General features: G+C 36.9%; 66 protein-coding genes and 4 pseudogenes (2 of these 70 running past the window's edge). 60 read left to right on the top strand and 10 right to left on the bottom strand.

From position 1 onward, the window contains the following. The 4 genes in view from HX13_RS18765 to HX13_RS18755 are tightly spaced (at most 16 nt apart) and all read right to left on the bottom strand, a layout consistent with a single transcriptional unit that may run on beyond the window. Positions 1-825, bottom strand: partial view of a hypothetical protein gene (locus HX13_RS18765; RefSeq protein ID WP_050022319.1) — the 5' portion only. Its footprint begins 360 nt before the window's first position; 825 of the gene's 1185 nt are visible here — the first part of the coding sequence; it begins with the start codon at positions 823-825; its stop codon lies beyond the left edge, outside the window. Then, positions 788-1147, bottom strand: coding sequence for a MauE/DoxX family redox-associated membrane protein (locus HX13_RS18760; RefSeq protein ID WP_050022318.1), 360 nt, complete (start codon positions 1145-1147; stop codon positions 788-790). The genes HX13_RS18765 and HX13_RS18760 overlap by 38 nt, the downstream gene beginning before the upstream one ends. 9 nt (positions 1148-1156) lie before the next feature. Next, a complete protein-coding gene (locus HX13_RS22650) occupies positions 1157-1324 on the bottom strand; it encodes a hypothetical protein (protein WP_157837469.1) in 168 nt (55 codons plus the stop codon). Positions 1325-1340: 16 nt separating this feature from the next. Then, entirely contained in the window at positions 1341-1568 is a 228-nt protein-coding gene (locus HX13_RS18755; RefSeq protein WP_050022317.1) for a hypothetical protein, read from the bottom strand. A 325-nt stretch (positions 1569-1893) separates the two neighbouring features. Here HX13_RS18755 and HX13_RS22645 point away from each other — a divergent pair, with 325 nt between their 5' ends. The 13 genes from HX13_RS22645 to HX13_RS18690 all read left to right on the top strand — a co-directional run bounded on the left by HX13_RS22645 (position 1894) and on the right by HX13_RS18690 (position 10492). Further along, positions 1894-2037, top strand: a complete 144-nt coding sequence (locus tag HX13_RS22645; protein WP_157837468.1) for a hypothetical protein — start codon at positions 1894-1896, stop codon at positions 2035-2037. A 23-nt stretch (positions 2038-2060) separates the two neighbouring features. Further along, positions 2061-3185: a hypothetical protein gene (locus HX13_RS18745; RefSeq protein ID WP_050022315.1), complete on the top strand. Its 1125-nt coding sequence runs from the start codon at positions 2061-2063 to the stop codon at positions 3183-3185. After that, entirely contained in the window at positions 3163-3522 is a 360-nt protein-coding gene (locus HX13_RS18740; RefSeq protein WP_050022314.1) for a helix-turn-helix domain-containing protein, read from the top strand. Before HX13_RS18745 ends, HX13_RS18740 begins: the two co-directional genes overlap by 23 nt. An 80-nt stretch (positions 3523-3602) precedes the next feature. After that, on the top strand, positions 3603-4397 hold the full coding sequence (locus HX13_RS18735; RefSeq protein WP_238555503.1) for an RteC domain-containing protein: 795 nt from the start codon (positions 3603-3605) through the stop codon (positions 4395-4397). A 222-nt stretch (positions 4398-4619) separates the two neighbouring features. After that, positions 4620-4880, top strand: a complete 261-nt coding sequence (locus tag HX13_RS18730; RefSeq protein WP_050022313.1) for a helix-turn-helix domain-containing protein — start codon at positions 4620-4622, stop codon at positions 4878-4880. A gap of 19 nt (positions 4881-4899) precedes the next feature. Further along, positions 4900-5451: a hypothetical protein gene (locus tag HX13_RS18725; RefSeq protein ID WP_128572503.1), complete on the top strand. Its 552-nt coding sequence runs from the start codon at positions 4900-4902 to the stop codon at positions 5449-5451. 6 nt (positions 5452-5457) lie between these two features. Then, positions 5458-5709, top strand: coding sequence for a DUF3853 family protein (locus tag HX13_RS18720; protein WP_050022311.1), 252 nt, complete (start codon positions 5458-5460; stop codon positions 5707-5709). Between the two features lie 93 nt (positions 5710-5802). Beyond that, a complete protein-coding gene (locus tag HX13_RS18715) occupies positions 5803-6423 on the top strand; it encodes a hypothetical protein (RefSeq protein WP_128572502.1) in 621 nt (206 codons plus the stop codon). Between the two features lie 329 nt (positions 6424-6752). Continuing rightward, entirely contained in the window at positions 6753-7400 is a 648-nt protein-coding gene (locus HX13_RS24880) for a hypothetical protein (protein ID WP_050022309.1), read from the top strand. A gap of 127 nt (positions 7401-7527) precedes the next feature. Next, on the top strand, positions 7528-7851 hold the full coding sequence (locus tag HX13_RS24875) for a hypothetical protein (protein WP_050022308.1): 324 nt from the start codon (positions 7528-7530) through the stop codon (positions 7849-7851). Positions 7852-8271: 420 nt separating this feature from the next. Continuing rightward, positions 8272-8667: a hypothetical protein gene (locus HX13_RS24870; RefSeq protein WP_238555502.1), complete on the top strand. Its 396-nt coding sequence runs from the start codon at positions 8272-8274 to the stop codon at positions 8665-8667. A 9-nt stretch (positions 8668-8676) separates the two neighbouring features. Further along, positions 8677-9108, top strand: coding sequence for a toprim domain-containing protein (locus HX13_RS24865; RefSeq protein WP_316931363.1), 432 nt, complete (start codon positions 8677-8679; stop codon positions 9106-9108). Positions 9109-9289: 181 nt separating this feature from the next. Further along, positions 9290-10492 (top strand): IS256 family transposase, encoded by a 1203-nt coding sequence (locus tag HX13_RS18690; RefSeq protein WP_050022306.1) that lies wholly within the window; start codon positions 9290-9292, stop codon positions 10490-10492. Between the two features lie 67 nt (positions 10493-10559). On the opposite strand, the gene HX13_RS18685 is transcribed toward HX13_RS18690, so the two are convergent. The 3 genes from HX13_RS18685 to HX13_RS18675 form a co-directional block, all read right to left on the bottom strand. After that, the gene (locus tag HX13_RS18685; RefSeq protein ID WP_050022305.1) at positions 10560-10736 is read right to left on the bottom strand and encodes a histone H1; all 177 of its coding nucleotides are present in this window, start codon (positions 10734-10736) and stop codon (positions 10560-10562) included. Positions 10737-10899: 163 nt separating this feature from the next. Beyond that, positions 10900-11625 carry a YoaK family protein gene (locus tag HX13_RS18680; protein WP_050022304.1) on the bottom strand — a complete coding sequence of 242 codons (726 nt, stop codon included), beginning with the start codon at positions 11623-11625 and terminating at the stop codon, positions 10900-10902. Positions 11626-11742: 117 nt separating this feature from the next. Continuing rightward, positions 11743-12423 (bottom strand): Crp/Fnr family transcriptional regulator, encoded by a 681-nt coding sequence (locus tag HX13_RS18675; protein ID WP_050022303.1) that lies wholly within the window; start codon positions 12421-12423, stop codon positions 11743-11745. A gap of 130 nt (positions 12424-12553) precedes the next feature. On the opposite strand from HX13_RS18675, the pseudogene pckA reads away from it, so the two are divergent. The 17 genes and pseudogenes from pckA (at position 12554) to HX13_RS18595 (ending at position 24609) form a co-directional block, all read left to right on the top strand. Further along, positions 12554-14144, top strand: a pseudogene (gene pckA / locus HX13_RS18670) (phosphoenolpyruvate carboxykinase (ATP)). Positions 14145-14191: 47 nt separating this feature from the next. After that, positions 14192-14575: a glycine cleavage system protein GcvH gene (gene gcvH, locus HX13_RS18665; RefSeq protein ID WP_050022302.1), complete on the top strand. Its 384-nt coding sequence runs from the start codon at positions 14192-14194 to the stop codon at positions 14573-14575. Between the two features lie 3 nt (positions 14576-14578). Then, entirely contained in the window at positions 14579-15676 is a 1098-nt protein-coding gene (gcvT, locus tag HX13_RS18660; protein ID WP_050022301.1) for a glycine cleavage system aminomethyltransferase GcvT, read from the top strand. 47 nt (positions 15677-15723) lie between these two features. Next, complete coding sequence (locus HX13_RS26495; protein WP_050022300.1) at positions 15724-15918, top strand: hypothetical protein; 195 nt, start codon at positions 15724-15726, stop codon at positions 15916-15918. Then, positions 15911-16096 carry a hypothetical protein gene (locus tag HX13_RS26490; protein WP_410493161.1) on the top strand — a complete coding sequence of 62 codons (186 nt, stop codon included), beginning with the start codon at positions 15911-15913 and terminating at the stop codon, positions 16094-16096. The genes HX13_RS26495 and HX13_RS26490 overlap by 8 nt, the downstream gene beginning before the upstream one ends. Next, a complete protein-coding gene (locus HX13_RS18650) occupies positions 16093-16689 on the top strand; it encodes a methyltransferase domain-containing protein (RefSeq protein ID WP_050022299.1) in 597 nt (198 codons plus the stop codon). The genes HX13_RS26490 and HX13_RS18650 overlap by 4 nt, the downstream gene beginning before the upstream one ends. A 109-nt stretch (positions 16690-16798) precedes the next feature. Beyond that, positions 16799-18062: pseudogene (locus HX13_RS18645) on the top strand (aminotransferase class I/II-fold pyridoxal phosphate-dependent enzyme). Between the two features lie 173 nt (positions 18063-18235). After that, a complete protein-coding gene (locus HX13_RS18640; protein ID WP_050022298.1) occupies positions 18236-18610 on the top strand; it encodes a VOC family protein in 375 nt (124 codons plus the stop codon). Between the two features lie 912 nt (positions 18611-19522). Then, complete coding sequence (locus HX13_RS18635) at positions 19523-19921, top strand: single-stranded DNA-binding protein (protein ID WP_050022297.1); 399 nt, start codon at positions 19523-19525, stop codon at positions 19919-19921. A gap of 243 nt (positions 19922-20164) precedes the next feature. Next, positions 20165-20362 carry a hypothetical protein gene (locus tag HX13_RS18625; protein WP_050022295.1) on the top strand — a complete coding sequence of 66 codons (198 nt, stop codon included), beginning with the start codon at positions 20165-20167 and terminating at the stop codon, positions 20360-20362. 28 nt (positions 20363-20390) lie between these two features. Further along, positions 20391-20855 carry a hypothetical protein gene (locus tag HX13_RS18620; RefSeq protein WP_050022294.1) on the top strand — a complete coding sequence of 155 codons (465 nt, stop codon included), beginning with the start codon at positions 20391-20393 and terminating at the stop codon, positions 20853-20855. A 44-nt stretch (positions 20856-20899) separates the two neighbouring features. Beyond that, complete coding sequence (locus HX13_RS18615; RefSeq protein WP_238555501.1) at positions 20900-21304, top strand: PRTRC system protein E; 405 nt, start codon at positions 20900-20902, stop codon at positions 21302-21304. 22 nt (positions 21305-21326) lie between these two features. After that, on the top strand, positions 21327-21410 hold the full coding sequence (locus HX13_RS26485; protein WP_410493160.1) for a hypothetical protein: 84 nt from the start codon (positions 21327-21329) through the stop codon (positions 21408-21410). Between the two features lie 214 nt (positions 21411-21624). Further along, positions 21625-21843: a PRTRC system protein C gene (locus HX13_RS18610; protein ID WP_024568776.1), complete on the top strand. Its 219-nt coding sequence runs from the start codon at positions 21625-21627 to the stop codon at positions 21841-21843. Between the two features lie 74 nt (positions 21844-21917). Further along, positions 21918-23084, top strand: a complete 1167-nt coding sequence (locus HX13_RS18605) for a hypothetical protein (protein ID WP_050022293.1) — start codon at positions 21918-21920, stop codon at positions 23082-23084. Positions 23085-23095: 11 nt separating this feature from the next. Further along, positions 23096-23806 carry a PRTRC system protein B gene (locus HX13_RS18600; protein WP_050022292.1) on the top strand — a complete coding sequence of 237 codons (711 nt, stop codon included), beginning with the start codon at positions 23096-23098 and terminating at the stop codon, positions 23804-23806. Continuing rightward, positions 23803-24609 (top strand): PRTRC system ThiF family protein, encoded by an 807-nt coding sequence (locus HX13_RS18595; RefSeq protein ID WP_050022291.1) that lies wholly within the window; start codon positions 23803-23805, stop codon positions 24607-24609. The genes HX13_RS18600 and HX13_RS18595 overlap by 4 nt, the downstream gene beginning before the upstream one ends. Before the next feature lie 189 nt (positions 24610-24798). On the opposite strand, the gene HX13_RS18590 is transcribed toward HX13_RS18595, so the two are convergent. The 3 genes from HX13_RS18590 to HX13_RS18585 form a co-directional block, all read right to left on the bottom strand. Then, positions 24799-25272, bottom strand: coding sequence for a PH domain-containing protein (locus HX13_RS18590; protein WP_050022290.1), 474 nt, complete (start codon positions 25270-25272; stop codon positions 24799-24801). A gap of 291 nt (positions 25273-25563) precedes the next feature. Further along, positions 25564-25839, bottom strand: a complete 276-nt coding sequence (locus HX13_RS25725) for a DUF1016 domain-containing protein (protein ID WP_262483581.1) — start codon at positions 25837-25839, stop codon at positions 25564-25566. Positions 25840-25870: 31 nt separating this feature from the next. Next, on the bottom strand, positions 25871-26560 hold the full coding sequence (locus HX13_RS18585) for a PDDEXK nuclease domain-containing protein (protein WP_262483574.1): 690 nt from the start codon (positions 26558-26560) through the stop codon (positions 25871-25873). Between the two features lie 1096 nt (positions 26561-27656). Between HX13_RS18585 and HX13_RS18575 the strand changes: the two genes are divergently transcribed. From HX13_RS18575 to HX13_RS18440, 30 genes and pseudogenes are all read left to right on the top strand, one after another. Continuing rightward, on the top strand, positions 27657-27971 hold the full coding sequence (locus tag HX13_RS18575; RefSeq protein ID WP_238555500.1) for a hypothetical protein: 315 nt from the start codon (positions 27657-27659) through the stop codon (positions 27969-27971). 59 nt (positions 27972-28030) lie between these two features. Then, positions 28031-29287 carry a hypothetical protein gene (locus HX13_RS18570; RefSeq protein ID WP_050022288.1) on the top strand — a complete coding sequence of 419 codons (1257 nt, stop codon included), beginning with the start codon at positions 28031-28033 and terminating at the stop codon, positions 29285-29287. 61 nt (positions 29288-29348) lie between these two features. Continuing rightward, positions 29349-30875, top strand: coding sequence for a relaxase/mobilization nuclease domain-containing protein (locus HX13_RS18565; protein ID WP_050022287.1), 1527 nt, complete (start codon positions 29349-29351; stop codon positions 30873-30875). Between the two features lie 39 nt (positions 30876-30914). Beyond that, complete coding sequence (locus tag HX13_RS18560; RefSeq protein ID WP_050022286.1) at positions 30915-31568, top strand: ParA family protein; 654 nt, start codon at positions 30915-30917, stop codon at positions 31566-31568. A 244-nt stretch (positions 31569-31812) separates the two neighbouring features. Beyond that, the gene (locus tag HX13_RS18555; RefSeq protein WP_050022285.1) at positions 31813-32139 is read left to right on the top strand and encodes a hypothetical protein; all 327 of its coding nucleotides are present in this window, start codon (positions 31813-31815) and stop codon (positions 32137-32139) included. A gap of 116 nt (positions 32140-32255) precedes the next feature. Then, on the top strand, positions 32256-32576 hold the full coding sequence (locus HX13_RS18550; protein ID WP_050022284.1) for a DUF4134 domain-containing protein: 321 nt from the start codon (positions 32256-32258) through the stop codon (positions 32574-32576). Between the two features lie 3 nt (positions 32577-32579). Further along, positions 32580-32894: a DUF4133 domain-containing protein gene (locus HX13_RS18545; protein WP_050022283.1), complete on the top strand. Its 315-nt coding sequence runs from the start codon at positions 32580-32582 to the stop codon at positions 32892-32894. Beyond that, a pseudogene (locus HX13_RS26480) lies at positions 32866-35974 on the top strand (TraG family conjugative transposon ATPase). Before HX13_RS18545 ends, HX13_RS26480 begins: the two are co-directional and overlap by 29 nt. 59 nt (positions 35975-36033) lie before the next feature. After that, a complete protein-coding gene (locus HX13_RS18535) occupies positions 36034-36600 on the top strand; it encodes a hypothetical protein (protein WP_238555495.1) in 567 nt (188 codons plus the stop codon). 10 nt (positions 36601-36610) lie between these two features. Continuing rightward, positions 36611-37333 (top strand): hypothetical protein, encoded by a 723-nt coding sequence (locus tag HX13_RS18530; RefSeq protein WP_050022281.1) that lies wholly within the window; start codon positions 36611-36613, stop codon positions 37331-37333. 6 nt (positions 37334-37339) lie between these two features. Then, complete coding sequence (locus HX13_RS18525; protein ID WP_050022280.1) at positions 37340-38005, top strand: hypothetical protein; 666 nt, start codon at positions 37340-37342, stop codon at positions 38003-38005. A 4-nt stretch (positions 38006-38009) separates the two neighbouring features. Continuing rightward, positions 38010-38840: a hypothetical protein gene (locus HX13_RS18520; RefSeq protein WP_050022279.1), complete on the top strand. Its 831-nt coding sequence runs from the start codon at positions 38010-38012 to the stop codon at positions 38838-38840. Position 38841: 1 nt separating this feature from the next. Next, positions 38842-39336: a hypothetical protein gene (locus HX13_RS24835; RefSeq protein ID WP_238555494.1), complete on the top strand. Its 495-nt coding sequence runs from the start codon at positions 38842-38844 to the stop codon at positions 39334-39336. Continuing rightward, positions 39302-40090, top strand: coding sequence for a type IV secretion system protein (locus HX13_RS24830; protein ID WP_238555493.1), 789 nt, complete (start codon positions 39302-39304; stop codon positions 40088-40090). The genes HX13_RS24835 and HX13_RS24830 overlap by 35 nt, the downstream gene beginning before the upstream one ends. Before the next feature lie 36 nt (positions 40091-40126). Next, positions 40127-40741 (top strand): conjugative transposon protein TraK, encoded by a 615-nt coding sequence (gene traK, locus HX13_RS18510; RefSeq protein ID WP_050022278.1) that lies wholly within the window; start codon positions 40127-40129, stop codon positions 40739-40741. Positions 40742-40743: 2 nt separating this feature from the next. Beyond that, positions 40744-41094, top strand: coding sequence for a hypothetical protein (locus HX13_RS18505; RefSeq protein WP_050022277.1), 351 nt, complete (start codon positions 40744-40746; stop codon positions 41092-41094). Continuing rightward, positions 41091-42302, top strand: coding sequence for a conjugative transposon protein TraM (gene traM / locus HX13_RS18500; protein WP_050022276.1), 1212 nt, complete (start codon positions 41091-41093; stop codon positions 42300-42302). The genes HX13_RS18505 and traM overlap by 4 nt, the downstream gene beginning before the upstream one ends. Positions 42303-42306: 4 nt before the next feature. Beyond that, positions 42307-43177, top strand: a pseudogene (traN, locus tag HX13_RS18495) (conjugative transposon protein TraN). Between the two features lie 12 nt (positions 43178-43189). Further along, positions 43190-43549 (top strand): hypothetical protein, encoded by a 360-nt coding sequence (locus tag HX13_RS18490; RefSeq protein WP_128572501.1) that lies wholly within the window; start codon positions 43190-43192, stop codon positions 43547-43549. Next, complete coding sequence (locus HX13_RS18485) at positions 43549-45537, top strand: type IV secretory system conjugative DNA transfer family protein (RefSeq protein WP_050022274.1); 1989 nt, start codon at positions 43549-43551, stop codon at positions 45535-45537. Before HX13_RS18490 ends, HX13_RS18485 begins: the two co-directional genes overlap by 1 nt. A 4-nt stretch (positions 45538-45541) precedes the next feature. Beyond that, positions 45542-45940: a hypothetical protein gene (locus tag HX13_RS18480; RefSeq protein ID WP_128572500.1), complete on the top strand. Its 399-nt coding sequence runs from the start codon at positions 45542-45544 to the stop codon at positions 45938-45940. 40 nt (positions 45941-45980) lie between these two features. Further along, positions 45981-46427, top strand: a complete 447-nt coding sequence (locus HX13_RS26140; protein ID WP_050022272.1) for a M23 family metallopeptidase — start codon at positions 45981-45983, stop codon at positions 46425-46427. Between the two features lie 12 nt (positions 46428-46439). Continuing rightward, positions 46440-47150 carry a hypothetical protein gene (locus HX13_RS18470; RefSeq protein WP_050022271.1) on the top strand — a complete coding sequence of 237 codons (711 nt, stop codon included), beginning with the start codon at positions 46440-46442 and terminating at the stop codon, positions 47148-47150. A gap of 62 nt (positions 47151-47212) precedes the next feature. Next, entirely contained in the window at positions 47213-49300 is a 2088-nt protein-coding gene (locus HX13_RS22855) for a hypothetical protein (protein WP_050022270.1), read from the top strand. A gap of 69 nt (positions 49301-49369) precedes the next feature. Beyond that, positions 49370-50050 carry a hypothetical protein gene (locus HX13_RS18460; protein WP_050022269.1) on the top strand — a complete coding sequence of 227 codons (681 nt, stop codon included), beginning with the start codon at positions 49370-49372 and terminating at the stop codon, positions 50048-50050. Next, on the top strand, positions 50043-50477 hold the full coding sequence (locus HX13_RS24815; protein ID WP_238555491.1) for a toprim domain-containing protein: 435 nt from the start codon (positions 50043-50045) through the stop codon (positions 50475-50477). Before HX13_RS18460 ends, HX13_RS24815 begins: the two co-directional genes overlap by 8 nt. A 175-nt stretch (positions 50478-50652) precedes the next feature. Next, positions 50653-55209 carry an Eco57I restriction-modification methylase domain-containing protein gene (locus HX13_RS18455; RefSeq protein ID WP_410493157.1) on the top strand — a complete coding sequence of 1519 codons (4557 nt, stop codon included), beginning with the start codon at positions 50653-50655 and terminating at the stop codon, positions 55207-55209. Between the two features lie 242 nt (positions 55210-55451). Beyond that, complete coding sequence (locus HX13_RS18450; protein ID WP_050022268.1) at positions 55452-55631, top strand: hypothetical protein; 180 nt, start codon at positions 55452-55454, stop codon at positions 55629-55631. Between the two features lie 178 nt (positions 55632-55809). Continuing rightward, positions 55810-56760, top strand: a complete 951-nt coding sequence (locus HX13_RS18445; protein WP_050022267.1) for a DUF262 domain-containing protein — start codon at positions 55810-55812, stop codon at positions 56758-56760. Between the two features lie 66 nt (positions 56761-56826). Next, positions 56827-57671, top strand: partial view of an AAA family ATPase gene (locus HX13_RS18440; RefSeq protein WP_050022266.1) — the 5' portion only. It continues 295 nt past the right edge of the window; 845 of the gene's 1140 nt are visible here — the first part of the coding sequence; it begins with the start codon at positions 56827-56829; the stop codon falls past the right edge of the window.

The raw sequence follows: 57671 nt of genomic DNA, 5'->3' as shown, positions 1-57671 counted from the left end.
AATGCTGACGGTATCAATAGTCCTGAATACATGTTTTGATTTAATATTTCGATCAGTAACTACAAACATGTTCTTATAATGGTAAACATAAACAACCTTACCTGTAAAAGGATCATAATTTAATTGTCCATCGGGCTCAAAAAAACCTTCTTTATGCTTTTCCAAAAGCTGTGGATTAAACTTTACAGAATCCTTGCTCCCCTTACTGATAATCCCCAGGCTCTGAATCTGCTTTTTGCGGTGGAAAGCACCTATGAGAAAGTGATTATGATCAATTCGTTTGATTTTCCTGAAATAAGTTTTTCCAATATTTTGCTCAGTGAGCTTATTGCTCCCGATTGTTCCTTCAAAAATGATCGGGATTGCTCCGTCATACAATGTGATAAGACCGTCTGTAACTTCAAGCAGGGGAGACCTGAAATTAATGTCCGTGCGGCTGAGTTGCAGATTTCTTCGTTCCATTCCCGTAAAATGGGTAATCTTTGTGAGTGAGAACGGCGCTGTGTAATTTCCAAGATATAGGGTGTCGCCTGAAAAGCCGGCAAAATAATAGGAGTTCAGTTTTAAATCATAAGTCCCATTTTTAAGGATAGGATGCTGTAAAAATCTTCTTTGAAAACTATTATCTTTCTTAAGAATATATTCTGACTTTTGATACATGATGAGAATTCCGGTAATACAGAATCCTGCTGTGATTAGAAGGCTGAAGAAGAGCTTCCCTTGTCTTTTCTGGTTTGCATAGGTGTCGATACTAAGGGCAACTACAGCAACCGCGACGCATATTATGTTAAAAAATGAGATGTGTTTGCCAATCCATTTTTTCAAGAATTCCACCGCAGGAACAGGGAATAAACTCACTATAATTGAGGATAAGATAAATATAGATACTAAAAAGAACCATCAGTATGTAGGAGCCGTACAATCCAATGAATCTCGTTTTATCAAACAGCAAAAAGAAGCAGACTAAAAGTTCAAGGAATAGTATTCCATAGGTAATTATTATAGCATAAGCACTTAACAATGGAGACTGGGCGATTTGAACCTGAAAGTTTTCAAAATCAAATATTTTGCTGATGGCTGCGTAGCAAAACAACAGGATAAAAAAATAAGCAATCCATATGGCAAGTTGTGTCAGTTTCTTTTTCATAATAAGATTTTAACAGTGGTATAACAATATCCAGCGTACTTTTACGCCACAATAGGTAGGCATAGCCATTTTTTCATTTATCGTGATGGTAGTAGTAAGAGGTCCTATGGTTTTCCATATTCCGCTAACCGGGCAGTTGTTTCCTGATTCAATGATGAGTGGCAGCTGAGTTTCCATATTAGTTCAAATTTGATTACTTATTGACTTTCCAGTTATCACGGTCTTTTGGCGGATCGGTCTCACCGATTTCCATTTCTTTTCCAAGTTTGGTACTGTCTACTTTTGAGACCATTCTTTCAGTCGTAAGAACAGGCATCTCCGGATAAGGAATCTGAGGAAGACTTTCTTCGCGACAGGATAAAATAACAATTGAAAGTAAAATTCCTGCAAAAATATGCAGAGTTACTATTTTGGTTTTCATGATTTTGGGATTAAAAAATTAACAATCCCGGCCGGTAGTTTTTTTAGAATTCTGAAAGCGAATTTAGAGCATGGATTTAGAAAAAAAGGTTGGTGGATCCGATTTATAAATTTTCTGGATCCGATTTATAAATCGGATCCACATTTAATAAACGTGTTAATTAATTGTAAATCAGGTAGTTTTGTTACATTTATTATGAATGATTCCTAAAGTGTAGAAATAATTTTTTGCTTGGTTCATTTTGCTTAATTTTGAATCATATTTGTAATATTTTTAACATTATATTGTCAATTTATTTTTATTTTGAAAATAATATTCTGTTTTTGTGTTTTCTTTTGCTTTTTTGGTTAATGGTCAGAGATATTCTGATTACAGGGTACGTTATGATAATTTTGAAGAAAACGATGAACGTGCCCTTGAGTTTGTCAATATCTATATTAAAGAAGCGAAAGCATTTAAAAAATTATAAGGAGCTGACCCAGGCGTATCGTGATGCCGTCAGCTTTTCGAGAAATAAAAAAAGTAGAATACTCGGACAGCGCTATATGGGCTGCTTCCCAAACAAATGACCCCGATCTTATAGGGAATTCCTATCTTACAAAAGGAAGTGTTTACTATTTTACCTACAGAAAATATCAGAAGGCTCTTGATCAGTATCTGAAGGCTTGGCAATATTTAGACAAAAGTAAAGATCCCTATCTGTATCATAAGAATATGTACCATATAGGAGTTGTCAAAAGTTATCTAGGATATTATGAAGAAGCTTTTACACTTTTTTCAAAGTGCCGTTCTTATTATAGAGATACAAGCGTTCCTGCAGATTTTCCCAATCTTCGGTATAATATGAAAAAGGGATATCTGAACAGCCTTCATCAGATGGGTATCTGTCTGTTTTATCAATCAAAAATAAAAGAGGTTTCCGATCTTATTAATGAAGGATTGGAGGCTTCGGCCGAGGATAAAAATTTTTATATAGAAAGAAGCTATTTTTATAAGCTGAGTGGAATCTTAGACTACCTAAGAAAAAATGACCGGGAGGCATTGTCGGACTTTAACATTGCTTTGGCAGGCATTGAAAAGAAAAGTGATTTTACCAATGCATCGCTGATCTACTTTTTAAAAGGTAAAATTCTATTAAGAAATCACAGAGAAAATGAAGGTATTAATTATTTAGAAAAAGTAGATAGTATATTTCTGGGACGAAATTTTGCACATCCTTCAGTAAGGGAAGCGTTTGAGCTGCTTATCACACATTACAAAGATAAAAACGATAACAAGAAAGAATTGTATTATACCAAACAGTTATTGCAATTTGATAGAGTAATGCATAATGATTTTAAATACCTTTCAGGAAAAATCGTTAAAGAATATGATACCAATGACTTGCTTACATCCAAAAAGAGACTGGAATCTTCAGCTTTTTACGGATATCTTATTGCAGGAATTTCTTTCGGTGCTCTGCTTTTACTTTCTGTAAGGTATTTTAAGGTAAAAAAAAGTGTTAAAAAATATCAAGTTTCTGGTGATCAGACTCCGGGAAAAGAAGGTTATAAAGATCCAGTTTCAATAAAACATTCCAAGCTGCCTGAAAAAATTGGTAAAAGAAATATTGAATAAGCTCGAAACTATGGAGCAAAACAGATTTTATTTAGAAAAAGAGATTACCCAAAGTCAGCTTGCCAAAAAGCTGAAAACGAATACTGCTTATTTATCGGCGGTTATCAATGAATATAAAGGAGCGAATTTTAATACGTACATCAATAGGTTACGGATCGACTATGCTAAAGAAATGCTAAGAACCAGTGTGCAGTGGAGGAAGTATTCCATTGATACGATAGCTGATGAATGCGGATTTTCCACAAGACCCAAATTTTCTACATGTTTTATAGAATTAACAGGTGTAATGCCTTCGGAATATATTCAAAAAATCAATGATGAGTCTGGTGATTCATAATTTTATTGGATGTCATGTTGTGTAATTTATCCTTAAGCATTTGTTATAATCCTTTAAAATTAATACTTATTATTTAAAATATGCATGCCAATTCGTTTTTTAAAAAGTGTAAGCGATTAGAGACTAGCTTAGGGAAAAAGCTTGAACAGATTAGTTTTGATCAAAAAAATAATCCCATTGATTTATACGAGCGTTCCTTGATGGAGATAGATGCTGCAATAAGAGCCATCAAGCTGGATGTAAGCTCATACCAGTTTTCAACGGTTGCCGACGAAGTTTATTTCTTTAAGGAGATCAAGCCCGTTTTCATTTCGCAGTTTATTTATTTTTCGAAACTTTTATCAATTGAAGCGGCTAAGCCTAATGCGGGAGAGTTAAGCCTCAAAGAATATTTTGAATGCGAATTGGAATTGTTGAAAAACTTTTATGAAAACCATACCGATTTTTACGAATATTACAGGCGTAAGGCTACCTATCTTGATCAAAAATATTTCGTCCGGAATCAGTTTGACCTGAAAACCAAAATAGAAGCAGGCCTTTATGATTATGATGAAAAATTTGCGACGTCACATGACCATCTTATTTCCCAAATTATGGCCAATGACCGATTGGAAAAATATCTTTTGAAATCTATTGCAGAAATTAATGTCTATGTGTATGAAAAGATAACCGATAAATCCCCGCTCCAATGGTCGGCGTCAAAATCTGCCCTGGTCGAACTTTTGTATGCGCTCCACAATACCCGTTCATTTAATGGTGGCAATATTGAGTTTAGTGAGATTATTAAATTTACCGAAAAATCACTCAACATTAACCTGGGTAACTTTTATAAGACACTACATGAGATAAAAAAGCAGGAAAACCAACCCTACTAAATTTCTTCAGCTGCTCAGTGACCATTTGAATCAATCATTCCAGGATGGTGATCAATAGGCATTTTTTTCTTGTTTTTACACTATAAATCGAATTATTAGTGCTTTTTCAATAATTCCTTTATTGATGGAGAGTATATAAAAATCTTTCGGTAGTACCGAAGACCTACCGAAAGAAATCCGGCCTGATTTCGAAAATTTGTCAAACAAACAATTTTTGAAATTATGGCAATATCCATTATCACCAAAGAAGACCTTCAGCAATTCAAAATAGAGCTGCTGGAAGATATTAAAGATCTGCTTCAGGTAAGAACGACAGAACAAAAATTATGGCTCCGTACTTCGGAGGTCAAAAAATTTCTGAATATTTCTTCGGGAACCTTACAGAATTTGAGGATTAACGGAACCCTTTCTTATACGAAGATAGGGGGAATCCTGTATTATAATTACAAAGACATTGAGAAGCTGCTTACGAATTCTAAATAGTCACAGAAAACAGAAAATCATGAATCAGACTAAAGATATCATTAGTTTTTTCGGGCATGTCATTAAAGATAGCCGGATGTATCCTTCTCATATCAGTATATATGTTGCACTTTTTCAATGCTGGAGCATGAACAGGTTTCAGAGCCCCTTTCGTATTTATCGAGGTGAGGTCATGAGATTGGGCAAGGTGAAATCTTTAGGAACCTATCACAGGTGTATCAAAGAGCTACATTTGGCTGGATTTATTATGTATTTCCCCAGTTACGATCCTTATAAAGGAAGTCTTGTTGAGATTGTTGATTTTGACGAGTGTGAAACTTCTATAAATAAAGCTTTCCCGGAGCAAAAATTATCAGTACAAAAAAAGATTCTCTTTTCTGTACCAACATTTTATGAAGTAGAATTATATTTTAATGAACGTGATTTGCCTTCTGCTGGGGCACATGAGTTTTATTCCTTTTATGATTCTCAGAATTGGAAATTAAGTGAGGGAAAATTAATGAACAGTTGGCAGGCTGCTGCAAGGAATTGGATTTCTAAGGAAAAAAAGGTAGCTAAAATCAATCAATAAAAGAAAATGAAAAAGATAGATCCACAAACACCCCTTTGGAAGCTGACGGTCGAGGAATTTTTGGAAATCATCAAAAACCTTGGTTCGGAAAACAGGCATGAATACGGACTCAAGGGATTAGCGAAAGTACTGGGATGTTCCGTTTCAAAAGCTTCGGAAATAAAATCCTCCGGAATTTTGGATGAAGCTATTATACAAAAGGGAAAAATTATCATCATAGATAAGCAAAAAGTACTGGAGCTTTTTGGACGGAAATAATGATGTATTATCAGGAGCTTATACAAAAAATTTTGGGAATCTGGTCCAAAAGCGCAACTGGGTACCACTGCTGTTGCAATCTACCTGTATCTGTTGAAATTGGCGAATGATAATAACGGATACGATGTTACTGTTTCCGACGTAGCGATTGGCAATACACTAGGACTAACAAGAAAAACGGTAAGACCTGCCAGAGAAGCGCTGCGGAATGCAGGGCTGGTTCATTATAAAAACAAAAAAGGATATTCCTATTCATATAGAATAGTTCTGGATTATCCTTTACCAATCCAAAAGCAGGAAAAGAAACAAAAGCTAAAAATCAAACGTAATCCCCCGGTAGCGATCGCTAAAGAAAATGAAAATTTGCCTGTGGTTGATTTATCCGTCATAAGTACTATCGAAATTACGGAACAGAAAGAGATGGCATCCTTTGATAATAGGGAGCCTGAGCCTTTTAAAATAATAGCCGGCATCCCTTCTTTGGAAGAATTTATAGACTATGCTAAAACGCTGAGCGGCTATGAAGAATCTATACATTCCGCTATTAAGGAGAGGTACGCTTTATGGGTAAATAGTAACTGGTGTAATAATTTGGGGAAACCCATAACCAGCTGGAAATCCTCATTGAAAAATCTTTTGCCCTATATAAAAAACAGGAATGATAACGGACAACTGTCTTTAGAGTCAATCCCGACTATTAAACCTCCAAAATGATTCTTTAAAGAACATAAGTATTGATGTTTATCTATTAAATTTTAAAACGATAAAAAATAAAAACTATCAGATATAAAGCTTGGACAAAAAGTAAGTCTCAATGGCATTCTTGCTGAGTATCAGGGAATTCAAAAAGTTAGAATACCCAATTTCGGGAAAGTGGAGAAAAGAGTTTTCAGAATAGATGAAACAGGGGAGTACCTGTATTATAATCTTAATGAGGGCTCAAAAACTCTAAAGACAGAGAAAATTAAATTGCTATAAAGGTCTTTCAATCTGAACAAAGTTCTGTTAAAGATCAAAATTAAAGCACACTAAAAATATAAATTATGGCGATTCCGGAAAAAGATGTAAGGTTTGTCAGAAAGATATTTGAGGATAAAGACGAGAGAATTCCCGAAAGAATACGTCTGGGTAATCATTTTGTGGACGATTTTATTTTTGAAGATCAAGAAGCTGCTGATATTCCGATCAATGCACTACGTGTTATTTTTAACATTATTTCGATTATCAGCAGTGAGCAGTTCCGCCCTGAGGACCGTCCAAAGCAGCTCTCTTTATTTGATGAAGAATTTGAAACTGAAAATAATATTTTTGCCTCTATTAAAATCCGCAACAGTAAAATCTCTCCGAGTGGCTCAACCAAACAGGTTGTAGAAGCCTATGAGTTTCTTGCCCGATTCAAAATGGGCTGGTATAAATCAGTAAATTCCAAAGGAAAGGAGATTAAAACCTTTGGAGGGCTGATTTCAACTCCAACGTATGATCAAAGAGGGTATACTTCCTTTCTTATCAGCAGCTATTGGCTGAAAAAGCTAATGATTATTCCCGAATATAACTACATCCTGTATAATCTGGTATATAATATCAGAAACAACAAGCACATTATTTTTGCCATCTGGCTTTCAAAACTTCCTGAAGATGGAACCATGATAAAACTTTCGTCACTGAACAAAAAAGTTTGGACTGAACTATAAAACCGCGAATGATTTTTGTTTCAAGTTCCTCAAAACTGCAAAAGTAAATTTCAACAGGTACAATACCCTTTCATTCAATTATCATTACAAAGGGGATTCTATTTTCATTCATCCTTTTTACAATAAAATGGTAAGCGATACCGATATGTCGGAGCACACAGCAGAGAAATCAAAAATTGCAAAGAGGCTCTATTATTTTCAGAAAAGGTATGGCCTGGGACAACGGGAAATGCTCCAGTTTTCATACCAATACAAAACTATTCCGCAAACCCGCGGGCTGATAGAAAAGGCTTTTGATGAATTTATAAGGATTAACAGGCTGGAAGGAATAAAATCCACGAATTATCAGGGAACGGCTTTTTTAAACAAGATACAGGAACTTATTATACAATTCTACAGGGAAACAAAAATGGGGGAAATACTGCCCAACGGTTATCCCGTGATTCTCTGATTTCGGAATTGCGCTCATCCGTATTTCGGATTTGTACTCATTCGGAATTCGGAATTGCACTCGCTGAAGTTAAGAAAATGTTAAAATTTAGATTTTTATGAAGCTGATTTCGGAATTGCACTCATTCCTGAACTATAAAACCAGTGAAAATGACAGATAAAATGAAAATAAGAAAGGAAAACCAGATTCGATTCGGAATTGCACTCATCTTGCAAATGGCATTTTTTCGGAATTTCGCTCATCTGAATTTCGGATTTGCACTCATTTGGTGTTCGGAATTGCGCTCATTTGAAAAACAATGCAAACGCTTTGCGACAGGCAGATACCACGAACTATTAAAAGTTTATTTAAAAGATAATAAAAGTCTTTTTTTTATTAAAAGGAAAATCCGGGGTAAAAAATTGCTTTAAAAAGAAAAAAATGAATTGCGAAAAAATCAAACAAAAAGTCGGAATCCGGACGGTTTTAGAATCCTTCAATCTTTTTCCCGTGAAAGAAAACGGAAAGTCCGCTTTCTATTTTGCATTGGATCGGGAAGAAAAGATTCCCAGCCTTTCGGTGGATTTTATAAAAAATAAGGCATTCGACTTCGGAACAGGAAAAAGTTACGATGTGATCTCAATTGTCCAAACCATTAATAGATGCTCGGTCTCCGATGCTTTAAAATATCTTGGAAAGCTTGACTTTTCATATGAAAGAACTGAAAAAAACAGTAAGGAAGGTTGGCAAACACGGACTTATGAAGTTTCAAAAATACATGAAATTACCCATCCCGCTTTAGTCAGGTATCTGACAGAAAGAAAAGTTCATGAGTAGAGTCATTTTATAAAGGAAATCCATTTTCGTTTAAGATGGAAAAATTATTTCGGAATAGGTTTTCTCAATGATTCCGGAGGCATAGAAATTAGAAATCAATATTTCAAAATCTGTTTAGGAGATAAAGATGTAACCCTGATTGAAAATAAGGCAGATGAGATTGCTGTTTTTGAAGGCTTCTTTGATTTCCTGACCTACATAAATATAGAAAATGAAAAGGACTCTAACTCAGATTATCTCATATTAAATTCTACAGCAATGCTTTATAAAGCTGAAAAGAAACTAAACAGATACAATAAAATTTCACTTTTTCTGGACAATGATTCCAATGGAAAAACGACCACTGAAAAAATGATAATAAAATATGAAAATGTAGAGGATTGTTCTCTAATTTACAAAGGTTTTAAGGATCTTAATGAGTGGTTTTGTCAGAAGAAATAATGAGTAATTAAGTCCTGGTTGCTTACGTAGTATGTATTCAAGAATAAAACTCCCAGTATTTTTTGGGGTAGTGTCTCACTAACTGTGTAAGTTAAAAAGTTATTCTGGAAAATTTATAGCCCTTAAAGCTTAATAAATTTTTCGGAAATAACTTTTTATTATTTTTAACCATTACATAGTTATGATCGACAAAGAAGACTTACTAAACAACAAGGAATTTTACAAATCCTTCAAGAATGGAGAAGATTTAACATCATTCTTCAAAGAACTGCACAAAAAGGCAGTAGAACATATGCTTGATGCTGAACTTGATGCTCATCTGGACAATGAAAAACATGAAAAAACCAAAGAAGGAAACTATCGTAATGGGCATGGAACCAAGAAAATAAAATCCTCTTTTGGAGAGAGTGAAATCAAAGTTCCCAGAGACAGGGCAAGTAGTTTTGAACCCGTATTAGTTCCAAAAAGGCATAACATCATCGAAGGATTGGAGAATATTATTATCTCATTCTACGCCAAAGGCATGAGTGTGAGCGATATCGAAGAGCAGATTAAAGAACTATACGATTTTGAAATATCTTCCTCTGCCATTTCCAGGATTACCAATGCCGTTGCCACCGAAGTGATTAGCTGGCAAAGCCGCCCGTTAGAAGATTTGTATTTAATTGTCTGGATGGACGGAATCGTATTCAAGGTTCGTGAAAACTCCAAGGTCATTAACAAAACCATCTATTTGGCAGTAGGATTAAATCGTGAAGGCAAAAAGGAAGTTCTTGGAATGTGGCTCGGTAAAAATGAAAGTTCGAGCTTCTGGATGGGTGTTTTAACGGATCTCAAAGCTCGTGGCGTGGAAGATATCCTCATTACGGCAACAGATAATCTGAACGGATTTACCCAAACCATTCGCTCAGTTTTCCCACAATCTCAAACCCAAATCTGTGTAGTTCACCAGATCAGAAATGCCTGTAAATATGTGGTCTGGAAGGATAGAAAAGAGTTCTCTGCAGATATGAAGCTTATTTACACCGTTCCTACAAAACAAGCAGCAGAAGCTGCTCTAAGGGATTTTGCAGAAAAATGGGAATCCAAATATTCCTACGCCATCAAATCCTGGAGGGATAATTGGGATGAATTGACCATATTTTTTGAATTTCCTTTAGAAATCCGTAAAATCATTTACACCACCAATTTAATCGAGAATCTCAACGGCAAAATCCGAAAATACACCAAAAACAAAATGTCTTTTCCTACGGATGATGCGGTCTTGAAATCTGTTTATCTTGCTTTAAAAGAAGCCACAAAAAAATGGTCAATGCCTATCCAGAATTGGGGTATTGTTCTCAACCAATTTATGCTTATTTTTGAAGAAAGGCTCAGATTATAAAATCTAAGCCATGACTTTTTAACTTACACACTTTATGGGATAGTGTCTATTTTGGGAGCTTTATTGATTATTTCTTGCTTTCTACGACTGAGACTTTTCTAAAATCCTTTAGAAGCTTGCTTAATTCTAAAGCTGCTTTTCTTGCTCTTGTTCCTGCCGCTTTGTTTCCTTTTTCAAGCTGAAGGTTAGAGTCTGTTTTAAAAGTTTCAAATTCTGCGTTAATTTTTTCTAATAGTTCTTTCATAAAAATTGATTTTAAGGTTGCAAATATAGAGTAATCTTGTTTATTTTATTGGCAAATAATCATGTCTGTATTTTTTTACAAATAAAAATAAATAAACTTCTAAAAATGGTTAAAGAGTGCTCCGGATTTTATCTTTCAAAAAATAGGAAAACAAGAAAAATAATTATCTCAATTTTCTTTTCAGATGGTAATACCGGAACAATAATCGGTCATACCATGCAGCAAATAATAATAAACCGGCAGGGATAAGAAGCGTTTTCAATTGAAAATGCTGATAGACAAGCGCTCCAAGTATTCCGCCTAAAAAGAAACAACTGATAATCATGAGCTTTAAAAAAATGCTTTTGTTTAATTGTATTCTTCTTCCTTTTTGCCCATAAAAAAGCAGCTGTGATAACTCAATTCCCAGATCAGTAAACAGTCCTGTGAGGTGAGTGGTTCGCACTACAGACTGGGAGACACGGGTAACAAGAGCATTTTGTAACCCCATAGCGAATAGTAATGCCGAAGAAATCACCAATGGTATAAATGGATCATCAGGAAATAATTCAGGTGAGAATCCTATAACAAGCATAATAGCAATTTCAATTGATAAAGGAATAATATAAGAGATATGGGATTTATGTTTTGAAGCCCATTCCATAATAGCACCTGAAATAAAGGCTCCCAGTAAGAAAAACAAAATATAGGACAAATAAATAAAAGCCATCTTATAATTCTTTAAAAACAGCTCTTCAGAGAAATAGGCAAAATGTCCTGTTACATTGGTAGTAAGGGTACTTACGGAGAGAACCCCTGTAATATTCACTAGCCCTGCAACACAGGATAAAATAGAGGCCAGTTTTAAATTATGGGAATATGTTCGTCCTTTTCCTTTATGTCTAAACATAATTCTTCCTTTATGTTAATTATACATTACACATGTTATGGAAGGAAAATAATTCTTTATGCAATTTTACTCTCTATCCATCATGAAATCTTCAAAATAAAGGTATTATTATCCTTGTTAGAGATTAGCAATACGCGTTAATCTGTCTATATCTTTCAGCTGTATTTTCCTTCCTTCCATAGCAATAAGCTGTTCTTCCCTAAAATCATGAAGGATCCGTGCTAATGTTTCTCTTGCTGTTCCCACCATATTGGCTAAGTCAACGCGGGATAAGGTAATATATACATTTTCAATAGTATTGTTTGATTTGTATTTATTATGAAGAATCAATAAGCTAAGTGCAGCACGCTCCCTGACGGTTCGTTGGGATAAAATAGTCATCAGGTTAGCCATTACACTAAACTCATGGCTCAGGCTTTTAAGAAGAAATCTGGAAAATACCATGGATTGATCAAGAATATGTAAAAAATCTTCTTTTGGGATAAAAGCAACAACTGAACTTTCAATGACCTGGGTAGTATCTCCATAAGAATAATCATTTAAGATGGCTGAATATCCAAAAAACTCCCCTGCATTATAAATATAAATAATCTGCTCCCTACCATCATTGTCGACTTTATATTTTTTCACCTTCCCTTCCTTTAAATAAAATATACCATTAGGAATAGTCCCTTCAGTAAATATGGCTTCGTTTTTACGGTAGTTTTTAACCTGCATTACTTTTTGAAGCATTTCTTTATCATATTCAGAAAGCTCCTCAAAAAGATATTGATTATTAAAAATAAATTTTGAAATCATGATTTACTAATTTACACATTTTTACCCTAACTTAAATTTGACTTAAATCACACTTATAAAAGACTTATATCCTTCCTATTTCCTCTTATAGTATCTATTTTTACAGGGATAAGCAAACCTTAATTCATCTATGGAATATTTAGAATCTCTAAGAAATATTGGAATTATACCCGGGAAAGAAGTCTATTATAATTTATCTGTTCCCCAGCTGATTTCACAAACCTTAAAACTAAATCAGGGAATTATTACAAAGTCTGGTGCTTTGGCTTGTGATACTGGAGAATTTACAGGGCGTTCCCCGAAAGACAAATACATTGTCATGGACGATACAACCAAAGATTCTATATGGTGGGGCGAAGTTAATCATCCTTTTTCTCCTGAAGATTTCGACAGATTGTACGACAGCGTTACAGCCCATCTTTCCGGTAAGGATATGTATGTAAGGGATGTCTACGCTTGTGCAAAACCTCAATACAGGCTGAACATAAAAGTTATTACTGAAACGCCATGGTCAAATTTATTTGTTAACAACCTTTTTCTCCGACCTATGGAAAAGGAACTGGAAACTTTTCAGCATGAGTGGCTAATCCTTAATGCTCCCGATTTCAAGGCTGATCCTGAAATTCACAATACCCGTCAGCATAATTTTACGATTATCAACTTCACTAGGAAAATAATCCTCATTGGAGGAAGCGGGTACACCGGAGAAATTAAAAAGGGAATTTTCACGGTATTAAACTATATTCTGCCATTTGAAAAAAAATGTGCTATCCATGCACTGCTCAGCTAATATAGGAGCTGATGGGGATACCTCTGTATTTTTTGGACTTTCGGGAACAGGAAAAACAACGCTTTCAGCAGATTCTTCAAGAAAATTAATCGGTGATGATGAACACGGATGGGATGATGAAAGTGTCTTTAATTTTGAAGGTGGGTGCTATGCCAAATGTATAGGCCTGAGTGAGGAAAAAGAACCGCAAATATTTTCAGCAATCCGCTCGGGAACTTTGCTTGAAAATGTACGTTTTTTTGAAGGAACAGATATTGTGGACTATGACAATACTTCAGTGACAGAAAACACAAGAGCTGCTTATCCAATAGGTTTTATCGATAATGCAGTGCATCCTTCCATAGGAGGTGCCCCTAAAAATATTTTCTTTTTAACATGTGATGCTTTTGGAGTTCTTCCTCCAATCTCAAAATTATCAGTGGGACAGGCTATGTATCATTTTATTTCAGGATATACCGCTAAGGTTGCAGGAACTGAAGCCGGGATTACAGAACCTCAGACCACCTTTTCAGCATGTTTTGGCAAGCCTTTTTTACCGCTTCATCCCACACAATATGCAGAATTGCTGGGGAAAAAATTGAAGAAAAATAATATCAATGTATGGCTTATCAACACCGGTTGGTCCGGAGGAGCTTACGGTACAGGAGAACGTATAAAGCTGGCTTATACCAGAGCTATGATATCGGCAGTGCTTGAAAATAGACTGCAACATGTAGATTTTGTACAAGATCCTGTATTTGGACTCCAAATACCTGTAGAGTGTGAAGGCGTTCCCTCAGAAATTCTAAATCCTAAAAATACGTGGGATGACCAATTGGCATATGATGAGAAAGCACAGCATTTGGCTTCGCAGTTTGTACAAAACTTTAAGTCTTTTGAATCTTTTGCTGATCAGGAAATTTTAAACGGAGGCCCTTGTATCCAAAAATAAGGTAAACTCATTGAATAAACATATAAATAATAACAAGAACGAACATAATGAAGATTCCTGAAAACCTCTTATATACTCAAGATCACGAATGGGTAAGACTAGAAAATGATATGGCTTATATCGGAATTACCGATTTTGCTCAACATGAATTAGGGGATATCGTATATGTTGAAATAGAAACTTTAGGAGAAAATCTAAAACAACATGAAGTATTTGGAACTGTAGAAGCGGTAAAAACAGTGTCCGATCTGTTTCTTCCTCTTGCCGGGGAAATATTGGAAATTAATCCAAAATTAGAAACCAATCCCGAACTGGTAAACTCAGATCCTTATGGGGAAGGCTGGATGATTAAAATTAAGGTTGAGAATTTGTTTGATGCAGAAGGATTATTGAGATCAGCTTCATATGCATCATTAATAGGGGTATCATAAAATATGAAAACTATAAAGCTAAAGAAAACAGCATTTAACGCCATACATCATGCATTGGGAGCAAAAATGGTAGAATATGCAGGCTATGAAATGCCTGTACAATACAAAGGAGTGACTCATGAGCATGAGACAGTGAGAAATGGAGTTGGGGTCTTTGATGTTTCGCATATGGGAGAGATCTCGGTACAGGGTAAAGGTTCTTTAGAGCTTATCCAGAAAATCACCTCCAATGATGCATCAAAACTTTATCCCGGAAAAGTACAATACAGCTGTATGCCGAATGATACAGGAGGGATCGTTGATGACCTGCTGGTTTATAAAATAAGCAAAAATGATCACCTATTGGTAGTTAATGCCTCCAACATACAGAAAGATCTGGACTGGATAACAAGTCACAATACTTTTGGAGCAGAAGTAACGAATATTTCAGATTCAGTTTCTTTATTGGCTGTTCAGGGACAGAAAACAGTAGAAGTCTTACAGAAGCTGACCGATATTAATTTAAAGGAGATGGAATCTTATACATTCACCATTGGTGAATTTGCTCACATTCCGAATGTTTTGGTTTCAGCAACGGGATATACAGGGGAACAGGGATTTGAAATCTATGTGGAAAACAAATATGCAGCTCATTTATGGGAAGCTATATTTGAGGCCGGAAAAGATGAAGGTATTGAACCCATTGGACTGGCTGCAAGAGATACATTACGTCTGGAAATGGGGTATTGTTTGTATGGAAATGACATTGATGATTCTGTTTCACCCTTGGAAGCAGGTCTGGGCTGGATCACAAAATTTACCAAAGATTTTGTTCATAGCGGATTCTTAAAAATTCAAAAAGAAAAGGGAGTTACAAAAAAACTGGTTGGTTTTGAAATGAAGGACAAAGGGATTCCCCGTCATGGCTATGAAATCTGGAATGCTGACCGTGAAGTTATAGGAACCGTTACCTCCGGTACCATGTCCCCTACACTCAAAAAAGCGATAGGAATGGGGTATGTTTCCGTTGAAAACTCTAAGCCAGGAAGTGAAGTTTTCATTAATATCAGAAATAAGCCGATTAAGGCTGTAATTGTTAGTACTCCATTTATTAAAAAATAGATTAATCATTACAAGATTAGTACATAAAAATTAGATTAAATCATTGTATGCTTGTTCCTAAAAACCTTTATTATACTGAAAATCACTTGTGGCTAAGAAAAATAGGATTGTATGATTTCTGTATCGGCATTACCGATTTTGCGCAAAAAGAGATAGGAGAAATTCATTTGATTGAATTTAGCTTACAGAAAAAAATCTTAAAAAAAAGGGACACCTTTTGGAGCCGTTTATGGAATCAATAGGACTTTTCAGCTCATAGCTCCCTGTGATTGTAAAATTATGGAAGTCAATCAAAATGTAGACATAAAGCCTTCCCATATCAACACAGATCCCTATAACTGCTGGTTTTTGATTCTTTCGACCTATATTTCAACAGATGAATTATTAACTTATGAAGATTATATACAAATAGCAAAATGATTTTTCAACAGCTTAGGCAGAATATGGATGTGAAGGATGCCGTTTTTAATGAAATATATCCTCCGGGTATACAGGCAGTAGCAGAAATGCATTGGACCCCAGTTCCAGTGGCTAAATTGGCAGCAGCATATTTAGCGGAAAAACCAGGGAAAAAAGTGCTTGACATTGGATCGGGTGCCGGAAAGTTTTGTCTGGTAGGAGCTGCTTCTACAAATGGTTTTTTTTATGGAGTAGAGCAAAGGGCTTCACTTACTAAAATGTCAAGAAAAATAGCCGACAAACACAATATCAACAATGTAGAATTTATAAATTCCAATATTAATGAAATTAGTTTTTCTGATTTCGAGGCTTTCTACTTTTTCAATTCGTTTTTTGAAAATATTGATACTTCACATCCAATTGATGACACGATACATCCTGACAGGGATCTATATGATGCCTATTCAGAGTATGTAAAAGAACAATTACATAAAACTCCTGTTGGAACCCGCTTGGTTACCTATTGGAGTAAATGGGATGAAATTCCGAGGAACTTTGAATTGGTAGACTCTGCCTGTAATGGATTTTTAAGTTTTTGGAAAAAAGTATTCTAGCCCGGTTTAAGAAAAAGAAAATCTAAACACTTCATTTTCTCAAAAAAAGCTGTCTAAAACCATGAATTTAAGATTAGTTAAGTATAATTAATAAAATTCTTTTTCAAGAATGAATATATTAGATAAAATAAATACACGCCTTGGTCCTCTGGGAGATCACGCTCATTACGCTCATGGATATTATGCCTATCCAAGGCTTGAAGGGGAGATCGGTAATACCATGCTTTTTAATGGGAAGAAGAAATTAGTTTGGAGCCTGAATAATTATTTAGGATTGGCTAATCATCCGGAAATCAGACAGGCTGATGCTGAAGGAGCCCAGCAATATGGACTTGCCTATCCGATGGGAGCAAGAATGATGAGCGGAAATACCAGATTGCATGAAGAATTTGAAGAGAAAGTTGCTGACTATCTTCAAAAAGAAGATGCTTTTTTTACTAAATTATGGCTATCAGGGAATGGTATCCATCATTGACAGCTTGGTGGATCGGAAGGATGTCATTGTGTATGATGCTGAATCTCATGCCTGTATTATTGACGGAATACGTTTGCACCTAGGAAAACATTTTGTTTTCAAGCACAATGATATAGAGGATTGTGAAAAGCAATTGAAGCGTGCAGAGAAAATAGTCTCTAAAACAAACGGAGCCATATTGGTAATTACGGAAGGAGTCTTTGGAATGCGTGGAGATCAGGGAAAGCTAAAAGAGATTGTTGCACTGAAAGAAAAGTTTAATTTTTCCTTATTGGTGGATGATGCTCATGGTATTGGCTGCTTAGGAAAAACAGGAGCTGGAACAGGTGAAGAGCAAGGAGTGCAAGGTGGTATTGATTTTTATTTTGGAACGTTTGCAAAATCATTTGCCGGTATTGGAGCTTTTATTGCCAGTACTAAAGAAGCGATCCTATTTTTGAAATATAATATGCGTTCTCAGATATTTGCTAAATCACTTCCAATGCCAATGGTATTCGGAGCTTTAAAACGACTGGAATTAATGCGGACAAAACCTGAGCTTAGAGAAAAGCTTTGGAAAGTAGCCCATAGCTTACAAAAAGGACTAACCGATGCCGGTTTTGATATTGGCGACACAAATTCTCCGGTGACCCCAGTTTATCTCAATGGGACGATAGAAGAAGCAACTGCATTGGTTCGTGATTTACGTGAAACCCATCAGCTGTTTTGTTCTATGGTAGTTTATCCTGTTGTACCAAAAGGAATGATTATTTTACGATTAATTCCAACTGCTGTACATACTTTGGAAGATGTAGAGAGAACAATTGCTGTATTTACAGAGATCCGGACTAATTTAAATTCCGGGTTTTATGGACAGCAATCCGAAAATAGTAGTACTTTAGTAGGGAAAATAAATTAAATCAATTTTAAAAATATCTGAAGCAAAATATAATTACAACAATGATACTCAAATGGTAATTTATTTAATGGCAAATGAAAGCAAAATACTAAGCTATTAAAGCTGGCTAAGGGTAAAATTATCGTTCTGAAAAAGTTATATTTGTAATTAAACCAACGACAATAGATCAAAGTATGAAAAAAGTAACAGGTATAGGCGGAATATTTTTCAAGTGTAAAGATCCAAAAGCTTTGAAAGAGTGGTACAAAACCCATCTTGGTATTGATATCAATGAATACGGTGCAACCTTCAATTGGAAAGATGTAGCTGATTCGAATCCGAAAGGTTCTTTGACATGGAGCCCTTCTCCTGAAACTACCAACTACTTCGAACCATCATCAAGGGAATTTATGATCAATTATACGGTTGCTGACTTGGAGAGTTTGGTTGAACAGCTAAGGAAAGAAGGGGTAACGATCCTTGATGAAATCGAAACATATGATTTCGGGAAATTTATTCATATTCTTGATATTGAAGAGAATAAAATAGAGCTTTGGGAGCCTAAGTAATAATGAGTTAGATTCAATTTTTAATAAACTGAAATACATAGGTCTGAATATTATGTATATTTTTTTGTTGTATTACTGCAATTTTGTAGTAATACCTTTTTTGTAAGTGATTTTGTTTAGAATCACTATATTTGAAACGAAAACTTTCCAACAATCATCATTTTTGAGTCTCCTTTATGAGGAGGCTTTTTTATTGATTGTGAAGGTTATAAAGATGTTTTTTAGTGTCAAATAATTTATATAACCTCATTTTATTGGCTACCACAAGTGCTTTATTATTCAGATTTATATACCTGATTTTTTCAGCTTCTTCAACTAACAAATATATAAAACCTTCAATAAAACATGTTAATTTTTAGAATTCCGGTCTTGAATGTTGATGACGGTCTTAAGAAAATAAGCTTCAAAATCGCATCAACACAAGGAAAAATCCAATTATTCATTATTGTTTTAGATCATTCCAGGGTTAAATATCACCTATTCAATTCATATATATAACTGTGGTTTTTCACTTTTTACTGTAGCAAATGTAGTACAGGTCATTCACTCAAAAAAATCTTTTTGGGTTTCTACAAAAATTCTCTCCACTCCGCTCCAACAATTTTTCCAGACACTCCTGAATCCTTCGGACAAAAAGATTTCGGAGCCTTCATTTCATTTTTTTCCATTCAGGTTTTAAGTGCCTGATCCTGTACTATGGTCATTTAGCAAAGAAAAAAGTCGGAACCTCAGTTATACGAATCAAACAGTCGCTCTTTAACATAAGAATAATAAAACAAAAAAAATAAATAATGCTTTTCCCATTGGAAAAGGTGAAAAGAAAGAAGCCGAGTGTCCTCGATACCGAATCAAAGCACTCGAAATTTTACAACTGTAAAAAAAAATAATGATTAACAATTAAAACAAAATATTATGAACACAATTGTCGGTAGAATTACCAAAAACGCAGAAATCAATACATTGAATAACGAAAGACAAGTCGTGAACTTTTCAGTAGCCATCAATGACAGCTACAAGACCAAGCAGGGAGAACGCAAAGAGGTGACAACCTATTACAATTGTTCGTACTGGATAAGCCCGAATGTTGCCAAAATCCTTACCAAAGGAACGGTAGTAGAATTAACAGGCAGGGCAAGCTCAAGCGCATGGATAGGGAAAGACGGTGAAATCCGTTCAGGATTGAATTTTCATACTTCATACATTCAGGTTTATGGAGGTGGAAGAAATGTTGAAAGTGAACCGAAACAAAACGTAGAGGGAGGAGCAAACAATCCTTTTGCAGGGGATAAGGATGATGATTTACCATTTTAGTAATTAACCCAAGATTACCTTAAAAAAACTTATGAAATCACAATATAATTTTCAGATGAAATCCCGAAATGACCGAACAGAATGGGAGCAGGTATCAATATACCTCAAAATCCATTGTGACAGAATAGCAGCGATACACTATGCAAGAAGCTTGTCATTGAAATTTGGCAAGGAAATCCGATTGACTGAGGGTGCAGACCCCATGAAAACAAGTGGAACATATATTTATGAAAATCCCTGACTATGAAAACACAATCAAAAACCGAAGCCAAAAAACTGGCAAAAGCTTACAGCTATAATAAAGATTACACAGATGTACCTGTATATGTTATTTATTGTAGCCGAACAGAAAAATATTATGTAGACACCAACGGCTTAATACGGCTTTGGGAAAAGCTTGAAGGCTACTACGTGAACGGGGTTTATACCTCTGAGAAATAGAATTTATAACATAAAAAAAACAAAAAAAATGAAACGATCTGATATACCAACGGAATATTTACTTGTAAAAGCAAAAACCAACAGTGAATGGGATGCTTGCGACTTTGCCATTATCAACATTACAGGGGAGTGGAAACAAACCCAAAAGAAACGCCTTGAAGTTATAAAAATCATTGAAACTGATGAAGATATAAAGTCTCTAAACTATTTCGACACCCATGTGGAGTTCTTTAGATTTTCGAAAGTATATTATCCTGTGGTTGAAGAGTGGCTCTCTGAGAGAAACAGAGTTTTCATTGAATTAGAGAAAGAGGAATTAAAAGAACTGAAACAACCTAAAAATAGTCTGTGTCATTACCAGATGCAGATATCTAAGGATGGAAATGCCATTTATAAAGCCTATGGAAAGCATACGGAAGAAGAATTTAGAACGGTGGAGTTTTCATTATGGGAACTAATAGACTTCAATACTCATTTAGTAATTAATCCATAACCCAACAAATTATGCAAACCAATTTTTTCAATCAGATAGCCAAAATGGATATTAATAGTAAGTTGATACTAACCATTGCCAAAGCCAACGAAAGCCAAATAGTGGCTTCCATATTAGTACAAAATGATGGATGTGGAGATAAAGCGAAAAATATCATTCCTCCTCTTAACCTTAAAGGAACGGCAGACGAGCTTGATGCCGGATTTTTTGAACACATTAAAGCCCCATTACAAACCGCTTCGGGACTGATGGTCGATATGGAAAGCTTTATGAAGCAATTAGAAGAAGCCAAAAAGCAATCCGCAATGGAAAAAGAAAAATCCGATAAGGAGAAAAAAGAAAAGGAAGCCAAAGAAAAAAAAATGCAAAGATGCTTTTCAAAAAGCCGAAGAACTCGAAAAAGAAGGCAACTACAAAGGGGCATGGTCAGCACTTCCAAAGGCTTCTGAATATCCCGACTATGCAGAAACTATCCGCAAAAAGCAGGATGAATATGAAAGGCACTTTGCACATAACCTTTTCAGTGAGGAAAAAAACGCCTACCACAACCATTAATCCACAGCCGTGATAATCATAGAAACCTATATAGCAACCTTACAACATGACAAAGGTAGAATAAGACTTCAAATAAATTCTATGAGCGGAAAACAGGGAGCCATACAACAGATAATGGCAATAGAAAATTGCCCAATGAGAGCCATTATCGGACTAAAGATGAAGGGCAGGAAAATAGTAAAATAAAATACGTCAAATCAGAAAATCAACAATTATGTTACTTGCAACCCAATTAGAAAGAGTTTTTATCCTGAGAGATAACGGACAGGAAATTCGATTGACAGACCCCGAACCGAAATGGAGTGTAGAAGCCGTGATGAACTTTTACGCTAATACTTACCCCATTTTAACCACTGCAAAAGTCTCTGCACCACAGATCAGGAATGACACGGTAGAATACCGTTTTGAAAGTGTAATGGGTACGAAAGGCTGATACATTATTATGGTTGGATTTTTAGTAATCTTAAATCCAACCAATATTTACGAAATATCAATCACAAAATTATCATGAATGCAACGAAAAATCATATCGGGAAAAATACAGCTTCCCAAGCACCAAAAACAAAGGCAACTGCACAAACAGTTGGGCGAGTTCACCCATTGGATGCAAAGACCAAAGGATGCCAGCGAAATACAGAAAGACAAAATGAAAGCAGTACCAATAGCCATGCTACCTATGCTTTTCTAAAATTCTCGTTTCTGCCTAAGCTGATAGACACGCCATCCATACAGGATGAGAAGAAAACAGGCAAAATGGAAAGGGATTTTTACCAGTCCCTTTCCCAATTGACCGAACATTACGGAATCACACTTGCACCGTCAAAACATTTAGGTTTTCCTTACAATATTGCTTTTGCCATAGAGGATATCAAAAAGCAGTTAAAAATTAAAATAAAAAATTGGGAGCAAATCCGTTTGGTACAGGATAACAAGAAAACGTACTTGTTAAGTGAAGAAGGATATAATACAGGAGCAACATTATATTACATTCCAATCGTTCCACTGTACCGATTATCTAAAAATCCCAATTATAAACAGGCTACACAGCTCATACAGTCCGTTTGCTCATACCTGTATCACTTTGCAGATGTCCCTTATTACAGACAGCAGGACAGCTACCTGTGCTGGATGTATGAAATGATTTCGGACTGGCTCATTAATGATGAATCCGAAGATACCCCTGAATATTTACGTGAAATAAAGCAAAGTGAATGGATTGGTGACTATATGGAACAAAAAATATACAATCCACAGAATTTAACCTTATTTAAAGAGAGGATTAACCGTTTTGAAAATAGAGATTCATTTGAAACCGATTGTCTCCTTTTAGCCTGTGATACCCTTGCCCTTTACGAAATGTTTCCTGATGCTACTATTTACAGAAATATTCAGAGGAAGGAAAGAAATACAACTCATGACGACTACGACGAGGATTATCATGAAAGAACCATAACAATGGACAAATATATTTCGTTCTGTGCCAATGATAAAGGAATATTGTTTCACACTTTATTTGATTCCGTTAATGCTGAATTTCAGGAATGTACAGAAATAGAAGAACCATCCACACAAAAAAGATTTGACGGAACAAATATCAGCAATAATAACCTTGATTTTGAAAACTGCATTTTTCCCCTGATTGAACGATTAATAGACCTATTAAACAGCATTTAAAGTATAACATTATGAAAGATATAACCGATCACTTCGGAACATTGTATCATCCGGTTTCAGCATTGGTCATTTATCAGACCAAGGACGATGATAAAGATATTTATGTAGAACATTTTGATATGGATAAAGACGGAAACCCCATTAATGCCCATCCTTTAAGCGAAAGGGAAGCTAAAATATTGGCAAAGTCTCTTAATACGGAAAAAGAAAAAAGCAAAGCATTTCTGAAACCTGAAAGTATCCTGCCAACAAATGTTCTATATATTAATCCGACCGAGAAAGGTTCAGTAATATGGTATACCAAAGCAATAAAAACAAAACTTTTCTTCACGGAATCACTTGGAATCCCCAATGGTACAGCAAATGTCCCTGCTATGCTGTGGGTGGCTTCAAAGCAAAATCTTACCGTATTTGCCCTCACTTCAGACAAAAGACCCACAGAAAAAACAATTTTATATCATGCTCCTTTTTTCAATGTGTATGAAAACGGAAGTGTCTGCATGGGAACAGTTAACGTTGATATTAAAAACTCGGCTTCGGTTGAAGAATTTATAAAAGCTTGGGAAAACTATTTTTTTAACAGCAGGTTCAGCCATTTAAACCATAATCCTACCAACGGCAACTGTGTAAACCTTTGGAAAGAACTCATAGATACAGACAAACCCTTTCCGAAAGAAATATTAAAAAAGACCAACAAAACCCTTAAAAATATACTGCCATGACAAGCGAAAAAACAAAAGTTCATTTTACAGACAATTACCTGATTAATCCGACCAACCCTGTAACCATTAACGTGATCGGTGCAGGGGGAACAGGCTCAAAAGTATTGACAGCATTAATGGAAATGAATCACAGCCTGATTCAATTGGGACATGCAGGATTGTTCGTGCGACTTTGGGATGATGATATTATTACCGAAGCTAATTTAGGGAGACAGCGTTTTGCCGAATCAGAAACAGGATTATACAAGTCTATTGCGTTAATCAACCGTGCTAATCGGTGGACGGGAACTAATTGGAAAGCAGAAACACAAAAATTTAAAATGAATGAATCCGAAAAATTTTCCGAAAATATTTCTGCAAATATTTATATATCCTGTGTTGACAGTGTAAGTGCAAGATTTGAAATTGCTGATGTATTGAAAGGACTGAATAACGGCAGGTATTATGCTAACCGCCCGTTATATTCCTTAGATTTTGGAAACAGCAAAAATACAGGTCAAACAATTTTGTCAACCATTGGACCAATCAAACAGCCGAATTCTGAGAAATATAAAACGGTGGATCATTTACCTTTTATCACCGATGAATTTGGAGATTTGTTAAAACAATCCGAAGAGTCCGATGATACGCCAAGTTGTTCGCTCGCAGAAGCTTTGGAAAAACAGGACTTGTTTATCAATTCAACACTGGCACAAATGGGAAGCTCTCTGCTTTGGAATCTGTTCCGTAACGGATTAACCGAAAACAGGGGATTTTTTCTGAATTTGAAAAATTTTCATAGCCAACCTATAAAACTTGCTTAATTTCTGTCGTCTGAGAAAAATCGGGCGGCAAAAATGCATTTCCTCCCTTTGGTCGGAAACGCATTTTTGCGGAAAGCGGTGCAACACCATTTCTAAAACATTGCCGCATTTTAGCAGGGTATGTTTTTGAAAAAAGGTTGCGGGATTGATTTTTTAGCAATTAATTCCAAGGTAAATAAATTATTCTTTTTAATCTACTGCTTTTCGGGAGTGGAGTAAGGCATTCCTTAACTCCATTGGATTTTCAATAAAATAGGAGTGAGACATTCCCCCGGTAGTAACAACCAAGGTTCCGAAGTTTAATGTTTTACCTAAAAAGCTTTGTTGTAATTGCATTCCTTCAAGCTTATTTAATGAAAGATCGGAAAGTGTTTTTCCCAATATCCCTGTAGTAAACGAAAGATGATTATCTGTAACGTAAATTTTTGTGTTTTTATTCCGGATTATTTTGATAATCCCTTTAATGAAAAGAAAAATAAGAAATAGGGAAATAATGCCCATGAATCCCAACATAAATTTGTATCCAAGCAATAGAAAATAGAGAACTCCCACAGAGCCGATTACTGTAAAGATAACAGGAATAACATAGGAGATCCAGTGAACTCTCGCTTCATAATTTATAGATTCAGAAGATGTTTTGAAATCAGTAAGTAAGTCTTTCATGGTCAAAGCTTTTCTTAAAATAAGAACTTTCTCAATTTAGTGAAAAATAATGAAAAACTATTGAAGATTACCTAAAATTTAGTTAAGGAAAAATCATGTGGCAAAAATGCAATTCCTTCTTTTGGTCGGAAACGCATTTTGTGGAAATCGGAGCAACCCCATTTAAAAACAATTCAGAGCTGTTGCCTTGTGTCTTTACCAAGAGGTTGCAGGTTTTTTGACCCTTTGAAACATTTGAGATGAATGCAGAGCTTATGGGTGGTTTTTCAAATTCAAAATAATAGTAAAATATTAATCATCAATATTATCCAGTTCAAGTTTAACTCTATCCGCTTCAATCAGCTGTTTTAACTCATTTTCATCAGGCAGGTATGTTCTGTATTTACTTGCAAAAAGCTTTTTATTTTCAGACAATACTGAATACTTTACAACCGTTTCATCTTTTTCCGTACATAAAATGATTCCGATAGTAGGGTTATCATCAGCATTCTTTTTCAGGTCATTGTACATTCTTACATACATATCCATCTGGCCAATAGCTTCATGGGTAAGTTTGTGCGTTTTCAGATCTACCAGAATAAAGCATTTGAGATAATAATTATAAAATACAAGGTCGATGAAAAAAATCAGAAGTATCAGTCACAATATGCTGCTGTCTTGCTACAAAAGCAAACCCTTTTCCAAGTTCCATAAGAAACTGCTGGAGATGGGAAATAAGAGCCGATTCTATTTGGGTTTCTGTCTGAGAGCTATCCGACGGAAGCCCTAAAAATTCAAAAATATAAGGGTCTTTAATAAAGTGTGAAGTTTCTCTACTGTCACTTTCCGGAAATTTCAAGAGTCTTCCCAAGTATTGACTATCAATGTTTCGTTGCAGCGTCCGAGTATTCCAGTTTCCTTCGATAGAATGAAGTATATATTGCAGTCTGTGTTCAGGATTTTCAATCCTGCTGATGATCCTGTAATGAGTCCAGCTCAATTCGGTACGCACTGCGTTCCAAATTGGAAATGAACTAAAGAAAGCCCTCATATTATTAAGATTCCGTTCATTAAACCCTTTTCCAAATTCCAGAGTCAGCTGTTTGGCGAGATTTTTAAGTATGGATTTTCCATATTGGGCACGGCTTTGCCCATTTTGTTCCTCTTCAATAATCAGCTTACCGATTTCCCAATACATCTTGAGTACTATTGCATTGGTATTTCTGTAAACCGCAGATTTTGCATCAATAATAATTTGTGCAATCGAATTGTATAAGGTCTTATTGTAATTTTGAGGTCTTTCTGCCATGTTCCAAAGATACAAAACTTGATTTTTCAGTTCCCGATTAATTAATGGATTCTTTTGAATTTTATAAAAATATTTTTTTGAAGTAGTTTACAATAGTGCAAGTACTGCTTGCACAAATCATATGATATCATTCCTTGCCTGAGTAAAATAGTAACAGGCTAAAGCTAATCCTGCGTAAAAATTACCCATGTTTTCTTTTCACCTGCGTAAATTTTACCCATCTTAATTGTAGCGCCTGCGCAAAATAGTATCAGGTACCATTCTGATCTTAAAAGAGTACAGGTTAAAGCTGAAGCTGCGTAAAAATTACCCATGTTTTTTCCTAACCTGAGTAATTTTTACCCACCTTATTATAAGACCTGCATAAAAAAAGTATCAGGTACATTCTGATCTTAAAAGAGTACAGGTTAAAGCTGACCCTGCGTAAAAATTACCCATGTTTTATTCTAACCTGAGTAAATTTTACCCACCCTATTACAGAACCTGTGTAAAAATGTATCAGGTCATCTACTTACCCTGAGTAAAATGTATTCAGGTCGGTGCATTCTCCCAACTTCAATATTTGCAATGTTTTTTCTTTCAACAGCAAAAAACCGCATGAATAAAGTCAATGTTCTGCTTATTAGTGTTTTACGATTTCGTGAGAACGCTTTTCAGAACTCTGAAAAAAGTGGGCGATTTTATACGCAAGATGTGTCTTTGTACGTACAAACTTTTCAAGTTGTACCTACAAAGACTCTCTTGCCTTTTTTTGCAAAAAGGAGAAAAAACTGCGGAACTTGTTTTTTTGTTTCGGAGAAAATTATGAGCAATATTCCAGATTAGCCCAGTATATTCTTTTTTAATCTCCACATATTCCAGATGATTCCAGCATGTTCTTATTTAGCCCACGCCCGATGAATACTATTGTTTTCACGATTTTTATGCCCCAATTTTTGCAAAAGAAATTTTAATCAGAAAGCAAAATGAAAACACAGATTTATTTTTCTGTTATTTATCAGAGAGGTATTAACCCTTACTTGCCAAGAAGCGCAGAGCTGTTTAAATCGGAAAGCTTCACTGAGTTATTACTTTAGGAAAAATTAAAAATAGAAAAATGGAAAAGGAGGTAAGGATTTACATACGAATCCAAAAATCCAGAAAAGAGAACTGGAAGAAAATCTGCTCAGAAAAGCAGATCTCCTTGTCCAGCCTGATTATCCATTCAGTAGAAAATAGGATCCTGGACGATGAGAGGCGGAAAGTTTTGAATTTCATTGAGGTGCAGGATAACATTTTTGTAAAGATAGAAACGAACATCAATCAGCTGGCCCGACATGTCAATACAATGAAAGCCATAACCCCTTCGGAAGTAGGCTATTTCAACAGGCAGTTGAATCACATTATTGAGTTAAAAAAAAGAACAGAATAGCATTTTTAAAAAGATCTATTCCATGATCGGAAAATAAAACAAATAACAAATTTAATAATATGCAGAAATTAATATGCCGTCTCGCAGGATTATCTTTCATTCTTTCATCAACCGGAAATATTCGGGCTCAGGTCGGTGTTAATACCACCAGTCCAGCAGCAACCCTTGATGTTATCGGCAATGCGGATAAAAGTAAAGCATTGGATGGCATTATTGCTCCGAGAGTGAAAGGAAGCGAATTGGCTTCCCAAACATATACTACTTTGCAAAAAGGGGCATTGGTCTATGTGACCGAAGCAGCACCGGTACTTTCCGGTCAGGTTGTCCATATCACAACCCCTAATATCTATTACTATTTCGATGGTTCGGCGTGGGAGCCGCTTTATGGGAGCTTATATGATGTAGTTGAAAGAGGAAACTTTGCCCCGAGATATATTTCGTTTACGGGAAGCTCCGTCACAAAACAAGGTACAGCAGATGCTGCCTTAGGAATGAATCCGCAGACCTATTCGATGTATTTTGGAAATATGAACCAGATGCACACGGGAACGTATAATCTTTCTTACGGATACGGAGCCCTGCAGAAGCTCTCCACTGCTTCGGGGAATGTCGCCTTTGGAAGCTACAGTTTGAATGGTGTAACAACCGGAGCATACAATACCTTTATCGGCCATATTTCGGGATATGATCTTTCCAATGCCGGAAAAATTATTACGGGAAATGTGAACGTAGGACTTGGTAATGCAACCCTGGCAAAACTGACTTCCGGATATAAGAATATAGCAATAGGCCAGTCGGCCCTGAACAGTTTGAATACCGGAAGCTATAATACCATTATAGGTCAGTCTTCGGGGCAGTTTATTACGACGGAAAATAAAAATGTGATGCTCGGGGCACAGGCCGGAGGCTATGTCCGGGGAGAAAACAATGTATTTATTGGAACAGGAGCCGGGCACAGCAATACGGTAAATACTGTAGAAACAGTAAACAACAGGCTGGTCATACACAGCAATGCAAGCCTGGTTCCTTCCGAAGCTATCGGAACAGAGAACGTCGTTGATCTGAGCGCTTCCTGGACCAATGGTTTGATCATCGGTGACTTTGCTGAGCGATGGCTCAAGATCAATGGGACACTGAATCTCAATCCTACCTATCATATGGTACCGCAATCAGATACTTCCCATACCCTGAAAGTCGTTGCAAGACCGGATGGCAAACTGGGATTAATTAACGATAATGTGGCAGCCTTCATATCCATTCTCGAAACAGCAACCCCGGCACAAAAAATACAGATCAAACAAATTTTAGGCATATAAAATAAGAGGAACAAACCTTAAAGTATAATCCGTAAGTAGGCGGTTAATATTACCATAAAAATTGATCGTAAAAATTATGGGACCTGCGGGTTCCGGCTTTCCCGGAGTACAGTATAATGATAAAAAGGTAGAGAAAGGGAGTGGAGAACTGATGCTGATGAAAAATTTTCCTTCCATCGTTAACGAAAACAGCAGTCAGCAGGAGGTACGGGAATATTTAAGATCCGTGTCAAATAATGAAAGGGTAAAAAAGCCTCAGTTCCACGCCGTCGTTTCCACGAAGTTCCGGGAGCACTCCAAAGAAGAGCTTACCAGCATCGCAGAAAACTTTATGGATGAGCTGGGTTATGGAAAGCAGCCTTTTATTGTGGTGTTTCATAATGATACGGAAAATCATCATGTTCATATTGTTTCTACCCGTGTCAGTAAACAGACCGGAAAGAAAATTAATGACAGTTTTGAAAAGCTTAAGGCACAGCAAGCATTAAGCCGTACCATGGAAAAGCTGTATGGATTAAGTACACAGGAGCAAATAGAAAAATTACTGGACTACCGATATGGTTCTATTAAACAACTGGAACTGCTTTTAGAAAGAAACGGATTCAGGCTTTGTCCCAATAAGAATGATAAGAATATTTTGAATATTCTAAAAAACGGAGCCTGGCAAAAAAGCGTTAATGCCACCGAACTCAATTTCAGCAGTCAAAAAAAAGATTCCAGGACATGGCAGCTAAAGGCGATTCTCTTAAAATACAAAGAACTGTATTCATGCAAGGTGTTCAAGGTTGAAGACCGCAGGGCTGGGGAAGGTATGTTGCCTGAAGAAAAGCAAAACGAGAACCGGAATCCGAAAATTGAATTTGAGAGTGAGTTTCAGAAAAAATTGAGGGATGTTTTCGGGCTGGATGTAGTCTTTCATTACAAAGAAAGCGAGCCACCTCTAAAAGAGGATAGCAATAAAAAAACCGGTAACGGCACTGCCGCCACTCAGCCTTTTGGCTATACGTTGATTGACCATAAGACGGGATCAGTATATAAAGGAAGTGAAATCATGAAAATGAACGAGCTGTTTGAGTTCACTTCTGATGTCATAAACAAAAGGCTTTTTGAAAGCTTAAAGGATTACAATATAGCAGATGAAGCTTCTAAGCAAGTTATGTTAGAGTATTTGAAACGCCAGAATCCTGACCATGTGGCAAAAAGCTTTATGCTTTTTGAAACTAAAAAAAGAAAGAATAAAGAAATATTGGGCTCAGTGAGGAGCGAGGTAAAGCAATATCTCAAAACGCAGGACTCAAAAGATGTTCACATTATAAAATCCGAAGACGGTAAATTTTATGCTATCCACTCAAAATTACATTATGTAGGAGAGCTGGAACAGCTGATCGGCGAAAAAGATTATCAAAGATTCCTGAATCCGGGTGAAAATCAGCCGCAGGTTTCAGAAATCCAAAATGAAAGGCTTGCAAAAGAACTGAATGCAAGCATCAATGATTTGATTTTTCAATTCAGCAAATCCTCAGGAGGATCAGGAAAAGATCCTGGAGAAGAGGAGCAAAAGAAAAGGCGTAAAAAGAAAAACCGATAACCTGAAATTCAGCTTCCATTAAAAAATGAAGATATAACTATGATAATAACCTTTGCCACCCAAAAGGGCGGAGCGGGAAAAACCACTCTTGCCATTGCATTTGCCAATTACCTTTGTGAGGTTTCCCAAAGGAAAATTAAGGCATATGATTTTGACTTTCAGAAATCTTTTTTCAACAAATGGAAAGAGGACGAAAATTCAGAGCTGCCCAGGCTTTATGAAGTAGAACTCATCGGAGACGATGAAGAAGAACAGCCTTTTGCAGATCTGGAAAAAATTATAATCCTAAAGGAAAGCGAAGAAATATACTTGTTTGATCTGGCAGGCACGCTGGACCAAAAATACAGTGACTTACTCATTTACAGTGATTTTATTATCATTCCCTTTGAATACTCCGATGTATCGGTAAAATCAACCCTGGTATTCAAAAACCTCTTGGGCTTACTCGAAAGTGAAGCAGAGCGGATCTTTATCCGTTCCAAATATGACAAAGGCTATAAATATCTGAACCAAAAGGAGATGGATATTGAGATCGCAAAATACGGAACCCTGATTGAAAGTCCCGTGTATAAAAGGAACTGTTTGCAGACCATTAATACGAGGAAGCTTACTTATGAGCAGCGATATGCCATAAAAAAGCCATTCAACGAAATCATTGAACAAATCAATGAAGCATTACAAATTACCCTGTAAGGCTGATTCCAAAGAAAAAACAAAATAAAAAATATGATAAAGTATTCACTCATCCTGTTGGCAGCTTATTTCCTGTATTATGCCGGAAATATCCTGTACGACCTTTTCTTAAAAAAAAGAAAAGATTACTCACGTCGATCTGACTGAAGAATTTTCACTGAGCGGTTTTGCACAAACTGATGCAGAACCTCCAAGCCGGATTGGAATTGAAGATGTTGAAAACGTCAGTACCCCCAAATCCTTTTTGAAAAAAGAACTTCACTCCTCAAACCCATCAACTATCGATCAGCAGCCTGATCTGGAAGAACTAAGAGAACGATTTGAAGCTGAGCAGGATATTGACGATATGCCAGCACCAGCGAACGATACCACAGCAGCACCATCAGAAGAGAGCCCATCCGTCAACCCAAGCCAACCTCAGGATATGCCCGACAAACTAGTAGAGCATTCCAAACAGGAAAAGGCTGAGCCTAAAAAGTCCCATTGGAAAGAGCTTTTGAATTTATCGGAAACCACCGTGCAGATGGTGGCCAATTACGATGGCCAAAAGGTTTACCACTCCGTCATTTAAGCAGTAAGAAACCCTTCAAATTGACCAAATATCATCCTATCAACTGATACGGATAGTATACCCCTTATGCCAATTTCTAAGCACAAAATTTAATTCTAAACCAATAATTAATCATTATGAACAACAATGTAAAACGCTATGCGGCAGTAAAAAAAATATTGACTGCCTGTATGATTCTCCTTGCCGTCACTCCCATATTTGCCCAGGGCGGAGCCACAGCCATCTCCAATGCAGCCAATGACATTAAGGACTATTGGGATCCCATCAAACTGATTCTGAAAGCCGTGGGCGGATTGGTCGGCTTTATCGGAGGTCTTAGAGTGTATAACAAATGGACTAACGGTGATCAGGATGTTAACAAAGAAATCCTGGGCTATGGAGGAGCCATGATCTTTCTGATCGTCGTTCCGGAATTCGTCACCTCATTCTTTGCTTAAGCTATGGGATTCTACCTCTACAAGGGGCTCAAAAAGCCTCTTGTATTCTTCGGACTCAAGGGAAAATATATTTTCTATGCGGTGGGTGTTATCGGAGCCGGAGTCATAGCTGCGCTCATCTTATCCAGGTTTGGATTACTGGGCTCTTTATTGGGGCTTGTAGCCACCGGAGGCGGGGTTTATTTCATTTTCAAAAGACAGGATAAGCACGGTTTGTACGATAAAACTAAAAACTTCGATCAGATTTTCATTTTCCCTAAAAGGTTGAACAACAAAAGATTTTTACAGCATGGCAACAACAAAAAAACAGGCATTTAATATTCCTTTCATCGGGTATGATTATGGAAAAGATCACCATTGGGATTTTGATGTTCTTTTCGGTCAGTACGGAAACCCCATCATTGGCATCAGAATCAGAAATATGGTGGAACAATATTCGGCAGACCCGGATTATTATCTCCATTTTCATACGGTTCTGAATCAGGTGGTGTCCATCATCGGGGAAGGGAGAATTGTTCAGAAGCTTGATATTTTCTCAAAAAAGAAATATTCAGCCGAGCCTTCCAAGGAGTTCCTCCAACAGAAATATTCCGAGCATTTTGACGGAAGACTTTTTAAAACCATTGAAACCGTATTACTGTTTACGGATATTATTCATGATAAAAATAAAAAAAAACGGCCGGTCAGCGACTGGTGGCAATATAACAGAAAAGAGTTATAAAGAACTCCGGGACAAATGCCAGAAGGTATTTATGCTGTTAAAGCAAAATGACTGTGAACCGGAATTTCTATTTGAGAAAGATTTTGAGTATTATATTTCCGGAGCCTTATCCATGCAGTTTTCGGGTACCCCGGTTTTTGACAATATCAGAAGTACTAATGAATATTTGCAAATAGGCAATCGCTTTGTAAAAAATATTTCCTATGTCGATGTGGAAAACATTGACCTGCCTTCTGAAATTGAACCTTATTCCATTCTGGGAGGTAACGGGGCCGCTGCCGAAACAGCAGTGGATAATTTTACCTTCATCAATGAACTGGAAGATTATGAAACGATTATCTATAACCAGGTCATTACTATTCCACATCAGGCACAACAGCAAAGGGAACTGGACAAAAAGAAGAAAAAGCACGAAGGAGCGGCAAATAACTCTCCATCCAATGCCATTATTGCTGAGGAAATCCAGAGCCTGCTTCATCATATCGCCATAGACGGCCAGCTTATTGTTAATGCCCATTTTTCTATTCTGTTTTCAACAAACACTTTGGAAAAGATGGAAAACATCCAGTCTCAGATTGAAAATAAGCTGTTTACCAAAGGGATTATTGTCTCCAGGAATGCCTATAACCAGCTGGAGCTTTTCCGGGCAGCCCTACCGGGTAACGCCACAGAACTCAGGGAGTATGATCTGTTTATGACGACGAGCGAAGCGGCGTTTATGTTTTTTTTTTTAAAGAAAGCAACCCCGTGAACGAAGAAAGTGGCTTCTACCTCAGATTTACCAACCGGCAAGGCGTTCCCCTAAAAGTAGATCCCTCGGATTTACCGATGAAAACCGGAAGAATCAATAACCGTAACAAATTTGTGCTGGGACCCAGCGGGTCAGGCAAAAGCTTTTTAATGAATAATATCGTGGAGCAATACCTCACTTACAATTATGATGTAGTCATTGTGGATACCGGAGATTCCTACTCGGGAACCTGCAAATATAAAGGCGGAAGATACATCCAGTATACGGAAGAAAAACCTATTACGATGAATCCTTTCCTGATGGATCAGAAAGAATTTAATATTGAAAAAAATAGAGTTTTTAACTAACCTAATCTTTTTGATCTGGCAGGGAGCTGATGCTACGATGTCCTCCGCACAGAAATCCATATTAGATAATGTCCTGATGTCGTATTACCACCAGTACTTTAATTCGGGAACGAGGTGGTATGAAAATAAAACCTCTGAAGAGCTCATTCTCTATTTAAGCAAATACAATATCCACGAAGAAGATGTTTATGCATCGTACGAAGAGCAGTCAAGGGAAAAACATACGTATTATGATATTCTGGGAATAGCCTTCGATGCCGGCTTTGATGAAGTGAAGGAAGCCTTTAGAAAACTCGCTATTGAATACCATCCGGATAAAAACCTGAATAATCCTGATTATGACAGCGAGAAATTCTATACGATCTATGAAGCTTATGAAACCCTGAGTGATCAGGAAAAGCGTAAAGCCTATAATGAAACCCAGCTGATTTTTACTAAGGCTAATGAAATCATACAGCAGCCCAAAGACACTGAAGAATGGAATGAATCCTTTAGGAAAGCACTGATTAAAAAAATTAAGGAGCTGGAAGAGAAGCTTGTTATAAAAGAACTTTCCTTCAACGGCTTTTATGAATATTGCGAAAAATTCCTGCCTCTTTACCTGAATAATAAAAAGCATAAAATCAGAGAGACGGAATTTAATCTTAGGACATTTCTATTTGTATTAAGGGATTTTTACAAAGGTGGACGCTACGGGACAACCCTAAATAATGAAGGAGACAATAGCCTCTTTAATGAGCCTTTCATTGTATTCGAAATTGATAACGTGAAGGAGAACCCAAAACTTTTCCCCATCGTAACACTCATCATTATGGACACTTTCATCCAGAAGATGAGACTGAGAAAAGACCGTCGCAAAGCCCTGATCATCGAAGAAGCATGGAAAGCTATCGCCAGTAAGCTGATGGGAGGATACATTTTGTATTTGTATAAAACCGTACGGAAATTCTGGGGGGAAGCAGTGGTGGTTACCCAGGAACTGGACGATATTATCGGAAATGCCGTCGTAAAAGACAGCATTATCAACAACTCCGATACGTTTATCCTTTTGGATCAGACCAAATTCAAAGACAATTTTGATCGGATAGCATCTCTATTATCTCTGAATAAAGTAGAGCAAAACAAGATTTTCACGATCAACAATCTCAACAATAAATTCGGGAGAAGCCGCTTCAAGGAATTTTATTTCAAACGTGGTTCTAAAGGAGAAGTATACGGCAACGAAGTGGCGCTTGAGCAATATCTGACCTACACCACGGAAAAACCAGAGAAGTCGGCTGTTGAATACTACGTTGAGCAGTATGGAAACTACGATAAAGCCTTAGAAATTTTTGTAGAACAAGTGAAAAGCTTCGGGGATGATATGGGAAGCATGGTTTCCTTAGTGAACCTCTATCAGAAGCCTTTGGACTCAAAAGTCCTTGCATTCTACCACGGACTAAAGAACCGGAAGGTTAACCACGGTAAAAATATCTTCAAAATCATTACCCAGGAATTGGAAGATCATAACATCAGTCTTTCAGAATTAATCAACAGACAAACTCATGCATATGAAAACGTTTTAGCTTATTTTTTTTAGGATTTGGGACTATACTATGTGCACAGAACACGTACATAGACCCTACCGTAACGGCAGCGATGATCCTGTATTCAGAAAACCTGAAAGCCAAGCAGAATGAAGTCATCGACGAAACCTCCAAGCTGAAAGATGCCCAGACATGGGTGGGAACCCAAATGGTGGCCGCCAATGATATCCAGAATAAGATACTCAAAGGTTTGAAAGAAGTTTCCGGAACCCTGCAAAATGGGATTCAGGTAAAAGAGATTTATACGGAACTCAATAAATGTTACGGTTATTCTTCGGATGTTGTTCAACTGGCTTCCGCGCATCCGCAGTACGCCATTTTCGGGGTTAAAGCCTCGCAAAAAACCTATGAGCAAAGCCTGAAAATCGTAACAGATGTATCAGACATCCTGGCTTCAGGAGAGCTGAACCTCGCTACGGCAGGAGACCGCTATAAGATCCTGCATAACATATCGGGAAACGTAAAAAATCTAAAGCTGTGGCTGTTGGCTATCAAGCTGCGATTGGAAAAAGCAAACAGGCTGGGATTCTGGAACTCCATTAATCCCTTTGCGGGCTATATCAATACGGACAAAGCAATTGTTGAAGATATCATGAACCGATACAAACGCAACTTTTAAAGTTTTTAAAATGAAATCGAAGAATGAGATTCGCCGACTGTATGGAGGCAAAAGGAAATTAATTTTAAGCGTATTCCTTCCGATGGTTTACATCGTAATCACATCTTCCGGAGGCAGCTCTACACCCGCCTGGCAAAAAGAAAATGTTTCCTTTCCGATGATGGATTTGGAAATCAATGCCACGATGAAAGAGCATGACCGACAAAAGGAGATGCGGCAAAACCAGGCCCTGAATGCCGGTATTGAAACGGTTAATAAAAACGAGTGGAACAGCTTTAAGGATAAGGTAGTTAAAATACAGGACAGGCTAAGGATTGTTTCATTTGCCTTGCAGGCAGTTCCAACAGGAGTTGCGATGAGCCGAGAGATTGGTAAGATCACTCAAAACCAGGCTGCCATTATTGATGAAATCAGTACTGCGCCTTACTCCATTGCAGCTGTCTTGCCTTCCGGAGTACAGTATGTGGATGATTTACAAATGGTACTCCGCTTAATCACCGGAATTATCCTCTCTTACGGAGCCATCAATCAAATGGAAAAATCGGAACGCAAGATTTTATTGGACTATGCGCTGGGCGAAGTCAAAACCCTGAGCAGGAACTCAACCCATATGTTGCTCAAGATACGGGATATTAAAGCCAAGGTACTGCGCAATAAAAGAGCTTTCCAGTATTACGTCAACAGGGATAAGCAAGTGGTGGAAAACATTATGAAGAACATTAAATCCTTTTAATAAAAAATGAAAAATATACTAACCTTCGGAATTTTAGTGTTTTCTGCGGTTTGCGTAAAAAGCCAGCAGATCGTGATCAATGATAAACTGCTATCCCAGATTACTGTTAATCATGGTGTTCGATTAGGGAGTGAACAAGCCTTTTTGGACTCTTATGAAAAGCAAAATGAGCTCTATAACGAGATTAAAAATAAAACGGCCCAGGTGATTGCCATTCAGGAATATATCTACCAGCAGCTTAAAAATGTCAATTCAGCCCTTACCCAAAGTAAAAAGCTCATCTACCTCTATCAGTATTTAGGAAAAATCGTAAGCAACTCCCAAACCATGCTGGATTTGTCTGTGCAGCATCCGGAATATGCCGCGCTGGTTTCAAAATATTATGCGGCCATAGGACAACAAGCCCTGAAGCTCCAACAAGAGGTAACGCAGGATATCCTGAATGAAAACAAAGATTTTCTGATGGATGCTATGGATCGGGAAATGCTCATTGAAAAGGTACTGACAAGGGTCAGGAATATCAACGGCAATATTCTCTACATCATTTTACGGCTACAGAATGTAAAGAAGATCCCCTATCTCTATCAGGTCCCTGTACTTAGGAATTACATCAATATCGACAGAGCCATAGTGGGAGACATTATTCAGAAATACAAATACATTTTTAACTAAAACAATGGAAAATTTATTTATAAAATTAATCAGGCTGCAATTTTTGCTTGTAGCTGCTGTCGTTTCCGCACAACTGAGTGTAAAACGCCTCAATGACCCTGCCATTGTCGCTCAGCATAAGCGAATGGTTTTTGAAAGCTGGGGAGACTGGCGTCCTTACCCAAAATACTTCCTGGGAGTTCAGACCAATTTTGCCTATGCCACGGTATGGGGGATGTGGGCTCCCAAAATCAACAGGGATTATAAGGATGGAGATGATATTAGACCCTTAAAACCTACGGGAGTACAAAATCAGCGATTTGCAGAAGTGAAATACGAGGAAGAAGAAGCAAAAAAAATAAAAGCAGCTTCCGATACCATTTATAAAAGGAGTGTCCAGGATTTTGCCCATTGGACTTCTGCTACCGTAGATGCTGATCCTCTCTGGCTCTTGTATTATAAACGGATGCTCAAACCGATTACTGAATTTCCTGATATCCCACAAAATTTTATAGAATGGAGGCTGAAAGACCAGCAAACTTATGAAACGCTTAATAGTATAGGAACATTAAAAAGGCTTCAACAGGAGCTGGATCTCATTAAAGAAAAATTTGCGATGTCCCGGTCTATGGATATGCCGAGAGGAAAGCGCTTCCTGATGTATCACGAAACCCTCCTTCGTTGGAGAAAATTTGTTCAGGAATTAAGGAAACATAATAACAAAACGACCCTTCTTCTGGATTATAAAAATATCCTGAAAAATCATTCTTCTTATGCTTTGCCTACAGCCTGGAGTCCTGCATCAGACAGGCAGGTTATTCAAAACATCATGTTCAAATATAAAAATCGATATTAAAATGAATAAAACAGTAACCTTATGCTGTTGTCTCCTGACACTTTTATTGCCGGTAATGGGTTTTGCCCAGACCGATGGTGATTACAGTAATTTACTTCAGTTCCTGAAAGGCGACGGAGCTTTTGAGAAATGGTTCATGGAGGTCTTTACCAAGCTGGATACCAGTGTTCAGGACAATGCTAATGATGCCGCATTGGTTGGAAAAGCCATTGGCGGATTAGGGGCATTGATGTACCTCGGATACATGGGATGGCAGATGGCAGCCGGGGACCGGGAGTGGGAGATTACCCCGATGCTGAAACCAATCCTGATCGGATTCACCCTGATCTATTGGACGGGATTTGTCAATCTGATACAGGCTCCCTTTGAAGCCATTGCAGAACCGGGAATCAGCATTTTCAGCGATATAGAATCTGAGGTTAATGATCTTCGGGTGCAGCGCTTCAAAAAAACAACAGCAATTGTTAGACGCTGTTATAAAGCTGAAAGCAGATGAAGATGCCAAGCAGGAAGTTATTGAGAATACCGGACAGGATGCCGATGATTCGTGGTTTGATATCAGTGAGGGCTTAGATAAACTTATCCAGCCCATCAAGGAATGGCAGATCAGGATGCAGTTCCAGATGCAAAAATTGGTGGCTGAAGTGATTGAGTTTATCTGCCTTTCTATCTTAAGAATTTGTGTCTACCTGATTTTCTTTATTCAGAAGATCTGGGCGTACATCCTTATTATATTAGGGCCGATTGCGGTGGGTATGGCTCTTGTTCCGGGATTTGAAAGTTCCTTCTACAACTGGGTTTCCAAATTCATCAATATCAATCTCTACACTTTTGTGGCGTATACCATCATCAATATTGGCCAGCAGCTGATCGCTTCCGGCTATATGATGGAAATAGAAAGGTATGACACCCTTTTAACAAACGGAACGGTGACCAATTTAGATGCCTTACTGGTCTATGTAACTAATTCGGGAATGATTTATAACCAGCTTTTTACGTGCGTAGCTTATATCGTTACCGGGATTGGGGTTTTGATGACCCCTACGATTGCAGATACCATTGTGTCAGCAGGAGGAGCCGGAGCCATGACCAAAATGAAAAGTGCCATAGGCAAAATGGCGGGCAGTGCTAAAACTGCTGTTCTGGCTGTTAAAACCGGAGGTGCTTCTGTGGCTGCAACAGCTGCCAAGTCTGCTGCGGCAGGTTCTGCATCGGGGAGAGTTCAGCAGGCAATGAAAAACGGGAAATAGGATTTCCTGCCATTTTAATTCAAAATCTTAATAAAAATGCTTATCAAAAATATAGAACAAAGAATCAAGGTGAATAAGATCGTTTCACTTTCAGCTATTGCCTTTGCCGTTTTCATTGTTATCGGTGGTTTTTTCTTCGCCTATAAAATGATTGAAGATTCCAGAAAATCCATTTACATTCTGGATAATGGTGTACCGGTCTTGGCAAAGCAAACCGATGTCTTACTCAACAGGCCCGTTGAATATAAAGCCCAGATTGAACTGTTCCATCGGTTATTTTTCACATTGGCGCCTGACGATACCTACATCAAGGATAATATCCAGAAATCATTGTATCTCATTGATGACAGCGGAAAGAAAGAATACACCAATCTCAGGGAAAAAGGCTTTTATAACCAGATCATTGCTTCCAGTTCCATGGTAAGCATTCATACCGATTCGGTTAAGCTTGATTTGGAACAAAAAAAATTCTCCTTTTTCGGGAAGCAGATGATTACAAGAAAATCATCTGTCATTACCCGAAAGCTTATTACTGAGGGTTTCTTTGAGGACATTATCCGGAGTCCCAATAACCCACATGGAGTAATGCTTACAAACTGGCGCATCCTTGATAATGAAGAAATTTCCAATCAAACCAAAAATTCTTACTAACCATGAATACTTCATTCAAACAAGCCGGACAGAAATGCCTGCAATGGATTGTCCATCACCCGAAAAAGTTTTTTGCCTATTCGATGATTTTTTTGTCAGTGTCATTCATAGGTTCTCTGATACAGGGAATTTTCTTTCCCAGCGAGACCGTATTTAACATTAAACCACCTGTCCTTTATTCCAAAAGCCAGATGGCTCAGGGCCCCACTGTAAACAATGAAAGAGAGATCAAAAAGATTGTGGAAGAGCTTAAGATTTTAAAAGTGAAAAGAGACCAAAAACAGTTACAGAATGGGGACAGCCTGAGGATTGAATATTTGTTTAACCAATTTCAAAAATTAAAAACTCAATGAAAAAACTTGATTTCAAACAGAAAAAATACATCCTGCCCCTTTTGGCACTACCGTTTCTGCTGCTTTTTGTCTATGTAGGAACCCAGTTTGCCAAAGAAGAACAGCCCAAAGACAAGCCCAAAGAACTCTCTCTTTCCCTTGGTGATTCGCAGGATTCGATTATGAGTAAAAATGACGCCTATGATGCATTCTTCAAAAAAGAAGATAACAGGACAATGCTCGAGGGGTTGGGGAAAGAAAAGGACAGCCTATTGAGCTACGAAGACCAGTTATCATTAGCTCAGAAGAGAAAAATAGATTCGCTCAAAGTGGTGTCCGGAAGACAAAACGGGTATCAGTCGAAAGGAAATTTATCTTCTTACTATAATCCGAAACAAGAGCAGAATGATGACCGGGATTACAAACGGTCTTCAGAAATTATCCGGATGCTGAACGATAAATCTTATGGCAAACCGGAAAGTGACTATGCTTCGGAGCATTCAAAAGCAACCTCTACTCATCAGCAAAACCCTGATCCGGTCAAATACCTGAAACAGCAGATGCTGGTCATGGATTCTTTGGAAAAAGCAAGAGACCCGGAATACCAAAGTAAGCTGGCAGCAGAGGAAAGGCTCAAAGCCAACAAAGAAAAAATGGAGGAATTCCTGAATTCGACCTTCAATGTCAGCAAATCAGGGATCAACAGTGAGTTCAATGCTTTTTACAAAGAACAGGAAAACAGCTTTATCAAAGCGGTCATTGATGAAAACAACAAGGGATATTTGGGGAGTCGGATCCGGCTGAGATTATTGGAAGACATATTTGTGGGGAACAAAAAGCTCAGCAAAGGTTCCATACTCTATGGGCAGATTTCAGGGTTTGCGATGCAAAGGGTGAATCTCAGTATCGTATCTGTATTCACTAAAGGAGAAATTTATCCGGTCAACTTATCGGTTTACGATGTCGATGGAAGCAAAGGGCTCTATGTTCCAGAGAGCATTTTCCGGGATATGATCCGGGAAATGGGAAGCAACTCCGTACAGGGAACGCAGATGGATATGGGCGGACAGGGATTTTTTACCAGTATCGGCTCCAAATTATTCACATCCACTTCCAAATCTATTGCTAACCTGATTAAAACCAACAAGGCCAAATTGAAATACAACTCTTATGTATTTCTGATTGACGAAAAACAACTGAAAGATTCACAAAACCAACAAAAAAAATAAAGAAATGAAAGCCATATTGTACACATTCCTGATTTTCATAACGCAACTTTTTACGGCACAAACAGCCACTAAAGAACAGATTATTTCGGATTTACCGGAACTCGAAATTACCGAAGGTATCAGTCTTCATATCATTTCTCCGGAACCCATTCAATATGTGGACCTCTCCACCCAACAGCTCACAGGGGATTTACCTTCGACGCAGATTGCACGGGTTAAAATTGTAGAAAGAGATTCGGCAGCCAAGACACAAGAGTCAGGATATGGAACCCAGGAAAAATGGAAGCCGAACCTCGGCATTATCACGGTGGTGGGGCAGTCTTTTATTGCCCAGTACAAAGCCATTTACAGAAATCCTGAAAACCTAAATACCGTTACCAATATCCATATTCAGCCGGAGGAGATGCAGCCCATAGAATTTGATAAAATGGTTTTCTCCAATCTTGAGCTGAGAAAATTTGCGATGGATATTATTCAGAAAAAATCAGAAAAAAATCCGATCCGGGAAGAGAAGAACCTTGGACTCAATGTTCAGCTTAATAATGTCTATGTCATCAGCGACTATATATTCCTGGATATGACCTTTAAAAACAATTCCAACTTAAGTTATGATATCGAAGCTTTGAAATTCTCCGTAGAAGATAAAAAGATCCATAAAGCGACCAACAACCAAAGTATCGAGATGACCCCATTATTTCAGCTGAACCCTCAGAAGCATTTCAGGAAGAATTTCCGGAATATCTATGTGTTCAAAAAAATTTACCTACCCGAACTCTAAAGTGATGATGATCCGCCTGATCGAAGAGCAGCTCTCAGGAAGAACCATCGAAATGAAAATAAATTATTCGGACATTTTAAAAGCCGATACTTTTTAAACAATTAATACTATGGACAATTTTATAACTATCGCGATTATAGTATATGGACTCATGCTAATTGCAACCGTATACTGCTGTGTTTGTCTCATCATTATTGGAAAAAAATGGAACCAATATGCAAAGGATTATGAGCAATTATTAATCCTTAAAAATGAGTTTGAGAAAATGTCTGAAGAGGAAAGTTACTCTCGTATGATCGAAAGGGTTAAAAAAAGAGGACATGAAGTTATTGACCAATTGAATGTATTGAAGGCTGATCTGGTTACAATACTGGAACATCATGAAAAATTGCAACAGCAGAAGCTGCATCATCATAACCAGTCTGAGAAGGAGCCTTCACTGGACAATTTTTTTGAAAACTATTCCTAATGCAAGAACAACAACATCAGATCAGGATTTACGGCTTCCTTCAGAAGGCGGTATATGCCGTGGTAGCGCTGGATTGTGCATCGCTATTTTATCTGCATGCCAATATTCCGGTGGTTTCTAACTTATTGAAGAATTTTTCCAGAATGAGCTTCATTTATCCTCCTGTCCATGCTAAACTGGCGACACTCATTCTGATAGGATTGGTGGCTATTGGAACAAAGGCTAAGAAAAAGAAAGACCTTAATATTACTATGGAAATAGTAGTTCCTATGGTATTGGGACTCCTGATGATGTTTTCTTCTTTGGTTTGGGAGCGTAAAGCCGGAAATCCTTTACTTCCTAAAGTCTTTCCGGGAATGAATCTCTACCAGGTGCTTTATGCTTTTCTTTCTTTTTTGGGAGCGGTTATCCTTCAGATGGGTGCTGACAGCATTTCCAAGCTGATGCAGCAGAAAATGGGAAAAGACCGATGGAATGTCGAGGAAGAATCCTTTGACCAGAATCAGGAATTAGTAGAATCCGACACGATGATTAATATCCCCTATTTATTTCGGTATAAAGGAAAAAGTAATAAAGGCTGGATGAATATTAATCCTTTCCGGGGGACGATGGTGATTGGCGTGCCAGGTTCCGGTAAATCTTTTGGAGTGATCAATCCCGCGATCAGGCAGATGATAGCTAAAGGATTTTGTCTGATAATTTACGATTTTAAGTTTCCCGACCTAGCGCAGATCGCTTATTACCACTATTTATTCAAAAAAAGTAAGGAATCAGGTTATAATTACAATTTTTATGTTATTAACCTGAATGAAGTGGAGAAATCCAAAAGAGTCAACCCTTTCAAAAAAGAATATGTAAAAACATTAGCAGAAGCACAGGAAATGGCTGAAGCTATGGTGTCTTCTTTACAAAAAGGCAGTACCAGTTCCGGAGGCGGTGCTGACCAGTTCTTTACCCAATCGGCTATTAATTTCCTTTCATCCTGTATTTATTTTTTTGCGACCCACGAAAACGGAAAGTATTCGGATCTGCCTCATATTCTTTCTTTTATGAACCGTAGCTATAAAGAAATTTTTGATACACTTTTCGGTCACGAAGAACTGTATTCTTTATTATCGCCTTTTAAATCAGCCTATGATAACAAGGCTTTTGACCAATTGGAAGGGCAGGTAGGAACATTGAAGATTTTCCTGTCGCGACTGGCTACCAAAGAAAGCTTTTGGGTGTTTTCAGGGGATGAAGTGGAACTCAAAATAACAGACCGGAACAATCCTTCCATTGTTATTTTAGCATCAGACCCGGGAACTCAGGATATCAACTCCGCTTTGTATTCTTCGGTACTCAACAGGACTTTAAGACTGATCAATTCAAAAGGCAATCTCCCCGGAGGAATCATTGCCGATGAATTTCCGACCATTTATATCCACAAGATAGACAATGTGGTGGCTACGGCAAGGAGCAACAGGGTTGCTGTTTTGCTCGGGCTTCAGGAACTTCCACAACTTCGTCAGTTCTACAAAAAAGAAGTGGCAGATACCATTTCTGCCATTGTCGGAAATATCCTGTCCGGTTCTGCAAGGGATAAAAATACGCTGGACTGGCTCGAAAAATTGTTTGGAAAAATAAAGCAGAAGTCGTATTCGCAGTCCATTTCCCAGCAGGGTACGACGACAAGCATCAATGAGAAAATGGATCATATGATTCCCGCCGGAAAAATAGCGGCACTCAAAACTGGAGAAATGGTAGGAATGATTGCCCAGGGAGAAGAAAATGATACCGAAGAATACAAAACCTCCGCTGTGAACGGTAAAATCAACCTGGATATGAAAAGTATTAAAAAAGAGGAAGCGGAACTTCCGCCCATGCCTAGCTATTATTCTTTTGTTGATAAGGCAGGAGTTAACCGCAAAGAAGAAGTTTTAATGACCAACTTCAGGAAAATCAATAAGGAAGTGGAGTTAATCGTCAGAGAATCAGTAAAAGCATAATGTTATGAAGAGTAAAGTAATTGATATCCGGATTTATAGGATGATAGTTGCAATGTTTCTGTTTGCAGGCAGCTTTACGTTTGCCCAATTCAATACATTAACACTTGTACAGGCCCAAAAGCCGGAAAATAAAATCCGTATAGAAACTGCAAAAGAAGAGAACTCTCCTGAGCAAAAAAATAGAAAAAATTTCTGGGAGAGAATCTTCAAAACGACGACAAAGACGGATTTAAAAAATGAATTGGATTCCTTGAAAACCCTTATGAAAGGATATCGTCAAGAGAATAATGACAGAAAAGCACGATACGAAAAAATGAGAGATTCCTTACTACTAGCCACTAAGCTTAGAGCCGAACTGAAAAAAGACCTTTTAAAAAATCAAAAGTTCTCAGGCTTTATATGATTTTGTAGAGGAACCTAAAGGATCTTTATCAAAAATCGTTATGCCTTTAGCGGGTAAGATGATAATCACTTCTTCTTACGGTACGCGGGTTCATCCTATTTCCGGAGCCCGGAAAATGCACAGCGGTATTGACCTGAAAGCATATTATGAAAATGTACATTCTGTCATGGACGGAATCGTAACGGCAGCAGGCTGGGATCCGCGTGGCGGGGGCAATTATATTAAAATACGACACTTTAACCGCTTTGAAACCGCTTACCTGCATCTGTCTCAAATTTATTATAGAGTAGGAGAAAGGGTAAAAGCCGGATTTATCTTAGGAAGAAGCGGAAATACCGGAAATTCAACAGGACCTCACCTGCATTTTTCGGTGAAAGAATTTAGACAAAGTATTAACCCTGCTCATTTTTTAAATGATTTAATAAAAGCCACTCATCTCATGGCAGCTTATCATAATAACGATACGGCTCTATACAAACCCTACTAAAATAAATTAACAATGAAAAACAGCAATTTACCTACAGACGAACTGAAAAAATATGGAATTATTGGTGAAGACCATACATTTTCTAAAAAACTAAGTGCAGAAGATATTCAGAGATTCCTACAGGGATACACCATTGTCGCTGACAACGATAAAAACCGGGCAACTTTTCAGCTCACGGATAATAATACCCAGCTGAAAGTTATCTTCCTGGAAAGGGATAAAAGCCTTCCTGAAATCCTTAAAAACAGTGAAACAAGAATAGAATACTCCGATATCAAGGGGTTCTCAAATAAATTGCCACCGGAGCTTCCGACGCTTGAAAAGAAAGCATTTATTTTCGATCAGGAAACCGGCAAAGTGGTCGAGTTTGATTTCATCAGGCATACAACAGAGTTGACGGCTATTATTGCTGATCTAAGAGATGCAACTGAAACTAGGCGATATAAAAATGAGTTACTAAAGCTTAAAGGATTCATCCAGAATAAATTGGAAGCGGAAGTTCCGCCGGAGATCGCTAAAGAAATTACCAGTGATTTGAATATTATCTCTAAAGAGATAGATACAGTTGATGGAATTCTTGCCAGACAGTATGATGATTCTCAAAAACAAGAAAAATCTGATATCAGTTTGAATGTAAATGATCCTGATCTCTATCAGGATGCCAACCGAATGAGAGAAGAAGAGGAGCAGGAGCGAGAAGAAAAACGAAGGTTTAGAAGATAAATCCTATGGATGCCTCTAATAAACTGTTTCAGAATATATAAATCTCAAAATAAAATTTTAAAATGGATTTATTTGAAGATTACAGCCTTCTTCAGGAAGAATTGAAGGCGGTCTGTGATAAATGGCAGGAAAAAGCAGCGTACCGGGGACTTGATTATAATGATTGTGAGATTTTTCAGAAAGAATGCGAAGCTATCGGCTATACGTTTGATTACGGACTGGATGCCGAACCATTTGATTTACGACCCATCAATTTAGGGCAACAACAATTGCAGGATCATATTACTAACAATCAAAATCCAGACATTATGGGAACAACAAATGATTTAAGCTGGTATGATAAGAATATTACTCCTATAACCCGGGCTTATAAAGATTTTGTAAAAGAAAAAGAAAATACATCACCTGAAATTTTTTTTCAGGATGGTGAGAGAGTCTTTACGGCGAGAGAAATCAAGTTTTTAGCGATTCTTGGGTATAAAAATTCTAAAAATGAAATGAATGTTTCTTATCCTGAAAGGATAGAATCAGTAACCGGTGAAGCAATGACAAAAGATATCAGGAATGAATCTGTTAAAGATAATCTAAGCTTTGATCCCGGTACTCGAAATGTTATACAAGAGAATTTAGGTATTGCAGAGAACAGAGCATTGAAGCTTGATGAACTCAAGGATATGCTTACTCAATATTATGAAAATGAGCAGGAAAGTATGTTTGATTTTACCCATCCGAGATCTATTAAGACGTTGGAACTGGCATTATTTCTTCAAAATGCAGATGAACTGTTAAAGAAGGAGATTCTGACATACATTTTTACAGAACCACCACTACAGCCTAATTTCTACGACTTCAGAGATGATTCTTATGATAGGGGAGAGTCTTCTTATGAGAAAGCAAAGGAATCCTATAAGGTAAAGATAGAAAAATATAACCTTTTTTTAGAAAATGCTTATTCAGTTTTTGATCAGTACCATTTTGATATTCATATGATCCATGAATCCAATGTCGAAAGAGCACCGGATGCATTCAAAGTCTTAGTGCATGACCTTTCAACTCAATTTTCGGCGGAAGCTAAATCAATAACTAAGCCCATTAATACAGATCAGTCAGTAATTCATGCTAATAACGATAGGAAAACGTATGAAATAACATCGTCCCCTCAAATGGGAAAAAATAATCCCCATGTGGAAACTACCATCGAAGGGTATAGCAGCAGTGAATTAATGAATCTGTCAGATGGCGAATTAGAAAATCTATTAAAGCTAAAGAAAGAACAGTATAAAATAGAACAAGTGAACGATGATATCATTGCTATGTCTTTTATTGATAGCGAAATAAAAAGACTTCTGGCCCTGATTCATCATAAATCAATTAATAACAATCAAAATCCCAACATTATGGAAACAACAAAAGAATTCGATCAGGTTCAATACCTAAAAGACCAGTTAAAATACCTTGGCTTTGGTGAAGATTCAACACTTCACAAAGATTTGGAAAAAGGTATTGAGTCTCCCAAACAGCAGTTTGAAATCAAGACGGTCTCAGATAAGGCGCTGCCCGGAAATACCGTAGACTTTGTTTTGAAATTCAATAAAAGCGAAAATGGAGGTGTTTTCTTTAATTCTTACCAGGCAACACTGAAAAATGAAAAGAATGAAAGTTTTTCCCACAATTTTTATGTGAGCAAAGAAAGCACCTTTACTGCTAAAGAGGCCGTTAATCTTCTGGAAGGACGTTCCGTGAAAATAGAATTTCACAATCCGAAAACAGACCAGATGGAACCTGCCTTTGTCAAGCTCGATTTTAAAGAGCCTAAAACCGAGAAAGGAAATTATAATTTCCAGAATTTTTATAAAAACTATGGTATTGATACCGCTGAAATTGTAGAAAAGTCCAATCTGGTATTTGATAAGCCTGAATATAAGGAGAATACGATAAAATCTTTGGAAAAAGGCAACGTGGTTAAGGTGAAGTTTGAATTAGAAGATGGGATCGTGGAAGGAAAAGCCGTTCTCAACCCCCAATATAAAAACCTGAACCTATATGATATGGATATGAACAGGATCAATACCAACAAACCTTTACAGGGTTTGGAAGATGAGAGGGAACATGATAAAGCTAATGTAAGAGAGCAAAGCATCAAACGATAAAATTTCCTACCTATTATCTGAAAGCGGTAAGTCTGATGATGATTTGCCGCTTTTTTAAAATCTATCCATATGAAAATACACTTAATACTGCCATACCTGCTTTTTCTTTTCACTATCAGTTCCTGTCACAAAGAAATCAAATCCGAGAAAGGCGGAATTGATTTGATTTCCAATGTCTATTTTGATGCGTCCAAGGGATTGGACAATATGCAGAGTTTTCATGTCTCGAAAATAAATTATTCTCACGATCAGCTTATAGAATATGTTCCGGACCTTTCATTTCCTGAAATTAACAGACAGGTGTATTATATCAGGGATTCACTCTGTTATCCTATTAACCTGATGGAACGTAATCTCATCTTTTCTGATCTTTCCAGGAAACAGCAGCCTTTATTGGTTTGGAAAAAGAAAGGGGGAGCTGTGTTTTCAAAAGAATGGATTCCCAACTACAGGAACAGAAGAAACCTGCCAGACACAGTTGTATTCCATAAGAAATACAAACGTTTTGAGATTAATTCTCCCTGGACGTACACAAGATTTTACATCTATCAGACAGACACTATTTTACCTTATTCGCTGTACAGACATGCCGAAAAAGACTATCATGGACGGTTGGAACGTATTGATTCCTATAATAAAAAAGATGACGTTTTTGTAACGCTCCAATTACTGCCCAGAAAAAACTGGGATGATACTGCGAAAGAACTATTTGAATTTAATCATTTTGTAAAAAAACGGGAAAGTGAATGAAAATCAGCTAACATATAACATCGATGATATTTCCGTAATAGAAGGGAATAAAAATGAACTGATTGTTTTTAACAGCAGTAAGGACAGGGATTCATTCCTGGAACTGCTGAAATTAAATAATCAGAATAATAACAGAACCCTTGTTGCCATTCATTCCGGTGCAAATACCAAAAAGTTTATGAACAGGTATCAGAACTATGAAGGTAAAATATTCCTTTGCCTGAATGGTGACAGAACGGGAAATATGATGACACTGAAAATACTTACTGAGCTGAATAATAAAAATATAAAGGACATTCGTCCCTTATACGGAATCTCAGAAAGCGGTAATCAAAGCCTAAGTGAGTATTTAGAAAACAAACTAGGTCTTCAAAATAAAAAATACTATTTTAGTCGAACCAAAAAATTCAGAAGATGCAGACCTTAATAATAAACGAAACGGAATTCCCAACACTCAGCACGTGGGATCCCAACTTTCTGAACGAAATTCTGGAGAATCTCTCCAAAGAAGCCAATCCGAGCAAAACGGAAATCACCCGCGAGGACAAGCTATGGGCAGCAACCATGCTGGAAATGGACTTGCAGGCACAGGGTGGAGCAATTTGGGAAGCAGAGGAGAAGGAAGATCCGTTGACGGAACACAACCGCAAAATGATGAAGAAAATGCAGGAAGAAAACATTCCCTGGGCGGAATCGTATCCGGGAGAGCTTTATCCAATAGATCAGGATTAGATTTATCCCATAAAAATAATGAGGATTTAGATATTCTCATTTCAAAATATAGAGGTCAGAAGCTGACCAATGAGCAAGTTGCGGAAGTGGTTTCCGCAGCTTGCTTTGTTTCGGGGAATGACAAAATTTCTCTAAATGAAAATCTTAGCCCTACAGATGAGCTGAAAGGTATTTGCAGCCAGTTCAAAAGCGGTGGAACAACGAAAGAAGGCAGAGGGATTTTAGATGAATACTACACCGATTCAAGGATTGTAGACGCTGTCCGCAATTTAATCAAAGACCGGTTTAAAAACCATCAGGAAATTTCAGTATTGGAACCGAGTGTAGGAACGGGAAACTTTCTCTATGCTGCAAAAGACTTGGGTATAAAAACAAGTATTACGGCTTTTGAAATCAACGAAACCACAGCCAGAATAGCAAAAATCCTTCATCCCGAAGCTGATATCCATCTGCGTTCCTTTGAAACTGAATTTATTGATGAGAAAGGTGGCAAAAAAGAATTTTCCGAAAAATATGATCTGGTTATAGGTAATCCTCCCTATGGTGATCATCGGGGATTGTACAAAGGGTTGGGCGAAGAGCCCAAAATCTTAAAATATGAAGATTATTTCGTTAAACGCTCTTTAGATTCTTTAAAACCCGGTGGGATTCTGGCAATGGTGCTTCCGTCAGGTTGGTTAAACAGGCAAAACCAATTGAAAAATGCCGAGCTCGTAGAGGGATTCCGTTTGCCTAGCGGTGCTTTTGCCGGAACCGGTATTGGTACGGATATCATTATTCTTAAGAAAGACCCTCTGAAAATTTCAACGGATATCTCCGACTATTTTGAAAACAATCCTGAAAAAATTCTGGGTGAAACCCGGGAAAAAACCAACCGTTTTGGGCGTCAGGAAAACTATGTCCACGGAAATTTAGAGGAGGCTTTATTAAAAATTGAGCAGCTGAGGGGCAAAAAAGAAACCGAAAGAATCGGGAATCTCTTTGAAGATTTATTCCTGGAAGCTGAACAAGAACCTAAAATCACCTTAAAAAATAAGGTTTCGATGGTTCAACCGGAAAAAATTAAAGATTCTGAGCTTGGTGAGATAAATCTTACTGAAGTCCGGGGAAAAGTGGAACAAGTACTTTCATCACTTAATTCTGTAAAATTCAAATCTCCGGCAGTTGTAAAGGAGATTGAGAAGTATACGAAGATTCAATCCCAAATTGCCAGCGAGCCAAAGAAATTCGATCAAAGCCTAATTGATGAAATCCTCCAAAAAGCGGAGAAAATTATTCAGTCCCAACATGAAAAAAATACGGAGTATAGAATTCAGACCAAACCGGAGCTTAAAAAAGGAGTTCTAAAGTATCAATTCCTCAAATCCGATGATATTGTAAATACCTCACTTCAAAACAGCTCTGAGCTTTCTAAGGCACAGATTGAAGCCTTTAGAGATACCTCATATGACGGAACTTTACATAATCGAGGAAAGCATTATCAATTTGCCAACTACATAGATGGAAAATGGGTACATGACTTTTACTATGCTGAAGGGAATATTTATGCAAAGTTGGAACACCTGGAAAGAGATTTTACAGATAAATATGCTGTTGGGGGAACGGAAAATCAATACGAAAAGCAAAAATTCTTATTAGAAAGCGTTTTACCCAAGCCTAAATCCCTTGATGAAATTTATATCAGCCCTAACCATGAATTCATTCATCAGTTTAATTTAGGGACTATTGAAAGGTTACGATATAATTCAAGTACAAAAAGTACAGAGCCTGTTACGGAAAATTATACACTTGCAGAAAAATTTAAGGATTTTGTAAGCAGTTTGCCCAGTGATGCCTTTGCGGGATCATCGTCGTGGGAAGTCAGAGGCTTTGTGGATAATGAAACAGTTACGGGAAGCGATAAAGAAAGAAATGCTCTCGTCCGTGAGAGGAGAAAAGCTGCTGCTAACGATTTGTTTTATAAATTTTTGAGAGAAGAATTATCGGATGAATTAAGACAACGTTTCGTAAAAGACTTTAACAGAAACTATAATAATATTCATGTTCCTGATTATTCCAAATTCCCTCTTTTTTCTAAAATTCATCTTAATTTCAAAGGAAGAGAATTAAAACTAACCGAGGTTCAGAAAGCAGGAATCGGAAGACAAACCACAAAAGGAGTTGGATTATTAGCTCACGAGGTTGGTTTTGGGAAAACTTTATCAGGAATCTTATCTATGCACGAAGCTATGGAGCGTGGAAATGCAAAAAGACCTTTAATTGTTGTTCCGAACGAAAGTATTCTCAAACAATGGGTGGAAACAATTTTTGAAACCATTCCTCATGCGAAAGTGAATATACTGGGAAACCTGGGTAAAGACTATGATCTCTCAAAGTTTGATAACAAGGACGGAGAGATTACCATAGTTACCTATGAAGGCTTTAATAATATCGGTTTTTCTGAAAATATTACTCAGGAGCTGGCTTCCAGGTTTTCTTACATTTCAGAAAGTGAACTAAAAAGTGTTAATTCCATTAGCGAAAGGGATTTTCAGAAAGAACTGGAGAAAGGAAAAGAACTGGAGGGAAAAATGAAGCGTGGTAAAATCTATGATTGGGAAGATTTTGGCTTTGACCATCTTACTTATGATGAAGTCCATAATGCCAATCATATTGTCGGAAAAGTTAGAGTAGAAGACCGGAGATTTGCATCGGATTTCAGGAGCCAGAACCAGCAGACTTCCAAATTGGGAATCAATACATGGATGGCAGCACAATACATTCAGGACAAGAATGATGGAAGAAACGTAACACTGCTTTCCGCTACCCCTTTCACCAATAAGCCTTTAGAATATTATTCGATTTTATCCCTGATTGCCAATAAACGTCTGGAAGAGTCCGGCTACTTCAATGTCAATACATTTTTTGAAACATTTATGGAGGCGGATAATGATATGGAAATAGATGCCAAAGGTGATGTGAAATTCAAAGCGAATGTCCGTAGGTTTAAGAATAATTCTTTGTTTCAGCAGCTGCTTTCTGAATTCATTGACATCAAAGGAGAAGAAGACAACCCAGAATTGAAGCGTCCCAACAAAATCAATAAAGAATACAAGATTGAACAGAATGACCTGACGAAAGAGCAATATGATTTGCTTAATGAAAGCTTTAGTGAAACGGAGAAAGGAGCGATTCTTACCCATATCCTTAATGCAAGGTTGATTGCCATTTCTCCGTATTTGTCACCTTATTATGATGGAGAAGAGCCTTCAATATGGGAATTTATTGAGAATTCCCCGAAGCTAAGGCAGACGATGGAGCTGATCCGGCAGAATAAAACAGACATTCCGGATTCAGGGCAAATTATTTATTCTGAATTAGCTGTTGCGGAATTTCCAAAGCTTAAAGAATATCTTGTACAGGAAATTGGCTATAAACCTGATGAAATTGGAGTGATTACCGGAGCAACCAGTAAACCGGGTAGGCTAAAGATTCAGGATGATTTTAATTCTGGAAAAATAAAAGTAATTATCGGCAGCGAAGCCATTCAGGAAGGCATGAACCTTCAGGAAAACACAACCGATATGTATCTCCTTTCTTTACCCTATAATTTCACTTCTCTACGGCAGGTGGAAGGACGAATATGGAGACAAGGAAACAGGAATGAAAATATCCGTGTCAATTTTATGCTGACCAATGACAGCATTGATGTCTTTATGCTTCAAAAATTGCAGGCTAAGCAGGCAAGATATTTAGAAGCATTGAAAAAAGGAGCGGATGTATTGGATGTGTCGGATATCAGTACTCAGGAACTCAAGACATCAATTATTACCAATCCGGAAACAAGGGCTAATATTGAGATTGAACTGATGAAAAAACGGATAGAAAGTGAGAAAAACAAACACCTTGCGGATAGTGCCTTTGTATTAAGGAAATATGAGGATTTCATCAAAGTTCAGGAGGGAGTGACCAAAGCAGAGTATAGTTATAACAGGATTTTAGGGTACTCCAAAGAGGAAGGAGAGGACTCAGAGTATTGGAAAAACCAGCTTCCATCTTACCAAAAAACGATAGAGTTAGCAAAAGAAGAAGTTCAAAAAGCAATCCGCCATTTAGCTGAAAAAGGGGTGAATGTTACAGAAATTGAGAAGCAAACCAAGGCTACAGAGGATAAAATAGCTGAATTGGATAAAAAACTGGAAGAGCTTCCGGAGATAAAAGGTAATTTAATTTCTCAATATAAGATGGAAAAAGAAGAACAGCTGAAAACTAATAAGGATAAAGATCATATAAGAGATAGAGCTAATGAGAATAAAACCCTTTATAGTCCATTACTTATAGTGAATTTTGCAAATATTGTGGATGTTAAAAAGTCCTTAGACATAAGTTTGGATCAAGAAAAAAAAATTAATTTGGATAATGTGCCGACTATTATTAGAAAAAGGTAGATGGAAGAAAAAGAGAGATAAATTAACAACGATATCTAAAAAGGCTAATGCTACTAAATTATGAAAACAATAATAATCTTAATCTTATAAGTTTATTGAATGATATGCATTTTAATGTAATCTATGGAATTAAAATTTGTATTTTTACAGTAGTATTTTGAGAAAATCAATGATCCTAAAAATCTTATAGAATTTTGGTATTACTAAAATGTTGTAATTTATAGAAAATAGCATATAACTATATGGAAATAAATATAAAAATTAATAATGAGGAAGATATTTTATTAAGAATAGATATTGAAAAAGTAGATGAAAATGATGGAAGTGTCACATTTAGGTTGTTTTCTATTGTTGATGGAGAAATAATTTTAAAATTGAGATTAAAAGACGACGAATTAATAATCTTAGAAAAAAAAGATTGAATTTGAAGAGAATCTTGAAGAATTAAAAGAAGTTCTTGAAGAGTTTTTAGTCCAATTAAATCCCTCTAAGCAGTTCACAACTGAAGATACAGAAAATGATGAAGATGACAGTACACCATATGATCCTGATAAAATTAGAGTAGATACTAAGACCTTTTCATTACGTCAAATTTACGATATGATCACATTCGGTGATATTAATCTTACCCCTGATTTTCAAAGAAACCTCGTTTGGGACAATCAAAGAAAATCGAGATTAATCGAATCTATTTTAATGAGAATTCCATTACCTATGTTTTATTTTGCACAAGATGATGAAGGTAGGATTTCTGTTGTTGATGGGTTACAAAGATTAAGTACTATAAAACAGTTTATGGATAACGAGTTTCATTTACGTAAATTAGAGTATTTGGGTGATAAATGTAATGGAAAGATTTACACTGATGATAATCCTGAAAAAGCTATTGATGCAAAATATTATAGATGGTTTAATATGACACAGATTACGGTTAATGTAATTGACCCATCTTCACCATTTAAATTAAAGTATGATATTTTTCGCAGAATCAATACTGGAGGACAGCCATTGAATGCACAAGAAATTAGAAACTGTCTATCCAGTGACGAATTACGAACTACATTACGAAAGATGGTCAATCTACAAAGCTTTAAAGAGGCAACTGGTTATAGTATTAAAGATGTGCGTATGGAGGCACAAGAACTTGCTCTGCGTTTTATTTTATTTCATAGAAAGTTTGAAATGGATCCGGCATTAAATAATTATAATGGAAGTATAGAATCCGAGCTTAATACATTGACTGAAATATTAAGTAAGGATAAAAAATTTACTTATTCACATTATATCAATTTATTTGATAATGCAATGCAAAATGCTCATCATTTATTTGGTAGATATTCTTTTAGAAAATGCAAAATTGATCATATAAGTGAGGGAGCGTACCGTCAATTAATTAATAAGGCTTTATTTGTTAGTTGGGCAGTTTTGTTAAGTAGTATTGATACCAACAAATTAAAAAAACAAGTAGACTTTGAATCGCTTGCGTTACCATTAGCGGAAAAAGTTACTAATGACCAGCAACTTTTTTATGTATCTTTCTTACAGCACTAATGCAAAAGCCAATATTCAAGCAGCATTTAAAGCAGCAGATGAATTAATTTCAACGATCTTACCGTAATGGACTATTTAAAAATCAATCAATTCAAGTGTTTTGTTGATACAGACATTAGTATAAATCAACTGACTATAATGGCAGGAGCTAACGGAAATGGTAAAAGCACCTCCATTCAAGCATTACTTTATTTTCGTCGAACAATTGAGCATTGTGGAGAATGGATAAATGGAAAATATGTTCTCAATAAAGTTAATGGTATGGATGTACCTCTTAACGGAGTGTATTGTCTAGCACTTGGTAATAGTAGTTTTGTACTTAATAGAAATGCTTCAAATAATGAAATTGTCTTAGGATTATTCAATGAAAAAGAGGAAATTTCTGTAACCTATGATGTTGATAATCGTGATTCAAAATTATATTTAACTCCAAAAACACCTGCAAAGACAGAAACAGTTAATTTTCCTATATTTAAGCAAGAATTTTACTATTTAAATGCAGAAAGGATAGGACCCAGGATTAACCAATCGATGCAATTTTTTGATTATCCGAATGCTGGTTGGCAAGGAGAAACAACAGCACAACTTTTAGGACTTGAAAATGGCTATTTTAAAGTTGAGGATGAAAGGAGATTTGGTGATACCCAATCAAATTATCTACAAGATCAAGTCAATTTTTGGTTAGATTTCATTATGAAAGGAGTAAAAATTAGGGTAGAAAATAGTCCTAATACTTTAACGGCCCAGATTTTAATTGAAAATCAATTTACAATTTCCGATCCAACTCTTTCAACTAATTTGGGGTTTGGAATAAGTTACATTCTTCCTATTTTAGCGACAGGGTTAACAGCAAAAAAGGGTACTTATTTTATTGTTGAAAATCCTGAAGCCCATTTACATCCTTCTGCACA

Source organism: Chryseobacterium sp. P1-3, assembly GCF_000738495.1.
Lineage (GTDB): Bacteria > Bacteroidota > Bacteroidia > Flavobacteriales > Weeksellaceae > Chryseobacterium > Chryseobacterium gallinarum.
This window is presented reverse-complemented; position numbering and strand designations above follow the sequence as displayed.

Excerpts from the sequence above, each read along its gene's own strand:
- HX13_RS18760 (WP_050022318.1), bottom strand. The coding sequence starts at position 1,147 with ATGAAAAAGAAACTGACACAACTTGCCATATGGATTGCTTATTTTTTT.
- HX13_RS22650 (WP_157837469.1), bottom strand. The coding sequence starts at position 1,324 with ATGGAAACTCAGCTGCCACTCATCATTGAATCAGGAAACAACTGCCCG.
- HX13_RS18755 (WP_050022317.1), bottom strand. The coding sequence starts at position 1,568 with ATGAAAACCAAAATAGTAACTCTGCATATTTTTGCAGGAATTTTACTT.
- HX13_RS18745 (WP_050022315.1), top strand. The coding sequence starts at position 2,061 with ATGCCGTCAGCTTTTCGAGAAATAAAAAAAGTAGAATACTCGGACAGC.
- HX13_RS18735 (WP_238555503.1), top strand. The coding sequence starts at position 3,603 with ATGCATGCCAATTCGTTTTTTAAAAAGTGTAAGCGATTAGAGACTAGC.
- HX13_RS18730 (WP_050022313.1), top strand. The coding sequence starts at position 4,620 with ATGGCAATATCCATTATCACCAAAGAAGACCTTCAGCAATTCAAAATA.
- HX13_RS18725 (WP_128572503.1), top strand. The coding sequence starts at position 4,900 with ATGAATCAGACTAAAGATATCATTAGTTTTTTCGGGCATGTCATTAAA.
- HX13_RS18720 (WP_050022311.1), top strand. The coding sequence starts at position 5,458 with ATGAAAAAGATAGATCCACAAACACCCCTTTGGAAGCTGACGGTCGAG.
- HX13_RS24880 (WP_050022309.1), top strand. The coding sequence starts at position 6,753 with ATGGCGATTCCGGAAAAAGATGTAAGGTTTGTCAGAAAGATATTTGAG.
- HX13_RS24875 (WP_050022308.1), top strand. The coding sequence starts at position 7,528 with ATGGTAAGCGATACCGATATGTCGGAGCACACAGCAGAGAAATCAAAA.
- HX13_RS24870 (WP_238555502.1), top strand. The coding sequence starts at position 8,272 with ATGAATTGCGAAAAAATCAAACAAAAAGTCGGAATCCGGACGGTTTTA.
- HX13_RS18690 (WP_050022306.1), top strand. The coding sequence starts at position 9,290 with ATGATCGACAAAGAAGACTTACTAAACAACAAGGAATTTTACAAATCC.
- HX13_RS18685 (WP_050022305.1), bottom strand. The coding sequence starts at position 10,736 with ATGAAAGAACTATTAGAAAAAATTAACGCAGAATTTGAAACTTTTAAA.
- HX13_RS18680 (WP_050022304.1), bottom strand. The coding sequence starts at position 11,625 with ATGTTTAGACATAAAGGAAAAGGACGAACATATTCCCATAATTTAAAA.
- HX13_RS18675 (WP_050022303.1), bottom strand. The coding sequence starts at position 12,423 with ATGATTTCAAAATTTATTTTTAATAATCAATATCTTTTTGAGGAGCTT.
- gcvH (WP_050022302.1), top strand. The coding sequence starts at position 14,192 with ATGAAGATTCCTGAAAACCTCTTATATACTCAAGATCACGAATGGGTA.
- gcvT (WP_050022301.1), top strand. The coding sequence starts at position 14,579 with ATGAAAACTATAAAGCTAAAGAAAACAGCATTTAACGCCATACATCAT.
- HX13_RS26495 (WP_050022300.1), top strand. The coding sequence starts at position 15,724 with ATGCTTGTTCCTAAAAACCTTTATTATACTGAAAATCACTTGTGGCTA.
- HX13_RS18650 (WP_050022299.1), top strand. The coding sequence starts at position 16,093 with ATGATTTTTCAACAGCTTAGGCAGAATATGGATGTGAAGGATGCCGTT.
- HX13_RS18640 (WP_050022298.1), top strand. The coding sequence starts at position 18,236 with ATGAAAAAAGTAACAGGTATAGGCGGAATATTTTTCAAGTGTAAAGAT.
- HX13_RS18635 (WP_050022297.1), top strand. The coding sequence starts at position 19,523 with ATGAACACAATTGTCGGTAGAATTACCAAAAACGCAGAAATCAATACA.
- HX13_RS18625 (WP_050022295.1), top strand. The coding sequence starts at position 20,165 with ATGAAAACACAATCAAAAACCGAAGCCAAAAAACTGGCAAAAGCTTAC.
- HX13_RS18620 (WP_050022294.1), top strand. The coding sequence starts at position 20,391 with ATGAAACGATCTGATATACCAACGGAATATTTACTTGTAAAAGCAAAA.
- HX13_RS18615 (WP_238555501.1), top strand. The coding sequence starts at position 20,900 with ATGGATATTAATAGTAAGTTGATACTAACCATTGCCAAAGCCAACGAA.
- HX13_RS18610 (WP_024568776.1), top strand. The coding sequence starts at position 21,625 with ATGTTACTTGCAACCCAATTAGAAAGAGTTTTTATCCTGAGAGATAAC.
- HX13_RS18605 (WP_050022293.1), top strand. The coding sequence starts at position 21,918 with ATGAATGCAACGAAAAATCATATCGGGAAAAATACAGCTTCCCAAGCA.
- HX13_RS18600 (WP_050022292.1), top strand. The coding sequence starts at position 23,096 with ATGAAAGATATAACCGATCACTTCGGAACATTGTATCATCCGGTTTCA.
- HX13_RS18595 (WP_050022291.1), top strand. The coding sequence starts at position 23,803 with ATGACAAGCGAAAAAACAAAAGTTCATTTTACAGACAATTACCTGATT.
- HX13_RS18590 (WP_050022290.1), bottom strand. The coding sequence starts at position 25,272 with ATGAAAGACTTACTTACTGATTTCAAAACATCTTCTGAATCTATAAAT.
- HX13_RS18585 (WP_262483574.1), bottom strand. The coding sequence starts at position 26,560 with ATGGCAGAAAGACCTCAAAATTACAATAAGACCTTATACAATTCGATT.
- HX13_RS18575 (WP_238555500.1), top strand. The coding sequence starts at position 27,657 with ATGGAAAAGGAGGTAAGGATTTACATACGAATCCAAAAATCCAGAAAA.
- HX13_RS18570 (WP_050022288.1), top strand. The coding sequence starts at position 28,031 with ATGCAGAAATTAATATGCCGTCTCGCAGGATTATCTTTCATTCTTTCA.
- HX13_RS18560 (WP_050022286.1), top strand. The coding sequence starts at position 30,915 with ATGATAATAACCTTTGCCACCCAAAAGGGCGGAGCGGGAAAAACCACT.
- HX13_RS18550 (WP_050022284.1), top strand. The coding sequence starts at position 32,256 with ATGAACAACAATGTAAAACGCTATGCGGCAGTAAAAAAAATATTGACT.
- HX13_RS18545 (WP_050022283.1), top strand. The coding sequence starts at position 32,580 with ATGGGATTCTACCTCTACAAGGGGCTCAAAAAGCCTCTTGTATTCTTC.
- HX13_RS18535 (WP_238555495.1), top strand. The coding sequence starts at position 36,034 with ATGATCCTGTATTCAGAAAACCTGAAAGCCAAGCAGAATGAAGTCATC.
- HX13_RS18530 (WP_050022281.1), top strand. The coding sequence starts at position 36,611 with ATGAAATCGAAGAATGAGATTCGCCGACTGTATGGAGGCAAAAGGAAA.
- HX13_RS18525 (WP_050022280.1), top strand. The coding sequence starts at position 37,340 with ATGAAAAATATACTAACCTTCGGAATTTTAGTGTTTTCTGCGGTTTGC.
- HX13_RS18520 (WP_050022279.1), top strand. The coding sequence starts at position 38,010 with ATGGAAAATTTATTTATAAAATTAATCAGGCTGCAATTTTTGCTTGTA.
- HX13_RS24835 (WP_238555494.1), top strand. The coding sequence starts at position 38,842 with ATGAATAAAACAGTAACCTTATGCTGTTGTCTCCTGACACTTTTATTG.
- traK (WP_050022278.1), top strand. The coding sequence starts at position 40,127 with ATGCTTATCAAAAATATAGAACAAAGAATCAAGGTGAATAAGATCGTT.
- HX13_RS18505 (WP_050022277.1), top strand. The coding sequence starts at position 40,744 with ATGAATACTTCATTCAAACAAGCCGGACAGAAATGCCTGCAATGGATT.
- traM (WP_050022276.1), top strand. The coding sequence starts at position 41,091 with ATGAAAAAACTTGATTTCAAACAGAAAAAATACATCCTGCCCCTTTTG.
- HX13_RS18490 (WP_128572501.1), top strand. The coding sequence starts at position 43,190 with ATGGACAATTTTATAACTATCGCGATTATAGTATATGGACTCATGCTA.
- HX13_RS18485 (WP_050022274.1), top strand. The coding sequence starts at position 43,549 with ATGCAAGAACAACAACATCAGATCAGGATTTACGGCTTCCTTCAGAAG.
- HX13_RS18480 (WP_128572500.1), top strand. The coding sequence starts at position 45,542 with ATGAAGAGTAAAGTAATTGATATCCGGATTTATAGGATGATAGTTGCA.
- HX13_RS26140 (WP_050022272.1), top strand. The coding sequence starts at position 45,981 with ATGCCTTTAGCGGGTAAGATGATAATCACTTCTTCTTACGGTACGCGG.
- HX13_RS18470 (WP_050022271.1), top strand. The coding sequence starts at position 46,440 with ATGAAAAACAGCAATTTACCTACAGACGAACTGAAAAAATATGGAATT.
- HX13_RS22855 (WP_050022270.1), top strand. The coding sequence starts at position 47,213 with ATGGATTTATTTGAAGATTACAGCCTTCTTCAGGAAGAATTGAAGGCG.
- HX13_RS18460 (WP_050022269.1), top strand. The coding sequence starts at position 49,370 with ATGAAAATACACTTAATACTGCCATACCTGCTTTTTCTTTTCACTATC.
- HX13_RS18450 (WP_050022268.1), top strand. The coding sequence starts at position 55,452 with ATGGAAATAAATATAAAAATTAATAATGAGGAAGATATTTTATTAAGA.
- HX13_RS18445 (WP_050022267.1), top strand. The coding sequence starts at position 55,810 with ATGATCACATTCGGTGATATTAATCTTACCCCTGATTTTCAAAGAAAC.